Origin of the sequence: Photorhabdus sp. HUG-39, assembly GCF_963878365.1 — a bacterium.
In the GTDB taxonomy this organism is placed as follows: Bacteria; Pseudomonadota; Gammaproteobacteria; order Enterobacterales; family Enterobacteriaceae; genus Photorhabdus; species Photorhabdus kayaii.
On sequence record NZ_CAWNWY010000008.1, the window covers coordinates 1 to 57,671 of the forward strand.

The window sequence follows — 57,671 nt, forward strand, 5'->3', positions numbered from 1 at the left end:
CCAACCTTCAGCGCCAGCGAGAATGGCGCTGATGACAAGAAAAATAACATCAATCAGCTCGTATTGACGATTGATGTCAGAACGAGTTTCTTTCACAACGGTTAAATGTTCAATCAGGGTCTGGTTCAGATTCATGGGCGAGTATTAAAAAGAAAAATAAGGAGAATGAGATCATATAATTACGGTTCATTCAAGGGGGGGTAAAAAAGTATGCTCGCGCCCTGCTATTCAAAGTGGGCTTTCTTACACAGTGAATTAATGTGTTTTTATATGACTATTTACTATTTTTCTTTGAGAAAACGTAAGGAGCAATAAATTCTTTTTTACATTGATCCAAATAATCCGCCCACCATTGTATCATTAATCGCCGTTCCTCCAAATGTTCAGATGTATGGATATAAGCAGCTCGGACACCATTACGCTCTGTGTGGCTCATTTGTCTTTCAACTGCATCTTTTGACCATAGCCCTGATTCAACTAAAGCGCTACAAGCCATCGCTCTGAAACCATGCCCGCATACTTCCGTTTTTGTATCATATCCCATCACTCGTAATGCATTATTTACCGTATTTTCACTCATAACTTTATTAGGATCATGGTCGCCGGGAAAAAGCCGTTCATTGTCCCCACTAAGCTCTTTAAGTTGCTGTAAGATATCTATTGCCTGATTACTCAACGGCACAATATGGGCTGATTTCATTTTCATGCCACGGTAAGAATAACGAACTCCTTCGATTGGATTTCGTTGACCAGGTATCTCCCACACTGAACTATTAAAGTCAATTTCATCCCATCGTGCAAAACGTAACTCACTAGAACGCACAAAAGTGAGTAAAGTCAGTACCACCGCTAAACGTGTAATTTTCCTGCCACGGTAATGACTTATACGTTCCAATAATTCAGGAAAGCAATTGGATGGCAATGCAGGATAATGTTTAGTTTTAGGCATGGTCAGCGCCCCGGCCATATCTATAGCCGGATTACTGTCGATAATGTCATTTTGTACAGCATAGCGCATGATAGCAGTTACCCGCTGTTGGAGCCGTTGAGCTACATCATGCTTTCCTGCATCATCCACCATTCGGATAGGTACTAATAGATGGCTAGTCTTTAACTGACGGATATCAATTTTACCAATATGAGGAAAGATGTATTGTTCAAGGCTGCGCAGTACACGCGCCCGGTTATAGTCACCCCACCGCTTATTACTGGAGTGCCATTTCCTAGCAATAGTTTCAAAATTGAATTCGCCTGATGCCTCAGCTTGTGTCTTTTTCTGTGTTGCTTTGGGATCTATACCACTAGCTATCAGTTTTTTAGCCTCATCACGTTTAGCTCTGGCATCAGCAAGAGAAATTACCGGGTAAACCCCAAATGCTAACCTGTCTTCTTTTTTATCAGTAGGTCGGCGGTATTTCATACGCCAGTATTTTGAACCTCTCGGAGTAATTTCCAGATACAACCCGCCACCATCAGCGAGTTTATAGGCTTTATCTTTTGGCTTTGCTGCCTCTATTTGCCTGGCATTGAGTTTCATGTTGGGGGCACATTATTAATCGAATCGGAAGATGCCCCCAATTATGCCCCCACAGATATGTGGATTGCAACGGACGATAATAGACCTTGATAGACTATTTTATTTGATTTATAAGGAGTTTTCTTGGATAAGTGGACTTTGGTGAACTGCTGTGAACATAGTCATGGTGCCGAAGGCCGGACTCGAACCGGCACACCCGAAGGCGGTTGATTTTGAATCAACTGCGTCTACCGATTTCGCCACTTCGGCACTGAAGTAGTATGCGGAAAACGAGGGCTATTATACCTGTCAGCGATCTGTTAGCAACTGTTATCCTTCTAACTTTGGTTTAAGTGTTGAAAAAAAGATCAAACCCATCTTTCAACACACATGCGCGTTCAATTACTGAACATCAAAACCCTAAATAAGTACACCTAGCAATATCTTTTCCACCTGAAATAGCACCTTCTCTACAATACCAGAGCAAAAACAACTCCTCTTGAGACGTTTTTTGCGACCATAGTTAGCTGAACCACCTGACGCTGATAGACAACCTATAATCACCTTATATAATCTCAGCATGATAATTCGCTATGAGGTAAATGGTTATGACGATTATTAGCTGGATTGGCGCCGGGATCTTTTTAGGCATTGTCATTGGTGCGTTGATGGCATTGTTTAAAAAGAATAAATAGCCGCTTTTGCTATCTTTATCCTGTTTGTGAATTCACTGGAAATATGCCTGATTGGTCAATTCAAAATGAATAAACAGTTTTTTAAGATCTTCTCTGTTTCTGCGATAGCGTTGGCTCTTACAGCCTGCTCTTCTTCAAACAAAATATATTCGGCAAAGTTTCTGCAACCCAAGAAACAACCATTGAAATGGGAAGTGTTCGAAGGAAATGCGAGAACTAAAAAGCTGGCTTCACAGTTGGTTGATCAGTATGCACAGGATATTTTCAACAGCAGCAATGCGCAAGGCATGGCGATGGTGGTGATTGATAATAATCAGACGGTTTACCGCAGTTTCGGTGAAACTCGTCCGGGAAACGGCATCCGTCCAAAGCCCGATTCAATCATCCGTATTGCCTCACTGACTAAGCTGATGACCAGTGAGGTTATGATCAAGCTCGAAGAGGATGAGGTTCTGCGTTCCACCGATCCATTGCAGGACTATAGCTATTATGGCGTGAAAGTACCCCAATACAGCCCTCTTCAACCTATCCGGTTGTTCCACCTGGCAAGCCATACCAGTGGCTTACCTCGTGAGCAGCCGGGAGGTAAATGGGGGCGCCCTGTTTTTGTCTGGCCTACACAAACCAATCGCTGGGCTTGGTTAAAAACAGCTCAATTAGATTCCGTACCAGGCACAACAGCATCTTATTCCAATTTGGCTTACGATTTATTGGCAGATGCACTCTCTAAGGCTACGGGTAAGCCATATACCCGTTTGTTACACGATAAGATCACCGGCCCTTATTACATGAAAGACACCACACTGACGCCAAGCCGTTCTCAGTGTGCTCGTTTGATGGAAAGTTATAAGCCAAGTCCATGCCTTAATGCGATTGCTGCGGCAGGCAGTGGGGGAATTTATTCAACGCCAAAAGATATGCAGCGTTGGATGCAGCAGTTTTTATCATCAGACAGTCAGTTACGTAAACAGACCGCAAGCCGTGAACAAGGTATTTATTTTAAGCGTTCCGCTCTAGCTTCAATTAAAGGGATGGATGTTGCCGGTCAGGCCGATGGCGTTGGCCTTGGTTGGGTTTATATGAACGGCCGTGGTGATATACCGGGTATTTATCAGAAAACCGGCGGCGGCGGTGGGTTCAATACGTATATGGCAATGATCCCTGAACAAAATATCGGAGTGTTTGTGGTGATCACTCGTAAACAACGTAGCCAGTTCAGTAGCGTAACAACGGGGGTTAATCAACTGGTAACTGCATTGTCGAGGAATCACCATCAAGCTTGAGCCTTTTACATCTTAAAATCGAGATGCTCAGGATAGGGTTTCTTAGCCAAAAACCCTATCCCTATATACCCGTCATCTTTCAAGTTGCCTCTGTGTTGGCTGCTCTCGCTCACCCCGGTCACATCGTTATCTATGCTCCCGGGGATTCACTCCCTTGCCGTCGCGATGCATCTTGAAATCCATAGGATATAGTTCCTCGATTTCTAAAAACTACTGTCTCTTAAGGAGTAAATAAATACTCACAGTAAGGAACAATAGGCTTGGTAACAGTGCCGCCAAAACCGCTGGCACGCTGTACACCAAGCTCAGTGGACCAAAGATCTCATTAAGTACATAAAATAGGAAGCCAAAGCTAATCCCTGTCACCATCCTCACTCCCATCGGCACACTACGCAGTGGTCCGAAGATAAAAGAGAGTGCCATCAACATCATTACTGCAACTGAAAGCGGCGCAAATATTTTTTTCCACATATTCAGTTGATAACGGCCTGATTCCTGTTCACTCTGCTTAAGGTACTTGATGTACTGATATAAGCCACTGATGGAAAGCGCTTCAGGCTCAAGTGCTACCACATTCAACTGTTCTGGCGTCAGGAGAATTTTCCAGTCAGCAGAAATACGTTGTGATCCGGTGATTTTTTTGCTGTCTGTCAGATCAGATTCTTCCACCTGAGAAAGCTTCCACAGGTCGTTATCCTTATCATAAACCGCACTGGCTGCATACTTTACAGAGAGTAGTTTTTTATCATCACTAAAATGATAGATGTTGACGCCTTTAATCTCGGTATCACTCACAATCCGCTGGATGTAGATAAAATCGTCCCCATCTATCGTCCACATACCTTTATTTGTTGAAACCAGAGAACCACCAAGCATCTTCTGAGCCCGGTAATTACGCGCCATCTGTTCACCTTGTGGCGCAACCCACTCTCCGATAACCATAGTCAGGATCACCAACGGAATAGCCGTTTTCATCACTGAGCCAGCAATCTGCATACGGGTAAATCCAGAAGCTTGCATAACCACCAACTCACTACGGGTTGCCAGCGTACCAAGCCCCAGTAAGGCGCCAAGCAAAGCTGCCATCGGGAAGAATATCTGAATATCTTTCGGCACACTTAACAAAACATAAAGACCAGCAGAAATAGTAGTATATTCCCCCTGTCCCACTTTTCTTAACTGCTCAACAAACTTAATAATACCGGAGAGTGATACCAGCATAAACAGCGTCATCAGAATAGTCTGTAGAATAGTCCGACCGATATAACGATCCAATACACCAAACATCAGGCTACTCCTCTGCCGTTGAAACGAGCCCGGACCCTACGCACCGGCAACGTATCCCAAATATTGAGAACCAGCGCCAACATCAGATAAGTCCCATTAGTCAGCCACATCCAAATCATCGGGTCCAATTTGCCTTTACTACCGTTAGAACGCAGAGAGCTTTGCAATAAGAAGAAAATCAGATAAAGCAACATTGCGGGCAACATGCTTAACACTCGCCCTTGACGTGGGTTCACCACACTTAACGGTACTACCATCATAGCCATAATTAGTACCGAGAGCACCAAAGTCAAACGCCAATGGAACTCAGCGCGGGAGTCCTTATCATTATCCTGCCATAACTGGATAATAGACTTCTGTTCAACTTTATTATTATCTACGATTGAAGTCTGATGCCCGATAATCGCTTGATAATCACGGAACTCAGTGATCCTAAAATCACGCAGCATTGCAGTGCCTTCGTAACGCGTACCATAATTAAGGACGACCACCTGTTTGCCATCAGGTCGCTCCACCATATGCCCGCCATTAGAGATCACCACGGAAGGACGCTGGTTATCAACGGGGCGAAGTTGGGCAAGGAATACGTTTTCAAATTTATTGCCGTGCACGTTGCCAATATAGAGCACCAGATTACCATCCTCGGAAGGTTTGAACCTCCCTTCCATGATCGCTGCCAAGCTTGGGTTAGCTTTAGCATCAGCCACCACCTGTTCTTGATATTTCGAGGACCACGGCATGACCCAAATGACATTCACTGCCGCTAGCGCGGAAGTTAACAACGCCAGAATAAGCGCCGAAACCACCAGCACACGCTTGCCCAAACCACACGCATGCATAACAGTAATTTCACTTTCAGTATAGAGTTTACTGAAAGTCATCAATACCCCAAGAAACAGACTCAGGGGCAAAATCAACTGCGCCATTTCAGGCACACCTAATCCTAACAAGGATAAAACTAAATTTGCCGGGACGTTTCCTTCCACTGCGGCACCCAAAATTTCAACTAATCTCTGACAGAAAAAGATCAGTAAAAGGATAAAGAGTATCGCAACTTGGCTTTTCAGGGTTTCCCGTACCAGATATCTAATGATGATCACGCTTATTACGCCTGTGAAAACTTGTCTTTTTGCAGGAAAATCGCTAACTTCATTGTATATATACCATTTATTATGTGCATCAGTTTGGCTTCCTCACTGCTAAAATGATATCGAAGCATTCCATATTTAGGTTCCCAGTCAGAACATACTTATATAGTTAGCTAAATAATAACAAACAGTGCGTTTAGCTTAACATAAATAGTTAATTTTCTATGGGGTAGATTAATGCGAAACGCTATATTTTAGCGATAGCATCCGTCTTTGTCTTTAAGATTCAGGAGAACGCATGGAGTTTAGTGTAAAAAGCGGTAGCCCGGAAAAACAACGTAGTGCATGTATCATTGTCGGCGTTTTCGAACCTCGCCGCCTTTCCTCTATCGCTGAACAACTTGATAAAATAAGTGACGGTTACATCAGTGCATTGCTGCGCCGCGGTGAACTAGAAGGCAAAGTTGGTCAATCACTGTTGCTGCATCATGTTCCCAATGTGTTATCTGAACGTATTCTGCTTATCGGCTGTGGTAAAGAGCGCGAATTGGATGAACGCCAGTATAAACAGATTATTCAGAAAACTATCAATACTCTCAATGAAACGGGGTCAATGGAAGCTGTTTGCTTCTTAACAGAATTGCATGTCAAAGGCCGCAATAATTATTGGAAAGTGCGCCAAGCGGTAGAAACAGCAAAAGAATCTCTCTATGTTTTCAACCAGCTAAAAAGTAATAAAAATGAGTTGCGCCGCCCACTGCGTAAAATGGTTTTCAATGTTCCGACCCGTCGGGAGCTAACCAGTGGTGAACGTGCCATCCAACACGGCCTTGCTATTGCTGCCGGTATCAAAGCGGCCAAAGATCTTGGTAATATGCCACCCAATATCTGTAATGCCGCTTATCTGGCTTCTCAGGCACGCCAGCTCGCAGATTCGGCCAATAGCCATATTACAACAAAAGTGATTGGTGAAGAGCAGATGAAAGAGCTAGGCATGAATGCCTACCTGGCTGTCGGTCAGGGTTCTCAGAATGAATCTCTGATGTCAGTCATGGAATATAAAGGCAGTCCTGATAAAAATGCCAAACCCATCATCTTGGTTGGAAAGGGGCTGACTTTTGACTCAGGCGGTATTTCAATCAAATCTGCGGGTGGCATGGATGAGATGAAATACGATATGTGTGGGGCTGCAACAGTTTATGGCGTGATGCGTGTGGTTTCTGAGCTACAATTACCGCTCAATGTCATCGGTGTCATAGCAGGCTGTGAGAATATGCCAGGAGGGCGCGCTTACCGGCCTGGAGATATTTTAACCACCCTATCTGGTCAGACTGTCGAAGTGCTCAATACCGATGCCGAAGGCCGTCTGGTTCTGTGCGATGCGTTAACTTACGTTGAACGTTTTGATCCAGAATTGGTCATTGATATCGCTACACTGACCGGTGCTTGCATAACAGCTCTTGGTAATCATTACAGTGGATTGCTATCCAACCATAATCCCCTGGCCCATGAGTTACTCAATGCTTCAGAACAATCCGGTGATCGCGCATGGCGCCTACCAATGACCGATGAATTTTTTGAGCAAATCGATTCTAATTTCGCTGATCTGGCGAATACCGGTGGCAGTGGGGGTGGCGCGATTACCGCCGCCTGTTTCCTGTCCCGCTTCGCAACAAAATATCACTGGGCACATCTGGATATCGCGGGTACGGCCTGGCGTTCAGGTAAAGCAAAAGGCGCAACAGGTCGCCCGGTTGCACTACTGTCACAATTCCTGTTAAATCGGGCAGGAAGTACCGGTATCAATAACGACGATTGATTTGATTCCTCTCTTAGTTTAAAAGGGCATTTGACAATGCCCTTTCTCCGTAACAGAGACATTATGAAAAGTGCCACGTTTTATTTACTGGAACAGCCATCACCTCAAGCAGATTTGCAAGCGCACGAATGGCTGGCATGCCAGTTTGCGGCTGACCAATGGCGAGCAGGAAAACGGGTGCTAATTGCCTGTGAAAATCAGCAACAGGCAGAAAAGTTAGATGAAGCCTTATGGCAACGGGAGCCTCATCAGTTCGTCCCACATAATCTTGCGGGTGAAGGGCCAAGATATGGCGCACCAGTTGAGTTATGTTGGCCGCAAAAACGGGGAAATGCTCCCCGTGATATCCTAATAAATCTGTTGCCGCAATTTGCAGACTTTGCCACCGCTTTCCATGAAGTGATAGACTTCGTTCCTATAGATGAAAATTTGAAACAGTTGGCGCGTGAACGATATAAATCATATCGCAGCGTCGGCTTTAATTTGACCATGGCAACGCCGCCAACATACTAAGTATCAAGATAAAATGGAAAAAACACCCGCAATTCAAACGCAAGCCGAGCCATCTCTCGATAAAACGTACAATCCTAAAGAAATTGAGCAGCCTCTCTATAACCATTGGGAGAAAAGTGGTTACTTCAAGCCTAACGGCGATACCCGCCGTGAGAGTTTCTGTATTGTTATCCCGCCACCAAACGTGACCGGCAGCCTGCATATGGGCCATGCGTTTCAGCAAACCATTATGGATACCATGATCCGTTATCAACGAATGCAGGGTAAAAATACTTTATGGCAGTCCGGTACTGACCACGCAGGTATTGCTACTCAAATGGTGGTTGAGCGCAAGATCGCAGCAGAAGAAGGCAAAACCCGTCACGATTATGGCCGTGATGCATTTATCGATAAGATTTGGCAGTGGAAAGCAGAATCCGGCGGCACGATTACCAATCAGATGCGTCGTCTGGGCAACTCCGTTGACTGGGAGCGCGAGCGTTTCACTATGGATGAAGGTCTATCCAACGCCGTAAAAGAAGCCTTTGTCCGTTTGTATCGAGAAAATCTCATTTATCGCGGTAAACGTTTGGTTAACTGGGACCCGAAATTGCACACTGCAATTTCCGATCTGGAAGTTGAGAACCGTGAAGTTAAGGGTTCTATGTGGCATCTACGTTATCCATTGGCCGATGGTGTCACAACCGCAGAAGGGAAAGATTACCTGATCGTTGCAACTACCCGGCCTGAAACTATGCTAGGCGATACCGGCGTAGCAGTTAACCCAGAAGATCCGCGCTATAAAGATTTAATCGGCAAAGAAATTATTCTGCCATTAATTAACCGTCGCATTCCTATTATCGGTGATGAACATGCGGATATGGAAAAAGGTACCGGTTGCGTAAAAATTACGCCTGCCCATGACTTCAATGACTATGAAGTCGGTAAGCGCCATGCCCTGCCGATGATCAATATCATGACTCTTGATGGCAACATCCGCCATAAAGCAGAAGTTTTCGATACTCATGGCGAGATTTCTGACACTTACAGCTCTGATATTCCGGCTGAATATCAAGGCATAGAGCGTTTTGCTGCCCGTAAAGCTATCGTGGCAGAGTTCGAAAGACTGGGCCTGCTGGTTGAAATTAAAGCTCATGATCTAACCGTTCCTTATGGCGATCGCGGCGGTGTGGTTATTGAACCTATGCTGACTGATCAATGGTATGTCCGTACTGCGCCTCTGGCGAAAGTGGCTATCGAAGCCGTTGAAAATGGTGATATCCAGTTTGTGCCTAAGCAATATGAAAATATGTATTACTCCTGGATGCGCGATATTCAGGATTGGTGTATCTCTCGCCAATTATGGTGGGGCCACCGCATCCCGGCATGGTATGACGCCAACGGTAATGTCTATGTTGGCCGCAGTGAAGAAGAAGTGCGTCGTGAAAATAATCTGGGCACAGATATCTCTTTAAACCAAGATGAAGATGTACTGGATACCTGGTTCTCTTCCGGTTTATGGACTTTCTCTACCCTTGGTTGGCCTGAACAAACTGACGCGCTGAAAACTTTCCACCCAACCGATGTGTTGGTGAGTGGCTTTGATATCATCTTTTTCTGGATTGCCCGTATGATCATGATGACCATGCATTTCATCAAAGATGAAAATGGCAAACCTCAGGTTCCCTTTAAGACTGTTTACATGACCGGTCTTATCCGGGATGAAGAAGGTCAGAAGATGTCCAAATCCAAAGGAAATGTTATTGACCCACTGGATATGGTTGACGGTATTTCTCTGGAAGAACTGCTGGAAAAACGCACCGGCAATATGATGCAGCCCCAGTTGGCTGAAAAAATCCGCAAACGTACCGAAAAACAGTTCCCGGCAGGTATTGAAACGCATGGTACCGATGCCCTGCGCTTTACGTTAGCAGCGCTGGCCTCAACAGGTCGTGATATCAACTGGGATATGAAACGCCTGCAAGGTTACCGTAATTTCTGCAACAAATTATGGAACGCTAGCCGCTTTGTTCTGATGAATACAGAAGGTCAGGATTGCGGCCAACATGGCGGCGAAATGGCGCTATCGTTGGCTGATCGTTGGATTCTGGCTGAATTTAACCAGACAGTAAAAGCCTACCGTGAAGCACTAGACACATATCGTTTCGATATGGCGGCCAATATTCTTTATGAATTCACTTGGAACCAGTTCTGTGACTGGTATCTGGAGCTCTCTAAACCGGCAATTAACAAAGGTTCAGAAGGAGAAGTTCGTGGTGCCCGTCATACGCTGATTGAAGTTCTGGAAGGATTACTGCGCTTGGCTCACCCGATTATTCCATTTATCACCGAAACCATCTGGCAGCGAGTGAAAATGGTGAAGGGAATTGAGGCAGATACCATTATGCTGCAACCGTTCCCAGAATTTGCTCAAGAAAAAACTGATGAACTGGCACTGACCGATCTGGAATGGATTAAGGAAGCGATTATTGCAGTACGTAATATCCGTGCTGAAATGAATATCGCACCGGGTAAGCCACTGGAAGTTCTGCTGCGTAATGCCGATGCTGGCGCACAACGCCGTGTAGCAGAAAATCTGAATTTTATTCAGGCAATGGGCCGCTTATCTTCTGTGACTCTTCTGTCTACGGGTGAAGAAGCACCGATTTCTGTCACTAAATTGATTAATGGTGCAGAAGTATTAATCCCAATGGCTGGCTTAGTCGATAAAGAAGCTGAACTAAGCCGCTTAAATAAAGAGATTGAGAAGCTGGATAAAGAGATTGGCGCCATTGAAAGTAAGCTGTCAAATGAAGGCTTCGTTAGCCGTGCGCCCGAAGCCGTTGTAGCCAAAGAGCGTGAACGTCTGGCAAGCTGCAATACATCCAAAGAGAAGCTGCTGGCTCAGAAAGAAACAATTGCCGCGTTGTAATATCTTCAAAAAGTAAATTCTCACCAAAGCCACTGACAATGAATTGCTGTGGCTTTTTAATTTAAATAGTAAACGATAAAATTAATAATAAAATATAAATTCAACTCATTCTATATAAACATCATCAAAAATATTGAAAATAACAACACCTACCTCCTTAATATAAGTGAATATTTATTTTATTCATTTTTAAATTTACATATCTTAAATGACAATATGATATAATTTTATTTTATATATAAATCATTATATTTAGCATATTATACAGAGAGTAAAATCATATAAACACATTATTACAAGTAAAAAGGAAACCAATAATGTAATTCTAGTCCAATTAAATACTCAATTATTTATTGTTATGAACAATTTATTTCAGCGGGAATTATTAAGGTAATAATAAATTAATTCACTAATTTATAACTACCCGAAGAAACAAAATGAAAACACTTCTTACCCTATTATTGGCAAGCACTATCCAATTCGGTCTCGTATATTCAGCTAATGCAGAAACAACCCTTGATAAGATTAAATCCACCGGCACATTCAGAATAGCAACGGAAGGCGCTTATCCACCATTCACTTATCGCGATGCCTCGGGTACTTTAACTGGCTTCGATGTCGATATTGGCCGTGAAATTGCACACCGATTGAATGTCAAACCAACATTTATTGAAGGAAAATGGGACGGACTTATTGCCGGGCTGGATGCCGGACGTTCTGATGCAGTAATTAATCAAATTGCAATTACACCTGAGCGCAAGAAAAAATATGACTTCTCCATCCCCTATATCACATCGCAAGCGGTACTTATCATTAATAAAGATAATAATAACATAAAAAAATTCAGCGATTTAAAAGGCAAAACCTCAGCACATACTCTAACCAACAACTTCGCCCAAATAGCCAGAGATAATGGCGCAGAAATTATCGGCACTAATGGATTTAGTCAAGAAATCGAACTGGTTAGTACCGGCAGAGCCGATGCCACTATTAATGATAGCCTATCTTATCTGGACTATAAGAAGCATAAGCCAAACGCACCAGTAAAAATTGTTGCAGCAACCCCCAATGCAGGTCAAACAGCGGTTTTGCTCCGCAAGGGCGAGTCAGAACTAAAAGTTGCTATTGATAAAGCAATAACTGACATCAAAACCGATGGCACTTACCAGCGTATCTGGACTCAATATTTTGGCGATAATCTTCCCAAATAAGTGAAAGATTATCTTATTCAGATAGACAGTTCCCTAAAAGTTGAATACAAACGCTAACCAGGGAACTTTATCATCAACCGTGTTGAATCGAGTAATCAAAAAATATTTTAGCCAAATATTATATATATTAATTTATATAAATTTTTTTATATATCCAAAATAACCATATGATATAACTTTATTTTATATATATAAATTGACAGCTTGCAATATGATATTTAAAAAAATCACATATAAATATATTGTTATATTACACACAATAGGGAAAATATATGGAGCCCTCCTGGTTTAATCTAGTACTCGATTCTTTTTGGCCTATGCTTTATGCGGGCTTTACTTTCACTATTCCACTAACTCTTATTACCTTTACTCTCGGTATCATACTGGGTTTTATTGTTGCGCTCATCCGGCTTTATGGGCCGAAACCACTTATTGCTGTCGCCAAATTCTATGTATGGCTGATCCGCGGCACACCGTTGCTGGTACAACTGTTTCTTATTTTTTATGCCTTACCTAGCATTGGCATTACGTTAGGCGCATTTACCTCGGCAGTGATTGGTTTCACGTTAAATATTGGCGCCTATACCTCTGAGATAATTCGCGCCACTTTATTGTCTGTACCAAAAGGGCAGTGGGAAGCGGCTTATTCTATCGGCATGAGCTGGACACAATCATTGCGTCGGATCATTCTACCTCAAGCCGCAAGAATCGCTATCCCACCACTCTCAAACACATTTATTTCACTGGTGAAAGATACTTCACTAGCCTCAGTCATTACCGTACCGGAGCTTTTCCTTGCTGCACAACGTATTGCAGCGGTGACTTATCAACCTCTCATTCTTTATACTGAGGCGGCAATACTTTATCTGATAATCAGTTCAGTATTGTCATCACTACAAGCCCATCTGGAAAAGAAGTTTTCGCAAAAGAGTGACACACAGGAATTAAAAGATGATTCAACTCTCCGGCATTGAAAAAAGTTTTGACGGGCAAAAGGTCCTGAAAAAAATCGATCTTACCATTGAGGAAGGCAGCCTGACCGCACTGATTGGCCCGTCTGGAAGTGGCAAAAGCACGCTATTACGCTGCATCAACTTATTAGAAACTCCCCAGGCTGGAAAGCTCCAGATCGGCAATGAAAGCATGACCTTCACCGGCAAAGGACGGATTGCTCACAAGGATATACAACAGATCCGCCAACAAACCGGCATGGTGTTTCAAAACTTTCAGCTTTTCCCTCACCTCACCGTGATTGAAAACATCATGGAAGGGTTAATCTGGGTTCAGAAATGGTCACGTGAACAGGCCAAACAACGAGCGCTTGAACTACTGGAAAAGGTTGACATGTCACACAAGGCCGATGTCTTTCCAACCACACTATCCGGTGGTCAGCAACAGCGCGTAGCGATTGCCAGGGCACTGGCACCTTCACCTAAAGTGTTATTATGCGACGAGCCAACTTCCGCACTTGATCCGGAATTATCACAGGAAGTTGTTGCCGTATTAAAGCAATTGGCCAAAGAGGGAACTACAATGTTAATGGCTACCCATGATCTGCGTTTGGCAGCAAATCTTGCCCACGACGTCATATTTTTAGAATCCGGGGAGATCGTCGAATCGGGAACGTCGAAAACGATTTTCACTCGCGCCCTTAAACAACGTACTGTGGAATTCGTTTCAACCTTAACCAATACTTTACCGGATTGGGAGATATAACCCACCGTTAAAATAACCTTGCCGTCATTGATCTTACCATCAAATAGATTTCTTAACAGTTTGGAGAAAGAAAATGAAAATGTTGTTTACCGCATTATTAGCGGGTGTCATTCAATTCGGTATTGCATATTCTGCTAATGCAGAATCTGGCCTTGATAACATTAAATCAGCAGGCGTATTCAAAATTGCTACCGAAGGAACCTATCCACCATTTACTTATCACGATGCTTCAGGAGCCTTAACTGGATTTGATATTGATATTGGCCGCGAAATCGCACGACGTCTGAATGTCAAAGCCCAGTTTACCGAAGGCAAGTGGGATGGGCTTATTGCCGGGCTTGATGCCAAACGCTATGACGCGGTACTCAATCAGGTCGCTATTACTCCAGAACGCAAAAAGAAATATGACTTTTCCGCACCGTATATCATATCTAAAGCCGTACTTATCACCCGGCAAAATAATGACAGTATAAAAACGTTTAGCGATCTGAAAGGTAAAACCTCAAGTCATAGCTTAACCAGTAATTACGCCCAGTTAGCAAAACGTTTCGGTGCGGAAATCGTCCCTACCGAAGGATTTAATCAGGCAATCGATTTAGTTGCTACGGGCAGGGCTGATGCCACTATCAACGATAATCTGTCCTATCTCGATTTTAGGAAACACAAACCCAATGCACCGGTAAAAGTTGTCGCGTCCGAACCCAATGGCGATCCAGTCGGTGTGCTAATTCGTAAAGGCGAGCCAGAATTACAAGCCGCTATCGATAAGGCACTAGCCGATATCAAAGCCGATGGCACCTATCTACGCATTTCCACTCAATATTTCGGTACTGATGTTTCTAAATAAGAAAATAACCGCCTCTTCCTACAAGAGGTGGTTATCTATTTATCAATTAATTATCTCTCTTTTTACATTCAAAAAATTTCAATCATTATGAAATTAATCTCTTCTCGTTAACGATTATTTTAAATATATATTCAATGCAGTTATTAATTAATTTACCTTAATCACAATTAAATAATTAAAATATTTATTTCGGTGTAAAAACATCATTTAATAACAATAATTTATTTCCCTATTAGTATTCTATCCTTATCTATTGGAATATTAATTCTCATACTGTCAACCTCAAAAATTATCACGCTATTCTGTTAAAGATTTTACTCATTCCATAGTAAAATCTCAGGCCGTTACTATTAAACCGGCTAACAGATTAAAACAACATTAAGGAACTGCAATATGAGTCGTTACAATTCTGCAATTAACCGAAATACCCCATCTGTCAGCGTACGAGATAATCGAGGATTGAATATACGTACGCTGGAATACCTGCGTACTCAAATTGATGAAACCAATAGCAACGAATTGATCACGCGTTATCAATTTAATACTCAAGGATTTCAAGTAAAAAGCACGGACCCACGTAGATATAAAAATCAGAGTGGCTCAAACTTCACTCGTATCTTTAGTCTCGCTGGTAATACTCTGCGTGAAGAAAGTATCGATGCTGGCCGAACCATTACCTTGAACGATATCGAAGGCCGTCCAGTACTGACTATCAATGCAATCGGCACCCGTCAGACCCATCACTATGAAGGTAATACCTTGCCCGGCCGCTTGCTGGCTGTCACCGAGTCAATACAAAAGAACGAGAAAACTACAGAGCGCTTTATTTGGGCAAACAATACAGATGCAGAGAAAAACCAGAATCTCGCCGGGCAATGTATACGCCATTATGACACGGCGGGGCTGGTACAATTGGAAAGTTTGTCCTTAACCGGCGCGGTCTTATCACAATCCCGTCAATTAATAGCCGACGATCAGGAAGCTGATTGGCGCGGTGATGATGAAAATAGTTGGCGTACAAAACTGAATGACAACATATTCACGACTCAAAATAAAACTGATGCTATTGGTGCTCTACTAACCCAAATCGATGCCAAGGGAAATATACAGCGGCTAGCCTATGATATAGCAGGTCAATTGAAAGGTAGCTGGTTAACATTAAAAGGACAATCCGAAAAAGTTATTGTGCAGTCTATTACCTGGTCAGCAGCCGGACAAAAATTACGAGAAGAACACGCTAATGGCGTTATTACGGAATATACCTATGAACCAGAGACCCAACGATTAATTAACATTACAACCCGCCGGATTAAAGATAGTACAAAACCACTACAGGATTTACGTTATGAATATGATCCCGTTGGCAATGTGATCAATATTCGTAATGATGCAGAAGCAACCCGATTCTGGCGTAATCAGAAAATAGTACCGGAAAATGCGTATGCCTATGATTCTCTGTACCAACTCACCAAAGCAACCGGCCGCGAAATGGCTAACATTGGTCAGCAAGGAAGCCAGCTTCCTCCTTTAATTACCCCTCTTCCTATCGATGACAACACCTATACTAACTATACTCGCACTTATACTTACGACGATAGCGGCAACCTGACACAAATCCGGCATAGTGCTCCAGCAAGTAACAATAACTACACCACAAATATCACTATCTCAAACCGTAATAACCGTGGTGTCCTGAGCACGCTCACCAACGATCCCAATCTCGTTGATACATTCTTTGATGCTGGTGGTCATCAAACCAGTCTGTTATCAGGGCAATCCTTAAACTGGACTCCACGAGGAGAGCTACAACAAGTGAACCAAAGTGGTAACACCGCACACCAGTGGTACCGCTATGACAGTGACGGAATACGGCTACTGAAAATAAATGCACAACAAACATCCAATACCACGCAACAACAACGAGTTACTTACCTGCCAGGATTGGAATTACACACCACACAAAGCGGTGCCAATATCACTGAAGACTTGCAAGTTATTGCTGTCGGGCAAGCAGGAAGAGCACAAGTACGCGTACTACACTGGGAAAAGGGCCAACCTACCGGTATAAATAACGATCAAATCAGATATAACTACGATAATCTTACACACAGCAGCGAATTAGAACTGGATATTCATGGAGAAATTATCAGTTGGGAAGAGTATTACCCCTATGGCGGCACCGCAGTATGGGCGGCGAGAAACCAAGTTGAAGCCGGTTACAAAACCATTCGTTATTCAGGCAAAGAGCGTGATGCAACGGGACTGTACTATTACGGCTACCGTTATTATCAACCGTGGGCCGGTAGATGGTTAAACACTGACCCGGCTGGAACAGTAGATGGCCTGAATTTGTACCGTATGGTAAGAAATAATCCAATGACTGGCATAGATGAAGATGGGCGTATATTTAAAACCGTAGCAACAGGTGCATTAGGCGTTGGCGGTATAGCATACGAACTGTATAAACATAAAAATCAACAAGTTGAAAGACCTCAGATGCCATCTCCTGCTTCTGAATCCTATGGTGATCAACAAGTCAGCAAAATCACTCAAAAAGCGAGTGCTTTAAAAGCAAACTATGACCCGATTAAGCAGATGGCCCATAACATAACGGGACGCAAAGAAGCCGCAGAACATCTCGCACAGGGACAAGTCCCTGGCGCTCAAGCAATAAAAGAAGGAGCAAGTTTAGTCGCAGCTGCCGGAGAGTTTGCCGCGGCTGGCGATGTAGGTGAACTCAACAAAACCGCGCTAACAAAAGCCGCCGGCACCGACGCAATTAATAATTTTAGTCTCACCTTGGACGGTATAAAAAAGGTATTTAAGGCAGGTGCGGCTACCGCTACCGTCACCCCAGAAAAATTGGAAGAGCTGCAAAAAACAACTGATGATTTAAAAGAGGTCGCAACAGATACGCTAATTACCGGGGCATCGCTAGGTGCAACGGTCGGCGCCACACTGGATACCGCCGCCGCAGTTGTGCCACATCCGGTAGCAAAAGTAGCATTCAAAGGTCTGTCATTGGCATGGAAAGTTACTGGAATTGTTCACACCGCAGAAGAATTAAGCGAACTTGCAGAAAAACATAAGGATCTGGTTTCTAATGAGCTAGGACAAGAATTAAAAAGGGAAGTCACCGAAGCAAACCAAATTAGGAGAGGAACTATTCTTTCAAAAGTCAGGGAACATGGTTTGATAAGATAGTCTATTTTAAATGCAATGGTCCTTATTCGCCAAAGCAGATAAGGACTATTTTGTTTTGAATCATATGTATCAATCACGACCAGAACTAACACAGGATTCTTAATATACTGATTATACCCGTCATCTTTCAAGTTGCCTCTTTGTTGGCTGCACTCACTCACCCCGGTCTCATCGTTATCTATGCTCCCGGGGATTCGCTCCCTTGCCGTCGCGATGCATCTTGAAATCCATAGGGTATATACTAATGAAGTCTACTCTCACCCTGCTCCGGCAAATCATCTTCATCTTGCTCATCAGGATCTTCGAAGTAAGTGCCCCAACCGTCATAATTAATGCCAATTTTTTCAGCCAGATTCACTAACTGTTCAACCTGGGCATCGATCAGTTCTGCATTCAATCCACACTCACTGATAACATCACAACACATCAGAATAGTACCATCTTCGACTTCCAATTCTTCCGCATCAGTCACTTCATAACCCAGTTTAAAGGCTTCAACCGCAGCCTTTTCCAACAGACTAAAATCCTCAGCAGAAAAGTGATGCTCAATGGTATAAAGTGCATCTGGATCACTACCATCTTCCAGTAATTCTTCAATAATAAGCCGCGTTTCTTCGCGTTGTTCTTCTAAGTCTCTTTGATTTGCCATACCTAATATCCTCAAGCAGTTGGCCGTCCCAATACTCATTCTCCCACACCACAGGCGGGCTAACCACTGTTTACATCAAAGAAATCCAATACGGAGTTGAAATTGCATTTTTATAGATATAGATTGAATTTAAATGCAAACAATAAATACGGAGACACCAAACAATGAATCCGTTCCATCAGCGTCATTTCCTAAGGTTACTTGATTTTTCCTCAGCAGAAATTCATGCCTTGTTAAGACTATCTGCTGAATTAAAATCGACTAAAAAATCTGGTACAGAAAAAGCCCTGTTAACAGGCAAAAATATTGTGCTGATTTTTGAAAAAGATTCCACCCGTACCCGCTGTTCATTTGAAGTGGCAGCTTACGATCAAGGAGCAAATATCACCTACCTCGGTTCCAGTGGCAACCAGATTGGTCATAAAGAATCGATCAAAGATACCGCCCGTATACTTGGCCGTATGTATGACGGTATTCAATATCGCGGCTATGCCCAGACAATCGTTGAATCACTGGCAAAATATGCAGGTGTTCCGGTATGGAATGGGCTAACAGATGAATTTCACCCTACTCAGCTACTGGCAGATCTGCTAACTATTCAGGAACATCAACCAGAAAAACCGTTGTCAGAAATCAAATTCGCCTACTTGGGGGATGCCCGTAACAATATGGGTAATACCATGCTAGAAGCCGCGGCACTAACGGGTATGGATGTTCGGTTGATTGCCCCTGAAAAGTACTGGCCCAATGCCGCGCTGGTGACTGAATGTCAGAAACTGGCTGAAAAAATAGGAGGCCAAATTACCCTGACGGAAAATATCGCCGAGGGGGTTAAAAATACCGATTTTCTTTATACCGATGTCTGGGTTTCTATGGGCGAGCCAAAAGAAGTTTGGCAACAACGCATTAACCTACTGAAACCTTATCAAGTGAATATGGATATGGTGAACATGACAGGCAATCCACAGGTAAAATTCCTGCACTGTCTGCCAGCATTTCATAATGAAGAAACGACATTAGGCAAACAACTCGCTGCTGAGTTTAATATGTATGGAGGGCTGGAAGTGACTAATGAAGTTTTTGAATCAGAGCACAGTATTGTGTTTGATCAAGCAGAAAATCGCCTACATACCATTAAAGCGGTAATGGTAGCAACTCTAGCAAATGATCTTAAAATCTAATTAGTTGGGATATCCTCAGGATTATGTCTTTAAAGATATGATCCTGCCAATATTATTTTTCTTTGGTCGAATGCTTGCTGTAATATTTTTCACGAGTATAATGCGCCACAATTTGCCGGGAGAAATCATGAAAGACAGCGCTGATTTTTGTCATAAAGCACAACTGCCTGAAAAAAGAAGGCAACTAGCCGTCATTGTTTTCCCGTTGCTAAACCAATCATTTAACGCCCCTCAATGAGGGGCTTTTTTTTGCCCGGTAATCAATTCATGATCGCCACCCGGATGTCAGCATTAGAGGAGAGTGAAAAATGGCTAATCCGTTATATCGCAAACATATCATCTCAATAAATGATCTGAGCCGCGAAGATCTGGAATTGGTGTTGCAGACTGCTGCTGCACTGAAAGCCAGACCACAACCTGAATTGCTGAAACCCAAGGTTATCGCCAGTTGTTTCTTCGAAGCTTCCACCCGCACTCGCCTCTCTTTTGAAACAGCAATCCACCGCCTTGGCGCTTCAGTTGTCGGTTTCTCAGACAGCAGCAACACTTCCCTAGGTAAGAAAGGTGAAACGCTAGCCGATACTATTTCCGTTATCAGCCAATATGTTGACGCCATCGTGATACGCCATCCACAGGAAGGCGCCCCGCGTCTGGCTTCTGAATTTTCCGGTGACACTCCGATTATCAATGCCGGTGACGGCGCCAACCAACATCCGACTCAAACCTTGCTGGATCTGTTCACTATTCAGGAAACTCAGCAACGGCTGGATAGTTTGAATATCGCGATGGTTGGTGATCTGAAATATGGCCGCACGGTCCATTCGCTATCACAAGCGCTGGCGAAATTTAATGGCAACCACTTTTATTTTATCGCCCCGGAAGCGTTGGCAATGCCAAGCCATATTCTTCATATGCTGAATGAAAAAGGTGCAACCTACAGCCAACACGCTAATATTGAAGAAGTATTACCGGAGCTAGATATTCTTTATATGACTCGTGTACAGAAAGAGCGTCTTGATCCATCCGAATATGCCAACGTAAAAGCACAATTTGTTCTGCGTGCTTCCGATCTGATCGGAGCGAAAGAGAACCTCAAAGTTCTGCATCCGTTGCCACGTATTGATGAAATTACTGTCGATGTCGATAAAACGCCCTATGCTTATTATTTCCAACAGGCAGAAAATGGGATTTATGCTCGTCAGGCTCTATTATCTTTAGTTTTAAATGAATGATTAAAGTAAAGAGAATATATTCAATTCGAGAATATAATTGACCATATTAATTTTCAAGTCAATCCAAAATACTTCTTGCCCATTAACGGGCAAGATAAAATTACCTATACCCGTCATCTTCCAAGTTGCCTCTTTGTTGGCTACACTCACTCACCCCGGTCACAGAGCTATCTATGCTCCCGGGGATTCGCTCCCTTGCCGTCGCGATGCATCTTGAAATCCATCGGATATAGGTTATCAAAAGTAAATGTATTACGAAAATAACATACTTAATCCAATAAAATACAATAATACTGTAAAGGCAATTCTTAGTTTTCTTTCTGGAAGCGTATTGGCTAATTTTGTTCCTAACAATGCTCCTGGTATTGTTGGTATTATGAATAGCCAGAGATAATTATAATTTAAAAAACCTATATTTCCAGGTGGTAAGTTGTTTTTATTTAGGCCGAGTGATACCATAAATATTAGTACAAATACAGAATACAACCAGACTACAACAGTTGTTGTCCCTATTGATTTTTTAATATTTAAGCCAATGCTCTCATAATAAGGAACAACAAATGAAGCTGACCCGGACAAAGTTGATATTAATCCTAGTAAAAAACAACCAATATAACGAAATGACCAGCCAAGATCTCTATTTGTATTATTTTGTTGGGTATTGGAAATTAATTTTTGTGTTGACCTAATCGCCAAAATTAATGTTGCTAAAGAAAAGACATATATAACCAATTGGCTTGAAACAACAGTCATGGTAAAACAACCTAGTATTGAGCCGATTATAATTAGTGGAGAAGACCATTTTAGAACATTCCAATCAATATGGTTGTATTTGTGATGTTTAACAATAGCAACTAGACCAGATATCATTAGAGAAGCTATCATCGTTGTGATGCTAGTTTGCATGATATAACTAGAATTTGGGTTAGCATAAGATAAAAATAAATAAATTGTAGGAGTAAAAATCAAACCCGCTCCCCCACCAAAGAGCCCAGATAGTATACTTCCAGCAAATGCAGATATTATAATTAATATATCTATATACATACACGCACCTTACATTAACCCAAATTATGGATAAGAAATTGACGAGAAGCGTTCCAAGAGCAAAGTTTTGGTACACACCAAAAACAGCTCCGAGGTGGAACAGGTTATAGACAAGTTAGCTGAGATTTTCTGTGATGTCGATGATTTCTCCCGTTTTTTCATCCCTCAATGGGAACGATTTTCCCACCTTGCTCAGTAATCAAAGGATTTATGTTGACCGTTTTAGGCGGTTTGATTGTTTATTGCCTTAAATGGAAGAAGCCATCACTGAAAGTTTTCTATTCAGAAGACGATTTTTCAGTGACGGCTTAAACAGAATTCGGGTTGCATTTATAATATTTATTCTTAAATGAAAACAACCTATTAGAAGTGGTAGCGTCTTGATTTTAGAGATTTGATTACGTCCTTCTGTAGCAAAATCAATTCCGCCTTCTATGAAGGCAGATTTTTACTATAGGATAAGCCAATCTCTGCACGAAATAGCTCTACTAAATATTGAATTATCATTTATAACATCTAGCATAGAATAGCTATTTTGTATCAATTCAAGCCTTACTAATTCTGGGTCTGTTTTATCTTGAAATAACCTAGTTGCAGTGTGAAATCCTCGATTGATGCCAAGACCATGTCTAAAGTCTGTGCTAGCTAGACTATCTCCGACAGCGCAAGCTGTTACTGAAGAAATTTGATTATGTAATGAATTATTATCATTCGAAAAGATAAGATTAATTTTTGTTGTTACTTTATTTGTTGATAACCATCTCTCGGTTCTAGATGGTACAAAAATAACTCTAATTTTCATTAAATCTAAAAAGTTTTCTTCAAGATTAGCATATGTGTTTTCTATAGTTACTCTTTTATCTATTATCCTACGAACGACTAAAGCAAGACTGTCTGCCTCTGACCAATTGAAACCTTGCAAGTAATTAATGAATTCTAATCCATTAATACCGGAAAGTTTATTTCTTCTAATCGTATTGAATAAGTCAACTGCTCTTTTATATAGAAAATGATCTTTCTTAAGAGATGTTATTTTGTCTAAGAATGGTGGTAATTTTATTGAAAAAGGTGTTGTATCAAATTTCAGAAATGGCAATTTAGTACTCGTGTGATTTATAGAATACCCACATTCTTCAAAAAATTCACTAAATTTATCAGATGGATATGAGAATTCAGCTACAGATGAGTTTCCTTCGCTAAAAAAGATTGTATTTTCATGACAGTCATGAAATTCAGTTTTTTTATTTTCAACATGAGACATTTCATGTTCTGGCCAGGTCATTTTTAGAGCTGAACCATATTCATACTCACTTTCGAATTGAATGCCTATTGTTTTATTCATTAAGATGGAATGATAACCAGTTGCATCTACAATTAATTCCGGGTTTAAATTTTTTAAAATACTATTATCATCAAAGTGCTCTGTAAAAATAGAAATTGAAACAATATCATTGTCAGAAGATATATCTTTTAATCCTACCATAAAAAAACGATTTTTATAAAATTTTTCCATATTTTCTAGAATGGTGGATTGTATGTTTTTTATACTCATGTGATCTAAATCACTATACTTCTTCCGATTATCTTCATAATCTTCTTTAAGTACTCCATGAGGACACTTTTTCACTATTTCTGGAAGATAAGAGAGAGAAAAAAGCTTTCGATGAAATTGTACAACCATTGATCTTTCTGCCCAGCCTTTAAAGGTGTAAGCAGAAATAAATCGCTTATCTAATATCAATACATTTTCCGCAAAATTATTTTCTAATATTTTAAAAGCAGAAAATAGACCAATTGGGCCAGCCCCTAAGACAATAACCGTTTCGTATTTATTATTCATATATACCCACTTAACTTGAAGATGCAGGATTCTAAACCTGGAAGTTGTCATTAATACGGTACGACAGGTTCCCGGCAAGTTCCGGTAATATTTCCGTAAAAAAGCGATGTATTTATCCCACTCTTCTTTTACAAGACGGATAACAACCTGTGTGGTGGGCAGAAGATTCGCAGTCAGATAAGCAATAAGTGCCTGAATCTGTGTTTCGCTGAGATAGTCCTGAGAGCCGCCATTTTCGGGCTTCCATTTGCGGTGATTAAGGTAATCGCTGATATGACGATTAACGGTCGTTTCATGAAGACGCAGAGCCTGAGCGATCATCACTGAACTCCAGCCCTCAGAGGCCAGCAGAATCGCTTTGATACGATCACATTCCCTCTTATCACGACAGGTGTGATGGAGGTGTTCAAGTTCGGCTTTTTGTCCATCGGTAATGAATATTTCCATGACTGATACCATGAGCCTTATTTTGGGGAAAACCAAACAGTTTCAATAAGCACGGGTATATTTCCGTATAATTAAAACAACTTTTAGTTAAAAAATAAAATTTAATTTTTGCAAGCCCTCTTTTTAAGTTAAAAAGATAGATACGTTTCTTAGTATTTTTTAAAAACTCTTGAATTTTATATAACTCAATTAGAGCATTCTTTAATCTCCCTTGGATTCACATTATAAGATTAAATACTGAACGAACCATGTTCTCCATTTAAAAGTAATATCATGGGTAAATTGATTTTCTTTTTGAAATAGCACCCATTTATAGAAAATGGCGTGTTCATAAGTGGATTTTTTATATATTAAAAAACATGCTTTCATTTTAAATCATTTCAAAAAAAATTAATACTGTTTTTATATGAATTTGCTTTTTTTATTTCAAGTATTTATTTTTCATTTTATTAATTATACCAACTTATTATTAACTTTTAATATATTTACAGAAAAGTAATATTTTTAGTTATTAACCGTCATTCCGCACCTAATTCCTGATTTAAAATAAGTATCTCTCGACCAGCTAGCCGGCTTTCATGGGGCATACCGCTGCCTTTCTGTACTTCAAAATGAAATTTCACTATTTCTGTGCTAATTCACGCTCTCTGCGGGGATATGGCTTTCTGATATTCCTTGGTAGATTGTCCTGTCAGGAGGAGATTGGGAACAATTTGTAGTACTGAATCACCGACGCTTTATCTGGATAAACGAGGTACCACCGCCTAAAATGGAAGACGTGTCGATTCTTAACAATATATCTGGAGGATGAATACAGAAAGTTGTCACTAAAATGTATTCATACAAAACACGATGACCCAAGATCATAAACTACAAGTCGAAGCGATTAGATGCGGTACGGTGATTGACCATATCCCGGCTCAGGTCGGCTTCAAACTACTCTCTCTGTTTAAGCTAACTGAAACCGATCAACGCATTACCATCGGCCTGAATTTACCTTCCAATCAACTAGGTAAAAAAGATCTCATCAAAATCGAAAATACATTCCTGACAGAACAGCAAGCTAACCAACTTGCTATGTATGCGCCGAATGCCACAGTGAACTGTATTGAAGACTATGAAGTTGTGAAGAAACTCCCCATTAACTTGCCTGAGCGTATCGATAGCGTATTAGTCTGCCCTAACAGCAACTGCATCAGCCACAATGAACCCGTAGAAAGCAGTTTTCGAGTCAAAGTGACAACGGAAGATGTGGTGCTAACCTGCAAATACTGCGAGAAAGAATTTGACCGCAATGTGGTGATACTCAACGAATAAATGATCTAATGTCAGTTGCTGAGGCAAAAGCGAACACTATAATAGTACCCTTGATGAAATATTCATTCAGTTATCACATTAACAGGAGAACCTATGTCATACGAGATTAATACCAATAAAGCCCCTGCTGCAATTGGTCCATATGTTCAGGGTGTTGATCTAGGCAATATGGTCATCACTTCCGGCCAGATTCCAGTCAACCCAGAAACAGGTGATGTCGCAGAAGATATCGCCGCTCAAGCTCGTCAATCACTGGAAAATGTTAAAGCTATCGTTGAGAAAGCCGGTCTCACTGTAGGTGACATTGTTAAAACAACTGTCTTCGTTAAAGACCTGAATGACTTCGGTACCGTTAACGCAACTTATGAAGCATTCTTCAAAGAACACAATGCATCTTTCCCGGCACGTTCTTGTGTTGAAGTAGCTCGTCTACCAAAAGACGTTAAAATCGAAATCGAAGCTATCGCGATTCGTAAATAATCCCTGCCCTGTTTTCTACAACCCCTTGGTTAGTTACTGACCAAGGGGTTGTACTTCTCACTGGACCTTAAATATTAAGTCTTCATTCTTTGTTTCAGATCAAATGAGATCGTGATTATCTCACCGAAAATTACTATATATTGTGTTTAAATATAAAAATAAAGACATATATAGTAATATCTATCTTTAAGCTGGATATCAAAACGAGAATAGTTGCCCTTTTGGATAACATTCTCAAGGAGTCATATTGTGAAAACTGTTGTGATAAAACGGGATGGTCGCCAGGTACCATTTGATGAAACACGTATCAGAGATACCGTAAAACGGGCCACTTCTGCCGTTGGCATGACGGATGATGAGTATTGTATCCAAGTTGCATCCACAGTAACGCAATCAATGGCTAACTACAGGCAAGTTGATGCACAAGATATTCAGAACGCAATAGAAAAGCAATTGATAGCAGACAACCATAAGCACCTTGCCCATCGCTATATTCAATATCGTCACGACAGAGATACTGTCCGAGAATTACACAGCCGACTTAATCAAGAAATCCGTGGTTTAATTGAACAGAGTAACGTTCCCCTGCTCAATGAGAACGCCAATAAAGACAGCAAAGTGATTCCAACTCAACGGGATCTGCTGGCCGGGATTGTTGCTAAAAATTATGCCAAACAATATATTCTGCCGCGTAATGTGGTATTGGCTCACGAAAGAGGCGAAATCCACTATCATGATCTCGATTATTCCCCCTTTTTCCCAATGTTTAACTGTATGCTAATCGACCTAAAAGGCATGCTAACCAGTGGGTTCAAAATGGGTAATGCCGAAATAGAACCACCAAAATCCATTTCAACCGCAACAGCGGTAACGGCTCAAATTATCGCTCAGGTTGCCAGCCATATTTATGGCGGTACCACCATCAATCGTATAGATGAAGTATTAGCCCCCTTCGTTAAAGCCAGCTATGAAAAACACTTGGCGATTGCCGAAGAGTGGGATATCACCAATAAAAAATCTTATGCCGAAGTACGAACAGAAAAAGAGTGTTATGACGCTTTTCAATCACTGGAATATGAAGTTAATACACTGCATACCGCCAACGGACAAACTCCTTTTGTCACTTTTGGCTTTGGTCTGGGTACATCAAAAGAATCCCGTCTAATCCAACAATCTATTCTGCGTAACCGCATTACTGGTTTGGGTAAGAACCACAAAACAGCGGTGTTCCCCAAACTGGTATTTGCTATCCGTGATGGCCTAAATCACAAACTCGGCGATCCTAACTACGATATCAAGCAACTGGCTCTCAAATGTGCCAGTAAGCGCATGTACCCAGATATTCTTAACTATGATCAAGTGGTTAAGGTCACAGGCTCCTTTAAAACCCCAATGGGTTGTCGCAGTTTCCTCGGTGTTTATGAGGAAAAGGGGGAACAAATTCATGAAGGACGCAATAACTTAGGGGTTATCAGTTTGAACCTGCCTCGGATAGCTATCGAAGCCAAAGGAGATGAAAAACATTTCTGGCAATTACTAGACAAACGTCTGGCACTGACAAAGCAAGCACTAATGACCCGTGTTACCCGCTTGGAAAGTGTCAAAGCACGAGTTGCACCAATCCTTTATATGGAAGGTGCCTGCGGGGTTCGCTTGAAAGCCGATGATCATATCGCTGAAATCTTCAAGCATGGCCGGGCTTCTATCTCCCTAGGCTATATTGGTATTCATGAGACCATTAACGCATTGTATGGCAATCAAGTTCATCTATTTGATGATCAACAATTACGTGTAAAAGCACTCTCAATTGTTGATCATCTGCGAAAAGCCACTGATCAATGGAAAAAAGAGACAGGTTACGGTTTCAGTTTGTACAGCACACCAAGTGAAAATCTATGTGACCGTTTCTGCCGCCTTGACACCGCTGAGTTTGGAGTGATTGAAGGAGTGACAGACAAAGGTTATTACACCAACAGCTTCCATCTTGACGTTGAAAAGAAGGTCAATCCTTATGACAAATTGAATTTTGAAGCCCCTTATCCACCACTAACAAATGGCGGTTTTATCTGTTACGGCGAATATCCTAATTTGCAACATAATCTAAAAGCACTGGAAGATGTCTGGGATTACAGCTACTCACGTGTCCCTTATTACGGTACCAATACCCCCATCGACGAATGCTATGACTGTGGATTCGCCGGTGAATTCTCCTGTACCAGTAAAGGGTTTACCTGTCCACGTTGTGGCAATCATGAACCTTCCAGAGTATCAGTCATCCGCCGCGTCTGTGGTTATCTGGGAAGTCCCGATGCCCGCCCATTCAATGCAGGCAAACAAGAAGAAGTGAAACGCAGAGTAAAACATCTGACAAATGGGCAATTAGGCTAATTTAAGGCAGGCTGACAACGTGAATTACCACCAATACTACTCTGTTGATGTGGTCAACGGCCCCGGAACCCGCTGCACACTATTTGTCGCGGGGTGCGAACATCAATGCCCCGGTTGTTATAACAAAAGTACCTGGCGGGTGCACTCCGGCCAACCATTTACGCAGGAAATGGAAGACCGTGTAATTTTTGATTTACAGGACAAACGCATTAAACGACAAGGACTATCTTTATCTGGTGGAGATCCCCTACATCCACACAACACATCCGCAATCCTGAAATTGGTAAAACGGGTTAAAGCAGAGTGCCCAGACAAGGACATTTGGCTTTGGACGGGTTATCGGCTAAAGGGACTTAGCGAAATTCAACGGGAAATTACCAGCTATATTAATGTGCTAGTGGATGGCAAGTTTATACAAGATCTTTATGAACCCGGTTTACTATGGCGTGGTAGCTACAACCAGATTATTCATAGATTAAGATAATTTTATCGCTGCCAGCAGATTTTTTTACCAAATCCAAGCGTATTATCAGTCATCTTTATTTCATTGAGATTCAGTTGCCAAATAGGTGTTTTAACAGCAATTGCCACAGGAAAACGGCGGCAATAACGTGCTCTGGCCGCTTTATCTTTTTCACCCTCAAGACGAATGACTTCTCCTTTGAACTGAATACCTTTTATCTGTGCAATATTACGAATCTGCCCGGCAATAGTACCTGCAACCTGTGGATTTACCTGTATCATTTCACCGTGGCGAGTATGACGTTCAGTCATAAACCAGAAGGCTATTTCATCGGCATTGAAAACATAGAAACAATTTGCGCACCAAATATCATCACCGGTTGCTGTACAAAGTGTTAGAACATGCTGTCTTGCGAGGTATCTGTGGATAATCTGAAAGTTTTCAGTCGCGTTCACTCTCTCTCCAATAGCAGGATTGTATCTGCCTAGAAGCGCAGAACCACGCCGGGATAAACATCATCCTACGGCGTGTTCTGATATCTCCTGACAGGGACAGGGTTCAGTATGCTCTACTATAAATTAGTTATAGATCTCAGCAACACCTGATAATTGATTCTTACCGCTGGCAGAGACAATGCGGAAAGAAGATGCGCCTGCTTTGTCAGCTTTTTTGGACAATTCGGTACTTAGGGTTTCCAAAGTATCAGCCCCTGTTACAGAAACTACACCAATTTTAGGGGAAGAAGAAGTTTGAACTTCTGTTGCCGCCATACTACCAAAAGAGATAGCACTTAAAGCTAAAGCAACAGCGATATATTTTACGTTTTTCATATTATGATCCTTGATCAATTTTTAGTGGAATGAGTTACTCTCTGTGATGTGGATCATAGTATGCTCTAAAGGCCGGAATAAAAATTAGCAATTATTGCTATTCTATTTCAATTTTTTTGAATAAACAATGCGACGTATAGCAAATTGATATGTAACAGGTTTTATAAAACTGTTATATTGTAATAACTTAAACTAAATTATTCAGAAAAATGATATAGAAAAATGTTCGAGTAAAATATAAATATCAAAAATAGAAAACTCAGAAAAAAATTATATGGCTGAAAATCAATGGGTTCTTTACTTACTGAAAACAAAATCAGGAATGCTTTATACCGGGATAACAACAAATATTCACCGCCGTTTTGCACAACATAAAAACGGGAAAGGAGCCAAATCACTGAGGGGGAAAGGACCGTTACAGCTAGTTTTCAGTAGTCATGCCGGAGACCGCTCCAATGCCTCACAGCTGGAATATCAAGTAAAACAATTAAGTAAACAGCAAAAAGAGAGGCTGGTTATTTGCCAGCCCGTCTGTATAGCAGAATATTTAGCATCAATTAAAAACGGTCAAAGTATGGGGAGTAAGTAACCAACCCCTTATGGTCAGCCAAAGAACTATCAGCTAATTCATATACCTGAAAATAAGATTCACACGTTGACCACTGGCAATGCAACTGATGCTCACTGGCAAGCGTAAAACCAAACCGGCGATAGTAGTGTGGATCACCTAAAACAACGACGACACCATAACCAAATTCATTCAGGCTATCCAAACCTTCATACACCAGCTTTTCACCAATCCCCTGCCGACGATATTCTTCAACAACCGCTAACGGCGCCAGACCAACCCATTGGTGATCTTCACCATTAATATCCACCGGACTAAAAGCCACGTAACCGATTACCTGGCCTTCGTCATCAGTAGCAACCACCCCTAACGTCAATAATCCATCTTCCCGCAATTGTTGGACCAATTCCGCTTCTGCCGGGGCATCAAAAGATTTCCGTAATAACTGATCTATTCCCGCTGCATCTACAGGAATTTCTACTCTGATCAACATGATAATCGCGCAAGATCGTGCTGATCCACGCCCTCCGGCAAACTCGCTTCTATACACTCAGCCAATTGGAACAAACCCGCACAAAGAACAGCAAGCATGAACTTCAACGCTATCGTATCTACCAAATTTTTAACACACAACCCTAATTCTGTACGAATAACTATTAGAACCAGATAATTGGCTTCGTCGCTGAAACTAACCTCTTCCTGCTTATACTGGTTGACAACTAAATGACTATCACGGACAGTAATAAACCAGTGCAGAGTAAGATTGTGGATTTTTCCTAACACAGCTCAGACTCCTTACTTGATAAAGTAACGTAGCTATCTAGCCAAAATATATCGGCATTCGCCCGATCCTACATCAAGAATCCAATACAGACCTAACTGTAAATTTTACCTTTTAACTATGAGGGTAATATCTGACTATAAACTGCGCTAAATCAAAACATCCCACCACTAATTCAATTACAATTACTAATCATTCATTACTTTATTCCGGTATTTTATATGTAGTAACTTTGCCCCCACAAAAAATTTATTTACGGAACAAAGTTGTCGTCGATAACGGAGAAGAACTTATCTATATCTGTCTGAAATATGATATTAAAGTCCATGATTCCTTAATCCCAATGGAAACAAAAGCATCTCATAAACATACAGTTATAGAAAAAAATGTAAACATAAGTTGCATGATGAAATTAAAATTTACACATACTGATTATAGCCGATTGCAAACTTTTGGCTTAATGTATGGCATCAGTCCATATGTATTTCTTAAATTATTGAGAGAGATAATGCTAAAAAGCACGCATCGGATTTATTAAGATTTGCTTCTGGATTGATTATCCTTGGGCTGAATTGTCACAAACGTATATAGTTTAATCCTTATACAATAAATAGGAACGGTGTATGGAAAGCCAAGATATTTATTCAAAATTCATTGGTAAGAGGATAAAGCTATGGATGGATGAGCGTTTCCCGCTACAAAATGCGCCGCTTTTCTTTATCTTTTATATCATCAGCTATTCCGTAGCTTTTTATTCAATAGGGGAAAAGCCAGTTTTGACATGGGAGATCCTTCTCGGTTGCCTGATGTCCTTCTCCTATTTTTTACTATTACGGATATTCGATGAGCATAAAGATTACCAACTGGATTGTGAACATCATCCACAACGGATTTTACAACGCGGTATTATTACGCTGAAAAATCTACGGGTACTTGGTATCTGTTGTATCGCATTACAATTAGGTGGAAGTCTATTTCTAGATCGGGGAATTGGCTCAGTTACTTTTGCCTGGCTGTTAGTCTTTATCTGGACCTGTCTTATGGGGAAAGAATTCTTTATCGGTGAATGGCTAAACCAACACCTTACTTGGTATGCCATTTCCCATATGCTGGTAATGCCACTCATTATCTGGTGGTTAGGCAATATCGCCAGTCCTAACCTCACATTCACTTTTCCAATATGGGTTTTAATGGGGTTGTGCTTCTTTTCTGGATTCAGTTTTGAAATTACACGCAAGTGCAAAGGCCCAGATGAAGAACGTCTGGAAATACCGACCTATTCATCTATTTTCGGCAGAAAAGGAGCCGTTGCTATTATCGCGGCATTACTCACTGTAATGTTGGCGTTACAGATTTGGCTAATCAATATCACCACTGATGGTATAGCGTTATGGGCGTTAATTATCTTGGTCGTTTGTTATGTGTTGTGTCTATGGCAATTAGGCAAATTCCTCTATAGCCCCACCATCAAGAATCGCAAACGCGATGAAGCTGTCGTGGGAATATTCATGGTGCTAGGTTATTCAGTTTGCACTGCTAGCATCTTAATAAAGCTTGGGTTTGCTTAGGCATTAAAGGAAATATAGTTATGTTGCAAAAGAATATCCCATCATATGTAAGTGATGCATCAGATAATACCACTGATCACATAGAAAACTGTGCGCGAGGTTCTATTCTAGAATTGTCACGTGACATATTCAGCATCAAAAAACACCAAGGAACATCTACCGTCCGTACAGATACAACCCAAGTAAAACTATTGCCCCGCCGCCACCTCTACACCTACACCGAGGAAGCGCGACAAAAGCGTCTGGATTATTTGGCAAAACATACCGGGCATGCATTGGAACACGTGGCAGATACTCATCTGGATGCGACCAAACTGACAAAAACCATTGAGGGATTTATTGGTTCAATAGAAATCCCCGTGGGGATCGCCGGCCCTCTCTTGATAAAGGGACAATACGCTCAAGGGGTATATTATGCTCCACTTGCTACCACAGAGGGCGCTTTGATTGCTTCGGTATCCCGTGGTTCTTCCGTTATTACGCAATCAGGGGGGACGACCGCGCGTGTACTCGGTCAACGCATGATACGAGCCCCTCGTTTTGAATTTCATAGCGTCTCGCATAGCATTATGTTCAGTGATTGGATCAAAGAACATATCAGCGAATTACGGTATGAAATAGGACGCCATTCCAAACATGCGCAATTGTTGGAAATAAATCCACATATCATTGGTCGCAGCGTCCATTTGCAATTTATCTACAATACAGCCGCTGCGGCAGGTCAAAATATGACCACCGTTTGCACTTGGTATGCATGTCAATGGATCCAACAGCAATTAGCCAAAATGGCGTTTATACCACTACGTCACTTTATGATCGATGGTAATACATCTAGTGATAAAAAGGTGTCTTATCAACCTTTCATCGAAGGTCGTGGAACTCGTGTAGTGGCTGAGGTTTATTTAGATGCTGAATCCTGTCAGCAAATCTTGCGAGTCACACCACAACAACTTGTCACGGCTTATCATCATGTCTGCGAAGGAGCTATTGCCTCAGGGATGATCGGCATGAATATTAATGCCGCAAATGTAATTGCCGGGATGTTTACCGCTCTAGGGCAGGATATTGCCTGTGTACATGAATCGTCAGTCGCCCACCTGCACATGACATTAACTGCCGATAACCGCGTCTATTGCAGTATTACACTGCCTTCTCTGATCATCGGTACTATCGGTGGCGGAACGTATTTACCACACCAACGTGAATGTCTGAACATGTTGGGCTGCACCGATGAAAATGGCACCGCCCGCCTGGCGGAGATCATCGCCAGCTATTGTCTGGCCCTTGATATTTCAACATTGTCAGCTATTGCTGCGGATGAATTCGCTCAATCACATGAAAGACTTGGCCGCTATCGCCCTGTCACCACTAACAATATCACTGCACACACCCCACAGGAACTTGATCTCTCCTTCTTCCAGCAAGCAGATTTTAACCCTGTGTTACAAGGGGCCCATTTAACCACGATCAATCCTAAATTTTCTGGCGGTGATGAACACAGCATGCTGACGCATCTGAGCTCGAATTATGCGGAACGTTTAATTGGCTTATTTCCTTTTTCCATGACGACATCCGCACAGCATAATTTACCCGTAATGCTGAAACTGAAACCTTTGGGAACAGAGGTCGTCGAGATGGTACTGGATATTGCCAAACACTGCTCTTCCGAGTTGTTTGCCGTTTTCCAAGATTTTGCACATCAGCTTGAATTTAACCAAAGCCATAGCCGTGAGCTGGCTATTATGAATCAGCAAGATCCACGGTTGATGCGCTACATTCCAGTTATCTATGGTGTAATTGAAAACGAAGCAACCGGAACTTATGCCCTGATTGAAGAATTGCTCCACGATATGGTGTTAATGAACAATATTAACCTGGAAACACCTTGGGAGCAGCGCCACCTTGAAGCCGCCATCCGAGGAATAGCCGATATTCACTCTATCTGGTTGGGACGGGAAGAAGAGCTCACGTGGAAATTCTCGCAACTACAAATTCCGAATGCCGATACGGTTTCACAGATGAAGCCCCTGTGGCAAAAACTGGGCAATTTTATCCACCAAACGTTCCCTGAGTTGTTCACTGCCGAAGAACATAAAGATTTCCAGCACTGGGTAGACAATGCCTCCACCTGGTGGAAAGAGATCGAACAGATGCCCAGGACATTGATCCACGGTGATTTCAACCCACGCAATATTGCCTTCCGACAACAGGAAACCGGCTTACATTTATGCGCTTGGGATTGGGAATTGTCTACTTTGCATCTCCCCCAACGCGACCTGGCAGAACTTCTGGCTTTTAGCTTAGACCCACCAAGTGATGCAGATAAGGTGGCTTATTATATTGAACTACATCGGGTTGAACTTGAGCAAAAATCGGGGATCTCCCTCGATCCAATAATTTGGCATCGTGGCTATGAATTAGCGCTGCATGATTTATGGATGAGAAGGATTCCGTTTTATATGATGGCACACAATGTTGTTGGCTACCCATTTATGGAGCGCACAATGAAAACGCTCCGCTGGCTTATTTCATTAACACGGAATTAATAATCAACCGAATAAACTATTTAATTTACTCTTCCTCTAAAATAAGGGTGCAGCAATAGCTTGTAATACATTCATATCTTATTGATCTATTCACGCCAACAATATTACGTACAAATAAGAGCATGATGTAAGCAAGGTATACTATTGCTGTATTGGTGGAACAATATGAAATATCTCTACACGCAAGATAACGCTATTGCATTGCCGGAACATTCCTTAGGTGGAAAAGCGGCTAATTTATTATGGCTTACGCAAAACGGTTTTCCTGTACCTAATTATTGGGTCATCAGCAGCGAGGTACTTAATAGCCTACTCATCAACGATACGTTTGCAAGCAACATCATAGAGCAGTTGGCTACCGTACCACATGATATCAGCCAGGAAACACTCGACGCTATTGCCGCGCCATTGCGTCAGTGGCTACAGTCGATTCCATTACCTACTAAATTAGAAGAAGAATTAGCTCTCTTGTCAGAGAATCACCCAGATGAATTTTTCGCTGTTCGCTCATCAGCCATTGGTGAGGATGCCGCCAATGCTTCTTTCGCCGGGCAGATGGACAGCTACCTATTTCAGCGGGGTAAATCAGCGCTTGCCAATAGCTTACGTGCCGTGATGGCCTCAGCTTTTAACACGCGTGCATTACAATATCGCCTACACAAACGGCTACCGATGGGCAATATCAGTAGTGCTGTCATCATTCAGAACATGGTTGCCGGTGAGGTTTCCGGTGTCATGTTTACTGCACACCCTGTTACGGGTAGCAGGCAACATTGCCTAATCTCATCCGCCTGGGGCACCGGAGAAGGCGTAGTTTCCGGCGAATGCGATACCGATGAATTTTCAGTTCATCTCACCACACCTGAGATCGAACGTCATATCACACAAAAAGAGACAGCAACTGTTTTCAATACCACCAACGGCAGCGGTACAGTAACAATACCCGTCGCGAAAGAAAAACAGTGGGAACCGACCTTACTCGATAATAAAATCTATGCATTACGAGATATTGGCAAAGAAATTGCAGCAGCTCAAGGGTGTCCACAAGATATCGAATGGACGATTCAAAACCATCAAATCTTTATTCTACAGACCCGGCCAATAACCCGATTGCCACGTCTGGACGATAAAAGCGAACGTCATATTATTTTCGATAATTCCAATATTCAGGAATCTTATTGTGGAATAACAACACCACTGACTTTCTCTTTTGCCCGGGCAGGTTATGCCACCGTTTATGAACAGACAATACGTGCTTTAGGTTGCTCAGATAAACAGGTTAATCAGCATCGTTCTATGCTGGAAAATATGCTCGGCTTAGTTAAAGGTAGGATCTATTACAACATCAACAATTGGTACAAAGGACTCCTATTACTTCCCGCTTTCCAAACCAATAAAAAAGATATGGAAAGAATGATGGGGCTAGAAGATCCGGTTGATTTTATTGAAGATCAAGCACTTTCGCTGGGCGATAAAATAAAAAAACTGCCAAAGATGGGATGGGCGCTTCTGCGCCTGCTATATGCTTTCAGAACGATGGATCAGCGGGTAGAACTATTTTTAGAACAGTTTAAATGGCATGCCGCCGCTATAAAACAAGCAGAGCTGCATACTTGCAACAGCGGCCAACTGATCGAAAAATTAAAATATCTGGATGAACATCTGCTACGACGCTGGACGACACCGATCTTAAACGATTTCTACGTGATGATGTTTAATGGCCGTGTACATCGGGGGCTAATTGCTGCCGGTATTGAAAACTCATCTGCATTATTAGGTGATCTTCTTTCTGGGGATGAAGATATCGAAAGTACCCAGCCGACCAAAGTGCTGTTAAAAATGTGCCAATATGCACGCCAGCACTCTGAGTTATGCAGCCTATTGATCCACGGTGATGCTCGTACCCTGTTGACCCAAGTACACCAACTCGATGAATCATTCCACCAGCAGTGCATTGATTATATTAAAAAATATGGCGATCGCACGATGGGTGAATTGAAGCTGGAAACCATCACACTAAAACAAGATCCCAGTTTTTTATTTCTGATACTAAAAAACTACCTTGCTATCGATACCCTCACACCAGAGACGTTATCCAGCCGGGAAAGAAAATTGCGTACTCAAGCCGAAAATACCGCATTTCAGCAAATACAGGAACGACTCGGTTCCAAGCGGATGAACGCCTTCAAAAAGAATTTGCAAAAATTGCGTCAAGCAATACGCCACCGGGAAAATATGCGCTTCACCCGAACTCGCATGTTCGGGCTGTATCGAGATATCTTCCTACAACTTGGTCAGGCATATGCCTTAGAAGGGATACTCGCTGAACCCCGCGATATTTTTTATCTCACGTTAGAGGAGATCTACAGCGGCTACGAAGGAACAGCAATACAGACCCAACTTAAGCCTTTAGTTGCTATGCGCAAGCAAGAATATGCCAACTACGAAACAGAGGATGAACCAGCTCATCACTTTTTCATTAGAGGTTCACTGTATCAGCAGCAAGATTACAGCTATCCCTATCAGGAAAAACAGGCCCCTACTGATAGCAGCGTGCTACAAGGCATAGGTTGCTACCCAGGGCAAGTTGAAACAACTATCCGATTAATTAAAAACCCACAAGATGAAATGTCGCTGGCAGGGCAGATCCTGTGTACTGTACGCACCGATCCCGGTTGGGCACCGTTATTCCCTACAGCAGGTGGATTACTAATCGAACGCGGTTCCACACTTTCACATTCCGCCGTTGTTGCTCGTGAACTGGGGATCCCCGCCATCGTCGGCATTCCCGCCGTCACACAAATTTTGAAAGATGGCGATCGGGTAAACATGGATGGAGCAACTGGGACTGTTGTCCGCTTGCACGACACCACTGTAGAAGAGCTGACATCAAGGAGTGAACATGTCTAATATCTTCATAGGAGAATGGTCTCCAGCCAATCCACTACCTGAAGGTTTTCTTGACCTTCCCCCCAGTATTTATCGCGATTGGCCGCTATGGCCTGGTGAAGACCGGGAAAAAGTACAACAGCAATTCAGCCTGAAGAATTCTTGGTTTAATCACAGTAAAGCCTGGATTGGCTGCATTCCAGGGAAAGCCCGTCTTGTCGGCTTTTTAGTACCTCATAGAGTTGATGGCCGATCTGCCGCATTTTTTGGCTTTTGGGAAACTGATAACGACATAGCAAGCAACACCATGTTGTTTAGCGCTCTAGAACAATGGGCCAAGGAAAATGGTGCGTGCAATCTCTACGGGCCGATTAACTTTTCAACTTTCGGACACTACCGCGTTCGACTTGATCATTTTGATGTGCCTCCCTTTGAACATGAGCCTTATAACCCTCCTTACTATCACCTTTTGTTGAAAGAATTAGGGTTTGATATCCGTTATCGCTATACCTCGATATTCGACGATACCCAAGCAATAGAAGGCAACTTTCGGCAGGCTCATCAACGCGCACAAAGACTTCCTGATGTTCCAGCGACATTATTGCCGCTAACGCCTGAATTATGGATGCAAGAGCAAGTTAAACTCTATTCTTTTATCGACTCGGTGTTTGGTGAGAATTTCGCTTATACCACCCCGTCTTGGGCCACATTTCAGCAGCATTGTGGTAAGGAGTTTATCAAACCTTTTTGCCATTACCCTGCGTCATTTCTGGCTAAAACTCCTAGTGGCGAAATTGCCGGGATAATTTTGAGTCTGTCAGTCCTGCAAAAAGGTCAGCCCGCTATCGGGTTGCTGAAAACCGTGGCAGTCGCACCGCAATACCGGAGCAGTCGGCTGTACAACACGCTATACCACTCATTTGAACAGAGTGCCAGACGTATTCACCCTCGTCTAGGAGGGGCCATGATGCGTGAAGATAATACATCGCTCAAAACCGCAAAACGGCTTTTCAATACACCTGCTGCCACCAAGCATCAATATGCGCTTTATTACAGGAGGATCGCATGACAAATATTTGTCAACCAATTGTCGATGCAGCCCAAAAACATCCTGAGCATTTAGCCCTGCAAACGCCACATTCACGGGATCATAGTAACGGTTTAAGCTTTCAGGAGTTTTTTTCTCACGCCTCCCATTTCCAGTATCAGTTAACTCAAGCTGGGTTCGTCGCTGGCGATCGCTTGTTAGTGATTATCCAACCAAGCTTAGTACTTTATCCATTGCTTATCGCCATTCTGGGGCTAGGACTAGTTCCCGTTATGCTTGAGCGCGGGCTTGCCAAAAAGCAACTGAGGGAGATACTACGCCACAGTAAATTATCGGCGGTGATCACTCAACCTACATTAGGAAAATTCTGGTTTCTGATCCCTGAACTGTGGCGACTGCGACGTTTTGTCATCGGACAACGTATCTTGGGCATGAAAGTGCTGGAAACACCCAATCAACATTTACCACTGAGTAGCTTTATCTGCCGAGATTTACCGTCGGATACAACTGGGTTAATTACCTTTACCTCGGGTTCTACCGGCACACCCAAAGGCGCAAACCGCACTCATGACAGCTTGCTAGCACAACTTTATGCCATAACAGCACTTTTTATCGAAGGGAAGAATGAGATAGATCTACACAGTTTCCCCGTTATGGTGCTGCACTCATTATGCTGCGGCAACAGCAGTATTCTGCCTGATTTTGACTTTGCCCATCCCGCAACTGTCGATCCGCAGAAGATCGTCAAGCAAGTGCAAGACAAAAGTGTTACATGCCTCAGTGGTGCTCCCGCCTATATGAACAAAGTCACCGGTTATGCTAAGAGCAAAGGGTTGTCATTCCCCAACGTGCGAACAGTCATCGTAGGTGGTGCGCCTGCTAACAAGGCTCTGCTTGAAAACTGCCTGACCGTCTTTCCATATGCTCGGCATTTAGTGGTCTATGGTTCCACCGAGGTTGAACCGATCAGTACCGTCGAAATGACGACTCAATTAAACCACTGGGCAACTCATGATGGTTATCTGGTCGGAAAACCGGTTACACAAGCAGAAATATGTATCCGGGAAATAACGGCTAACCCCCAACAAATTACCCCACTAGCTGCCGGTAATGTCGGTGAAATCTTGGTTGCCGGGCCTCATGTGCTCAAAGACTATATTGATAATCCTCAAGCAACGAAAAAAAACAAACTCCCACGTAAACAGGGAGGCATTTGGCACTGTACCGGTGACATCGGCTATCTGGATACGACAGGACAGCTCTGGCTACTTGGGCGGGTAAAAGACAAAGTGGTGTTAGATGATGGTCATATCATCCATCCCTACGTACTGGAAAAAAGGATCAATGAACTGCCAGGGGTCACTCAAAGCGCATTCGTGTTACATCCTTTAGGTGGAGCCGCCCTGATACTGGAAAGTGCCACACTACCGACAGATTTACCCGCTATTTTAGACGAGCTGGATCTCACGCAGGTTACTCGTATTTATTGTGCTAATCCTATCCCTGTTGACATTCGTCATAACAGCAAAATAAACCGCATCGCGCTGATCAATATGCTCGGTAAAGGCCAATTATCTTCCGTTCCACACAAGGAAAAATTATGAATAATAATCATTTCATCATTCATCTAAACAAAGCAGACTATATTACTATCGTTGGGGCGGTCTTTAGCGCGCTTGCCGTCGCAGCCGCATTACAACATTGGTATTATTTAGCTATTGCGTTTTTGTATCTTGCCATGCTTGGCGATGCGCTTGATGGCATGCTAGCCAGACACTTAAATATTGCGCGCCCATTCGGTCGTTATCTTGATGGATTTATGGATCAACTTATTTACTTGATCTCTCCAGCCATTATCCTCTACCTTTCCGGTTATCAATCTTGGTATTCCCTGTTTATTATCTTAATGATCATTAGCGGTTGCCTGAGATTATCCGTATTTAATGAAGTCGGAAATATTCAGGATGAAGATCGACTCTCCTACCTTGGTATGCCGGTATTCTGGAGCTTATTTATTGTCAGTGGTTACGCTTTGGTAGGTTTGGTGGCAACGCCAGGGCTGACCCATCTTTTACTGACATTAGCGCTTCTTGCATTCAGTATCGCCATGCTATGGGATCGCCCGTTTTATAAGTTCAAACATCTCAGTACTATCGTCAGTACAACACTTGCAGGGTTTGTTTTATTTACAGGTCTTCATTTCTGGAGTTTTTATGCTCAATAGTTTTTATCACGCGGGGATTTTACTTATCCCCGTTATCCTTGGTGGTTGTTTACATATGGTGATTGTGACGAAAAACTATTTTTCCTGCTGGGCTATTCCAATACATCAACGTTATTTCGGTCGCAACAAGACCTGGCGCGGTTTTATTGTTGTACCCATTATTACCGCGCTATTTTCACCGCTGTGGTTAATACTCTGTACCGAAACACAGGACACCATTATTCCACGGACGATTGGATCCTGCTTATTTACCGGGTTCCTAGCGGGTTTAGGTTACGTTCTTTTCGAATTGCCAAACTCCTGGTTGAAAAGGAGACTCGGCGCCCCACCGGGACAACATCCGAAGCAAAATAAGCAGTTGTTTATTTTATTCGATCAACTTGATTCTGCTATTGGTATTACAATGGCCTATTTTATTTGTCTTAATCTTACTTATATTGATGCGTTTTTCATTTTCCTCTGGTTTTTAATCAGCGCTTTTATCGTTAAAAATATGCTGTTTTTACTTTCGCTGAAAAAAACCAGATTCTAGTCAGAAAATTCGATGGAAATACCGCAGCAAAACGGCTTCCTTTAACGGAAGCCTTTTAGAACAAGCAAATCTTAAATATCACCACCAACGGAACACACATTCTGTAGTATTACTTCGCAGTTAAAGATAACTCAACACCACATGCAGCAGCATAACGTTTAAGTGTGTGCCAACTAGCTTTCGTTACATTCTTCTCAATACGGGTAACCGCAGACGGGTTAATTCCCATCCGTTTAGCCACATCTACTTTTTTTAGACCTGCCTTTTCCCGCCATTCAGTGAGCTGTTCTAGCAACTCATATTCTTCTGTGGCCTCAGCATAGGCTTGCAGAGCTTCCGGTGTATTAAGAAGACGTTTTCTCACTTCCGAATGTGAGATAGGAGTTACTTTAGCCATGTGTCATATCCTCCAGTCGTTTCAGCGCTAACTCTATTTCAGGTGGTGGAGTTTTATCTCCTTTTTTCACAAAACATCGTAAGATGTAAATCCGCTTCCCCTTTTGGAACACAAATAGTGTCCTCGCGATGTCTGAACCCGAAGCCCGTAATTCAAATAAACTATCCCGAACGGGTCTTGTTAACGGGTAGCGTAGCCCGTTGCCACGTTGCTCTAACTGGTCCAGTAATCTTGCCATCTTACCCCGAAGCTCACCCGGTAAATCTTCTACTTCCTCAGCAGCTTCCGGATGATACAAAAGTTCAAACATCTTTCGACCTCCTTCAACCGGGTTTAAATTAACTTATACGTGAAATTCATGCAAACGATAAATTAATTTATAGGGCAAAAGATCGGATTTTCGTACAGAAATCAGCTAAGAATACCGAAACAATCCGTTTTACCAACAATGACTTTGGTATATCACGGATAGTATTTCCATAAGTATTTTCCATCTCATATCGGTGAAATTGACCGTTCCTGACAACACACCAAACTATCATTGGTTCTGTTATATGATTCTGAAAAAACAATACATAGAGAGATATTTAATGGTAAGTACTAATTATTAATGTGATTACCATAACTTAATCTATCCAACTGAATTACATAGATAAAAAATCATAATGAGTATAAAAATAGAACATATATACACCACTCTATCTGGTCATTTTTCTATCGCACTAGAATAAATCACGAATTAGGAAACATAAATCATCACTTAAATACCCTATGCAAATAATAGGTTATTTTCCTGAATTCACCATTACGCACCATACCTATCAAAATTCCTAGCAGGGTATAAACCACACCAAGAACCAGCATCATAGCGATATCTCCCAATACATTCTGTACTGGCAATCCCATCTGGTTAACACCAGCAATCGCTTTTGTTGCCCAAGTAGACGGTAAAACAGAAGAAATTACTCTCACCCAATCAGGCATTGCCTGCACCGGCCAGACTGTGCCGGAAATATAGAACACAGGCGTGGTAAGCAAAGCGATCGTTAAATAGATCATTTCTACACTGCGCATACACTCTGTTACTAATTTCCCTAATCCGAGTACTGCCAACATAAACAGGAACGTCAGCATTAATAGCAAAGGAATAGACGCCTCCTGCCGATATCCCAACACCCACGGCCAAAGCACAAAAAAGATGATGGAAAGAAAAAGCCAAATCGGTAATAGCGCCGACAGCGCTCCCAAATAGACAGGCAATGGTGGTTTACCTTTCGGTGTACCACGTATCGTAATACTGACCCGCACACAAGATATCAATAACGAGTGTTGTAATAACATCACCAACAAACCGGGAAAAACAATTGCGGCAAAACTGACACCAGGGTTAAATAATCCAATAGCTTCACTACGAATCGGCATTAATAATAATTTTGTCTGTTCAGGACTAAAACCATATTTCAATAATAATTTGCTGTTATATTCGTTTAGCAATTGCCGGTGAGCAGAAGTCAATTCTTGTTGAATTTGTCCATTAGCAAGACGACTGGTTGCATCGCCATAAATCGGAAAGGTGATATTTTTTCCATTAAGGATATTTTTCTCCAGATCCGCCGGGATGATGATAATCGCAAAAATTTCACGTAGCAGTAGATCGTGACGAGCACCAGCCAAATTGTCATAGCTATGGACAGCAATTTTAGCCGTAGAATTAATCTGGCGTATCAAAGCGCGACTAGCAGAGCTGTGATCTTGGTCGATCACAGCAACCGGTAGATCCCATACTGTTGGCCGGACATATACCAAACTCATCATACACAAGGAAACTAGCATCAACATCCACATGGGCTTTTCCAACATTCCCATTAATACCCGGCGAAAAGTTTGCCAATACATCTGCATTATTCATCACCCTGTGGCAAGCCAAGCCGTTTAAATAACCGATTTCGTACTAACAGAAAGCAAACGACCGGATAAATAAGCAATAAAGCACAAACAGATAAAATACCCAGTAAAGAAACCTCACGCAGAAAAATATCAAACATCGCATTTAAAGCATGCGTCAAAGGCTCAATATTGGCAATTATCCGCGCCGGCAATATCATTGATAATTCTGGCACTGACATACCTGAAAAAGTTGTCGCAATACTGACTAGCACTCCGATTAAACTGTAAGCCGTCAGTGTGCTATTAGTGAAAGTAAACAACAACAAGCCAATACTTTGAGCGGCAATGACATAGAAGAAACCCACTATCACCATATATATTGGGTTACCATTCACTTTTGCATCAGATATACCAATCAGAGCCGCCAATTCTACGATTAGCAACAAAGTAAAAAACAGGGTATAAGGTGCTAATTTTCCCAACAACGCGAAAGTAAATGGTTTCATTGTCATCAGTGTCTTGCTGCGTGCCATGCTATAAATCGTGCAGGTTACAACAAAAAGCTGTAACAAATGAATTGTGGCCGCAAACTGCTGATAATAGATGTAACTACCGCTGGCATTAAAAAGGCTATCATAAACGAGCGTGACATTAGCTAATGGAGGTAACTGATGGCCCATTTCCGTCGCTAATATAGAACGGTACTTCGCATTAATCTCTGCCATTAATCCACTGAAATCCTGAATAGAGTAACTTCCAGCACCATAAAACAACGCGTTGTAATACATACGCACGGTTGGCTGGTCACCTCTGAGCGCATTAGCTTCAAAATCGTGCGGGATATAAAGTAAAGAGTAATCCTTAGCACTACCAAGCCGTTCAAGAGATTCATGCAATCCGCCATCATAAGATTTAATCTGCGCATGGGAAGCCGCATCCAGGTTACGTATTAGATGACGTGACAGCGGACTCTGATCATTATCAACCACCGATACTGGCAGATTGAGCAATGTCCCTTCTGAGAAATTAGCGCTGATAAGCACAAATAGCATCAACGGGAATAACCAGCTTAACCAGTGAAAAACTGGACTACGAATCACAGCCCGGATTTCTTGGCTAAAAGCACGCTCGAAACCACGCCATGCAACCTTGCTCCGCATCAGTCACCTACTTATCCCAACGCCACAATGCACTCATACCAGGACGTAAACCTTTAATAGGCTGTAAGGAATACAAGCGCACTTCAAAGGTTCTTAAATCGAAATCACCGGTGGCACGAGTGGCACGTTTAGTCGCGTAATCACCCATTGGTGAGATATAACGAACTTCGGCTTCAATCTCTTTATCACCTAGCGCAGGTATACGAAGTTTGACTTTATCCCCTTTGTGCACCTTTGCCAGAATGTCTTCCCGCAGGTTATAAATAAAATAAGCTTCTGGTACACGGATTAATGTCACTAAGGGGCTATTAGCACTAAATAATTCACCAACTTCTGCCGGAATCGGCCCAACTTCCCCCGCGACAGGTGCTTTGACCTGCAAATCATTACTCTGGGTTTGTAACTCAATCAGTTGCTGTTCAGCCTGACGTAAAGCCGCTGCATATTTCTGACGCAGTTCAATCCTGTCACCATGCATACCTTCATCCAATACCGCTTTTGCACTCTGCATTTTCTGATAGGCAACATCTCTACTTCTGTGAGCATTATCTAGATCGTTCCGTGAAACATAGCCTTTAGATGCTATATTCTGAATACGATCATATTCACGTACCGCGTTATCATATTCGGTCTGAGCTTGTGCCAAACCCGCTTCCAAATTTCGAATACTTTCTTCACGTGTTCCATGAAGAGATTGTTCCAACTGCGCTTTGGCTTGATCACGAGCAGCTTCTAATGAAGCAACCTGGGCCAGTAATTCAGGGCTTTCGAGAGTGATAAGCAACTGGCCTGTTTTAACATCATCTCCTCGTTCAACGTGACGTTTAATCACTCGTCCCTTAGCTTTAGATGCCACAATCACTTCCGGTGCATCAACTTCACCTTGCAACAATAAATATTGGTTATGGGAACGAAATAACACAGCCATTGCTGTGAGCAAAATAACCAGTAAGATCGTAAAAAGTGTTCTTTTTTTCATGATGTCTTACACATCCAAAATTACCCGACTCGAAACTAACGCTATAGCTTCGCATTGTTCTACGGAAAATTTCTTATATGTTTGTGCGTATAATCACTGATAGAAAGGAAAACGCTTTATAATAGTGTCGTGGTTTATGATTCTTGTCAAATATTAACCCACTTAAACTAAACTTTTAATAATATTATTAGCTGTTTCTGTAAACTAATAACATTCATAAATCCTCCCGGAAAGTTTATGTACGAATTTAATCTTGTGTTGTTATTACTACAACAGATGTGTGTTTATTTGGTTATCGCCTGGCTACTAAGTAAAACACCGCTATTTATTCCACTATTACAAGTGACTGTACGTTTACCTCATAAGTTGCTGTGTTATGTTACTTTTTCCATTTTTTGCATTATGGGGACTTATTTTGGTTTGCATATAGGTGATTCCATTGCCAATACCCGTGCTATTGGCGCTGTCCTTGGCGGACTTCTGGGTGGACCCGGTGTCGGCGCACTGGTGGGATTAACCGGTGGGCTGCACCGCTATTCTCTTGGTGGGATGACCGCTTTCAGTTGCATGATATCGACCATTATTGAAGGTTTAATCGGTGGCATTATTCACAGCTATCTGATGAAACGTGGTCAGATAAACCGACTGATTAATCCCTGGACAGCCGCTATCGTCACGTTTTGTGCTGAAATAATACAAATGGGCATTTTACTACTGCTCTCTCGTCCATACAGTGAAGCATTAGCGTTGGTCAAAAATATCGCCGCCCCCATGATCGTCACCAATAGTATCGGCTCAGCAATGTTTATACGTATCCTGCTTGACCGACGCGCGATATTTGAAAAATATACCAGTGCATTTTCTGCCCAGGCACTAAAAATCGCTGTCTATACCGAAGGTATTCTGCGAAAAGGATTTAATGAAAATAACAGTATGAAGGTAGCGAAAGTTATTTATCAACAACTGGAAATAGGCGCAGTGGCTATTACAGATAGAGAAAAACTCCTGGCGTTTATTGGTATCGGTTCAGATCATCACCTCCCTGGAACACCTATTTCTTCAGAACAATCCCGTCGAGCAATTGAAAATAATGAAGTGGTTTATGCCGATGGCAATGAAATACCTTACCGTTGTTCAATCAATCCAACCTGCAAACTCGGTTCCACCTTGGTCATTCCGTTACAGGGAGAAAATCAGCAAGTTATCGGCGCAATCAAACTTTATGAAGCCAAAAACCGTCTGTTCAGCTCAATCAACCGCCCCCTAGGAGAAGGTATTGCCAGTTTGTTATCCGCCCAAATCCTCACAGGGCAGTATGAACGTAACAAACAATCACTACTTCAATCAGAAATTAAGCTGCTTCATGCGCAAGTGAATCCTCACTTTTTATTTAATGCCTTAAATACCCTGCAAGCAGTGATCCGACGGGACAGTTATCAAGCAGGTCAATTAGTACAATATCTCTCAACCTTTTTCCGTAAAAACTTGAAACGGTCAGAAGAGATTGTCACGCTGTCTGATGAAATAGAGCATGTGAATGCTTACTTACAAATTGAGAAGGCGCGTTTCCGTGAGCATCTGCAAATAAATATTGAACTGCCGGAATCTCTGATTCACGCCAAATTACCCGCTTTTTCTCTCCAGCCAATAGTAGAAAATGCGATCAAACACGGCACATCACAGTTATTAGAAACCGGCAGGGTTACTATTCGTGCTCATCAGCAGAATCAATTGTTGATACTGGAAGTGGAAGATAATGCTGGTCTTTATAAATCGGTCTCTATGGGGGATGGACTAGGAAAGAGTCTGGTAGATAAACGGCTACGACTTCGCTATGGTGAAAATTATGGCGTGCAAATAGATTGCCAGCCAGAAAAATTTACCCGCGTAATTTTATACTTGCCACTCATTAAAGAGGCTAATAAAACTGTGTGCATATGAATATATTAATTGTTGATGACGAACCGCTTGCGCGAGAAAACCTACGTTGTTTGCTAGAAGAAGAACATGATATTCAAATTATTGGCGAATGCGCCAATGCCGTTGAAGCCATTGGCGCCATACATCATCTAAAACCCGATGTTGTATTTTTGGATATCCAGATGCCACGTATCACCGGATTGGAAATGGTTGGTATGCTAGATCCAGAGCATCGTCCCTATATTGTTTTCCTGACCGCATTTGATGAATATGCAATACAAGCGTTTGAAGAGCACGCATTTGACTATTTATTAAAACCACTGGAAAAAAACCGTCTAACCAAAACCTTACAACGATTACGGCAAGGGTATCAGAAACAGGATATTTCCACCCTGAAAGCAGAAGAGCCGTTGAAATATATCCCATGCACCGGCCACAGCCGAATCTGGCTTGTGCGGCTGGATGAAATCCTTTATGTCACCTCCCGCCCAAGTGGAGTTTATGTTATGTGTACCAATGGGCAGGAAGGATTTACTGAACTAACACTTCGCACATTAGAAACCCGCACACCAATGATGAGAAATCATCGTCAATATCTGGTCAATATGACCCATCTGCGCGAAATCCTATTTGGTGATCACGGACAGGCCGAACTGATTCTACGCAATGGCAAAACTATCCCCGTCAGCCGCCGTTATTTGAAACCATTGAAAGAGGCACTAGGATTGAAGTAACCGTGACACTCATCATCTTTTCAGCGGGTTAGTCAGTTCTTACTCACCGCTCACCTGCTGAATCTGACCACTTAACCCGCCATACAACCACTCACTTAGACACTCCCTTATAGCTTCCTTTACCTATGACAAGATACGAGTAAAAATTTATAACTCTCAGGAGAAGAGGAATGCAACACGCTCTCACTTTTGTCATTGCAACGTTGTGTATTCTGGTTATCTGCTACCGCTTGTACGGCGTATTCTTCGTTAAAAAGGTACTGAAAGCAGATGACAGCGAGGTTACACCTTCCCATTTACTGGAAGACGGTAAAGATTATGTACCCACGAAAAAATGGGTCAATTTTGGTAGCCACTTCGCAGCAATCGCAGCCGCAGGACCGCTGGTTGGCCCTGTATTAGCAGCTCAATATGGTTATTTGCCAAGTATATTATGGCTACTAATCGGCTGTGTTATCGGCGGAGCCGTGCATGATACGGTTGTTTTATTCGCCTCAATGAAACACAGTGGTAAATCCCTGTCAGAAGTTGCCAAAACAGAACTTGGCCCAATTGCTGGTTGGTGCACCGGCCTTGCAATGCTGTTCATCATTACTATTACTATGGCTGGTCTATCCATGGTGGTTGTTCACGCGCTAGAGCGTAATCCCTGGGGAACATTTGCAGTATTTATGACCATTCCGGTCGCAATCGGTGTCGGTCTATGGGAGCACTTCACAGGTAATATGCGCGGAGCAACTTGGGTAGGTATTATCACCATCATGGCTTGTGTGATTGTCGGCCCTTACATTCAAACATCTACTTTCGGTGAATGGCTAAGTCTACGTACATCAACTGTTAGCTTGGTGCTGCCAATCTATGCGTTTTTTGCAACCGCTCTGCCAGTATGGATGCTACTGACTCCCCGAGGTTACCTTTCTAGTTTTATGAAAATCGGCGTATTCGGCGCGCTAGTTGTGGGAGTCATCTTTATTAATCCAGAGATCCAATTCCCGGCAGTCACTGAATTTATTCATGGTAATGGCCCTGTACTGGCTGGTCCGGTGTGGCCGTTTATCTCTATTACCATCGCGTGTGGCGCTATTTCTGGTTTTCATGCATTTATCGGCTCTGGCACAACACCAAAACAGATCGATAAGTGGAGTGATATTCTGCCAGTTGGTTTCGGTGCCATGCTGGCAGAGTGTGTCGTTGGCGTCATGGCATTGATCGCTGCCACTTCTCTATATCCTGCTGACTATTTTGCGATTAACTCCTCTCCAGAGGTCTTTGCTACACTAGGTATGGATGTTATCCATCTACCACAACTGAGTCAGGAAATTGGTCTGGATCTATATGGCCGTACCGGTGGTGCAGTCACATTGGCAGTTGGTATGGCAGATATCTTCACTCGCATTCCTTGGTTCAGCCAGTTAGCATCCTACTTCTTCCAGTTCGTCGTCATGTTCGAAGCTGTATTTATCCTGACAGCGGTTGATTCCGGTACACGTGTTGCCCGTTACCTGCTGCAAGATTTCTTGGGCGATATCTGGGCACCTCTGAAACGCATTAACTGGTTACCAGGTTCCATTGGTTGCAGTATCGTTGCCTGTTTACTGTGGGGCTACCTACTGAATTCCGGCGATATCAATTCAGTCTGGGCGCTATTCGGTGTCTCTAATCAATTAATGGCGTCCATCGGCCTGATGATTGGTGCAACAATTATCCTACGTCTGTCCGAAAAACGCTGGTATATGCTGACCTGCCTGATACCACTCGCTTACCTGTACGTTACTGTGAACTATGCTGCTTACTGGATGGTGAAGAATATTTACTTCAACTCCGCAACAAAAGGTTTCAACATCTTCAACGGAACAATCTCCATTGTGATGGTTATCCTCGGCATTGTGATTATGGTCTCTTCCATTATTCAATGGCTGAAACTATGGCGCACCCGCAGTGCAGGTAATCCCGTTGAAGCATTAAGTAACTGATCTCTTTCTGTATATTAAAAGCTGCCTTTTGTATAAAAAGCAGCTTTTTTTATTATAAAAATATTGAAACAATTAACTGGCAACAAAAACGGCTCCTGTAAAAAGAGCCGCTTTATTATTTAAATATCAGTCCAGGTGATTACTGTGCGTTACTATTGTTATAACGACGGCGTGGAGCAGATGAACCATTATCATCACCTCGACCACGGAAACTGCTACGGCTTTGGCCTTCACCACGACCTTCACCACTGCGGCGTTCACCATTGAAGCGACGGCCACCACCATTGAAACTCTCACGATCACGACGGGGGCCATTACCATTACCATTACCGTTACTGTTACCGTTACGCCCACCACCACGACGTTCGCGGCGTTCAAATGGTTGTGCATCACCCATTAACTGCATATTCATTGGCTTATTCAAAATGCGGGTACGGGTAAAGTGGGATAACAAATCACCTGGCATGCCTTTTGGCAATTCAATCGTGGAATGCGTTGCAAACAATTTGATGTTGCCAATATAACGGCTGCTGATATCACCTTCGTTAGCAATCGCACCAACGATATGACGAACTTCAACACCATCATCGCGACCCACTTCAATACGGTACAACTCCATTTCACCGACATCACGGCGTTCACGACGAGGACGATCACTACGTTCGCCACGATCATCAAAGCCACTACGACGACGATCATCACGTTCGTTGAATTCGCGGCGAGGACGACGAACCGGATCCGGAGGCAGAATCAACGGGCGCTCACCCTGTGCCATTTTCAATAATGCGGCTGCCAGCGTTTCTATATCCAAATCTTCCGCAGGTTGCAGTTTAGACAGCAGAGTACGGTACTGATCCAGATCGCTACTTTCCAATTGCTGCTGTACATTAGTAGCAAATTTTTCCAGACGACGCTGACTTAGCAATTCAGCATTTGGCAGTTCAACTTCCGGGATAGTCAGCTTCATTGTACGTTCAACGTTACGTAACAAGCGACGTTCACGGTTTTCTACAAACAACAGAGCACGACCTGCACGACCTGCACGGCCAGTACGGCCAATACGGTGAACATAAGATTCCGCATCCATTGGAATGTCATAGTTAACAACCAGACTGATGCGCTCAACATCCAAGCCACGTGCTGCAACATCAGTTGCAATCAAAATATCCAAACGGCCATCTTTCAGACGTTCCAATGTCTGCTCACGCAGTGCCTGGTTCATATCACCGTTTAGCGCCGCACTGTTGTAGCCATTACGCTCCAGTGCTTCTGCTACTTCCAACGTTGCATTTTTGGTACGCACAAAAATAATCGCGGCATCAAAATCCTCAGCTTCAAGGAAACGCACCAAAGCTTCATTTTTACGCATACCGTAAACAGACCAATAGCTCTGGCTGATGTCAGGACGAGTCGTTACACTCGCTTGGATACGCACTTCTTGCGGATCGTTCATAAAACGACGAGTAATGCGACGGATAGCTTCTGGCATAGTTGCAGAGAACAGCGCAGTCTGATGTTCAGCAGGGATCTGGCTCATGATGTTTTCAACATCTTCGATAAAGCCCATACGCAGCATTTCGTCTGCTTCATCCAAAACTAAACCGCTCAGGTTAGACAGATCCAACGTACCACGCTTCAGATGGTCCAGAAGACGTCCTGGTGTACCCACAACAATTTGTGGCCCTTGACGTAAAGCACGTAACTGAACGTCATAACGTTGCCCACCATACAGTGCAACAACATTCACGTTACGCATATGTTTAGAAAAATCTGCGCACGCTTCGGCTACCTGTACCGCCAGTTCACGGGTCGGCGCCAACACAAGGATCTGCGGAGCTTTCAACTCAGCATTGATATTATGCAGTAAAGGCAGACTGAATGCCGCTGTTTTACCACTCCCCGTCTGCGCCATGCCCAGTACGTCACGGCCATTTAATAAATGGGGAATACATTGTTGCTGAATTGGAGATGGCTTTTCATAGCCAAGATCTTCCAGTGCAGAAAGGATAGGTGCTGATAAACCCAGATCAGCAAAAGAGATTTCAGTCTCAGTGGTCATGTAATGGTGCCTCATTAGTTATGGCGGCCAGTCTACATAACGCATCGAAAAAAATTTCGGTCATTTTCATTTAAAATGTGAACTGGCTCAAAGTATTTAATTAAACGAACAAACAAGCCCTCATCGGTCAAGATGATGGACTTTACTAATCGATCTCGAAATGTTCGTCAGCTATTGCTGGTCCGATTCTGATAGGTCATCTTGTTCCTGGCCTAACAGCGCCAATTCCAACAATGCATAGCGGTGCTCAACAAAGTTATGTGCATTGTTAGCTACCGTCAGCTTGAATAACGCAGATGCGCTATCCTTGTCCCCCAGACTTAGGTAATGTTTACCTAAATAGAAGTCAGTTTCACTGAGATGCTCAGCGAGCGAAGTGTTATCCGTTGCATTCTCTTTCAAGCGGTTCATCAATGTATATTCACTAATTTTGCCTAAATAGAATTCAACTATATTCCAGCCCCATTGCCCCCGGTTCGCTTTTTCGTAGTGTTGCGACAAGTTCACCATCGCCCCTTTAGGATAAAATTCCTTTTCCACCAGGTACACCCACAACGAACGGAAAGGATCATTTGGATCGTCTTGATAAAACGCCTGCAGATCATCCTGCGCTAACTTATACCGACCACCGTAATACAACGCGATGCCACGGTTAAGACGCGCGTAATTGTAAGTTGGATCAAGCTCTAATACAGAATCAAACGCTTCATAGGCGGCATCAAAATTGCCAGCCTGTGTGAAGTAAATTCCCAGATAATTAAAAATCTCTGGAATATTAGGCCTAATAGATAAGGCAACAGAAAAATCATTCCGTGCCAAAGCCCTTAGCCCGAGACTATCATACAGCACACCTCTCTCATATAAAAGCTGTGCGTACTCATCTTCTGTCAATGACCGACTCGCAAGAATCTGTTCCATACGAGCCAGAATGACTTCTTGTTGCAATGAAGGTTGTAACGGAATAGCAAAAACTTCGTTTTTACGCCAATCCTTGCTGCTGCATCCTGCCAAAAGAAGTATTGCTACAGCATAACACCAGCGCAGAAAAAGATTCATTTCCTACTCCCGAAAGTCAGACATTAATTAAGAATGCCCTATCACCCATATTGCATTTATTGGGCCTCCTGCCCTGAGTCTATAAACGGCGCTTTTTTACAAGACGCCGTTTATAACATCAAATTTATTCTGCTGATTGTGGTGCCAGTGGTGTATCCTCGGCAATTACGCCGACTGTCGCTTCTTTAATGCTCAGACGAACACGACCCTGGCGATCAATTTCCAGAACTTTAACTGAGACTTCCTGACCAACCTGCAAATAGTCAGCCACTTTCTCAACACGCTTATCAGCAATCTGAGAAATATGTACCAGACCTTCTTTACCACCACCGATAGCAACAAACGCGCCAAAATCAACGATGCGGGTTACTTTACCAATGTAAACACGAGCAACTTCGATTTCAGCAGTGATTTCTTCAATGCGGCTGATGGCATGTTTTGCTTTTTCACCATCAGTTGCAGCAATTTTCACTGTGCCATCATCTTCAATCTCAATGGTAGTACCAGTTTCTTCTGTCAGTGCACGGATAACTGAACCACCTTTACCGATAACATCTTTGATCTTATCAGGATTGATCTTAATAGTATGAATACGTGGTGCAAATTCAGAAATATCATTACGTGGGCTGTTAATTGCCTGTTCCATTACACTCAGGATATGCAAACGCGCACCTTTTGCTTGATTCAGAGCAATTTGCATAATTTCACGGGTAATGCCTTCAATTTTGATGTCCATTTGCAGAGCGCTGATACCTTCACAGCTACCCGCTACTTTAAAGTCCATGTCTCCCAAATGATCTTCATCACCCAAGATGTCAGACAGAACAACAAAATTATCGCCTTCTTTCACTAACCCCATTGCAATACCAGCAACAGCAGCTTTAATCGGCACACCCGCGTCCATTAACGCAAGAGATGCTCCACAAACAGATGCCATTGAAGACGAGCCGTTTGATTCCGTGATTTCAGAAACAACCCGAACGGTATATGGGAATTCGTTAGCTTTTGGCATAACTGCCGCCACACCACGTTTGGCCAGACGACCATGACCAATTTCACGACGTTTTGGTGAACCCATCATACCTGTTTCACCAACAGAATATGGAGGGAAGTTGTAGTGTAATAGGAAACGATCTGTACGCTCTCCCATCAACTCGTCAATGATCTGTGCATCACGTTCTGTACCCAAAGTCGCAGTAACCAAAGCCTGAGTTTCACCACGGGTAAACAGCGCAGAGCCATGAGTTCGGGGCAGAACACCAGTACGTACATCCAATGCACGCACCATATCTTTTTCACGACCATCAATACGTGGTTCACCACACAAGACTCGGCTACGAACAACTTTTTTCTCTAAGCTACCCAAAATTTCATGGATTTCAGCTTCTTCTAAAGCCTCATCCTGTTCCAACAGCGCTGCCGTAACTTCCCCTTTAATAGCATCAACCTGAGCATAACGCTCCTGTTTTTCAGTGATACGATAAGCATCACCCAGACGGCCTTCTGCCAATTCAGCTACCCGGTCATGCAACGCTTGATTAACAGGTTCTGGCACCCAATTCCATTTTTCTTTGCCTGCTTCCGCAGCCAACGCATTAATGTTATCAATAACCACCTGTTGTTGATCATGGCCGAATACTACCGCACCTAACATTTGCTCTTCAGTTAGAATGTCTGCTTCAGACTCAACCATCAGAACAGCACCAGCAGTACCTGAAACCACCAGATCCAAACGGCTATTTTTCAGCTCATCACTGGTTGGGTTCAGCACATACTGATCATTAATATAACCAACACGAGCAGCGCCAATTGGGCCATTGAACGGGATACCAGATAGTGCCAACACAGCAGAAGCACCGATCATTGCAACAATATCTGGGTTAACTTGCGGGTTAACAGAAACAACTGTTGCTACAATCTGCACCTCGTTCAGGAAACCTTCCGGGAACAGAGGACGCAGAGGACGATCAATCAAACGAGCGACTAACGTTTCTCCTTCACCTGGACGACCTTCACGACGAAAGAAGCTGCCTGGAACACGACCAGCAGCATAAGTACGCTCCTGATAGTTAACAGTCAGTGGAAAGAAATCCTGACCTTCTTTTGCTTTCTTTTGACCAACAACAGTGACAAATACAGCCGTGTCATCCATATTGACCATGACAGCAGCTGTGGCCTGGCGGGCCATCATACCTGTTTCGATAGCAACGGTATGTTGACCATATTGAAATTTACGAACAATCGGATTAAGCAAAATAATATCCTTTCGTTAACATTGCCTTTTATATTCAGCAGACAACAATGAATGATCTCTCCATGCCACATCCTCGCGACTAACGACAGGTCTTACTCCCTTAAGCACTCTCATTAGCCGCGCGAACCTCTGTAACTGAAGAGCCTTAACAAAAACCACCACCAGCATTTTTGTGCTGTTATCTATGATGGCTTCTCAGAAGAAAAGGGGCCATATATGGCCCCTTTCCACTGAAACTTGCTTGATTAGCGACGCAGGCCAAGACGCCCAATCAGCGCAGTGTAACTTGTTACATTTTTACGCTTCAGATAGTCCAAAAGTTTACGACGCTGAGAAACCATGCGCAGCAGACCACGACGGCTGTGGTGATCCTTTTTGTGCTCTGAAAAATGGCCTTGCAAGTGGTTAATCTGTGCAGTTAACAAAGCAATCTGTACTTCACTAGAGCCACTGTCATTCGCATCACGACCAAATTCAGCAATAATTTGCGCTTTTGCTTCAGTACTTAGAGACATATTACAACTCCAAAAATATATAAACTAAAATTACAGGTGCCGATCTCTAATTCAGCCACCCAACATATAACTGCGCTATTCTACGCTGCAAATAAGTTAAGCGCAAGATAACCCAAAATACCCTAATCCCGACTTTCAACAACTAAACGGCGGGGAGCAACAAGCCCATCATCATTGATAACAGCAATGCCAATGAATTTCCGTTCATCACCTTCAGTTACGCGTACCATACTTTCAACTAAAGCTGGGGATTTGGCACTGCGCACCGCCTGACCTTGTTTAAAATAAGCCGCAACTACTGGAATCAAATTAACCTCTGGGAAATGAGCAATTGCACTATCCATTGGTAATAGTAATGAATCAATTAATTCGCCCACAGGTATTTCCTGATCTTTGGCTTGCTTTTGTAATTCATATAATTGCTCAAGTGTCACCATGCAATCATTTGGATAATGCGCTACCTGTAAACGTCTTAAATAAATAACGTGAGCACCACAGCCTAATAATTCACCTAAATCATCAATAATAGTGCGAATATAAGTGCCTTTCGAACAGTGTATTTCCAATTCCAGTTCATCATCTTCCCAACGGATAAACTGTAATTCATAGACTGTAAT

At 42.6% G+C, this 57,671-nt stretch carries 47 protein-coding genes, 1 tRNA gene and 3 pseudogenes (1 of these 51 running past the window's edge); 27 read left to right on the forward strand and 24 right to left on the reverse strand.

Translation table 11 applies throughout. The features are described 5' to 3' along the window. The 3 genes and pseudogenes from AAC155_RS07185 to AAC155_RS07195 form a co-directional block, all read right to left on the reverse strand. A pseudogene (locus AAC155_RS07185) lies at positions 1 to 135 on the reverse strand (transposase family protein); the annotation flags it as partial. 139 nt (positions 136 to 274) lie between these two features. After that, positions 275 to 1,537, reverse strand: a complete 1,263-nt coding sequence (locus AAC155_RS07190) for a tyrosine-type recombinase/integrase (RefSeq protein ID WP_113041592.1) — start codon at positions 1,535 to 1,537, stop codon at positions 275 to 277. Positions 1,538 to 1,701: 164 nt separating this feature from the next. Beyond that, positions 1,702 to 1,786: transfer RNA gene (locus AAC155_RS07195), tRNA-Leu, on the reverse strand. A 490-nt stretch (positions 1,787 to 2,276) separates the two neighbouring features. On the opposite strand from AAC155_RS07195, the gene ampH reads away from it, so the two are divergent. Beyond that, on the forward strand, positions 2,277 to 3,494 hold the full coding sequence (ampH, locus tag AAC155_RS07200) for a D-alanyl-D-alanine-carboxypeptidase/endopeptidase AmpH (protein ID WP_113041691.1): 1,218 nt from the start codon (positions 2,277 to 2,279) through the stop codon (positions 3,492 to 3,494). A gap of 210 nt (positions 3,495 to 3,704) precedes the next feature. Here ampH and lptG read toward each other — a convergent pair whose 3' ends face one another. Next, entirely contained in the window at positions 3,705 to 4,781 is a 1,077-nt protein-coding gene (lptG, locus tag AAC155_RS07205) for an LPS export ABC transporter permease LptG (RefSeq protein WP_113041594.1), read from the reverse strand. After that, the gene (lptF, locus tag AAC155_RS07210) at positions 4,781 to 5,881 is read right to left on the reverse strand and encodes an LPS export ABC transporter permease LptF (protein ID WP_113041595.1); all 1,101 of its coding nucleotides are present in this window, start codon (positions 5,879 to 5,881) and stop codon (positions 4,781 to 4,783) included. Before lptF ends, lptG begins: the two co-directional genes overlap by 1 nt. 286 nt (positions 5,882 to 6,167) lie before the next feature. On the opposite strand from lptF, the gene pepA reads away from it, so the two are divergent. From pepA to AAC155_RS07250, 8 genes are all read left to right on the forward strand, one after another. Then, positions 6,168 to 7,688 (forward strand): leucyl aminopeptidase, encoded by a 1,521-nt coding sequence (gene pepA / locus AAC155_RS07215; RefSeq protein WP_113041596.1) that lies wholly within the window; start codon positions 6,168 to 6,170, stop codon positions 7,686 to 7,688. A gap of 63 nt (positions 7,689 to 7,751) precedes the next feature. Beyond that, on the forward strand, positions 7,752 to 8,201 hold the full coding sequence (locus AAC155_RS07220; protein ID WP_011148563.1) for a DNA polymerase III subunit chi: 450 nt from the start codon (positions 7,752 to 7,754) through the stop codon (positions 8,199 to 8,201). A 13-nt stretch (positions 8,202 to 8,214) separates the two neighbouring features. Next, a complete protein-coding gene (locus AAC155_RS07225; RefSeq protein WP_113041597.1) occupies positions 8,215 to 11,112 on the forward strand; it encodes a valine--tRNA ligase in 2,898 nt (965 codons plus the stop codon). A 437-nt stretch (positions 11,113 to 11,549) separates the two neighbouring features. After that, on the forward strand, positions 11,550 to 12,323 hold the full coding sequence (locus AAC155_RS07230; RefSeq protein WP_113041598.1) for an amino acid ABC transporter substrate-binding protein: 774 nt from the start codon (positions 11,550 to 11,552) through the stop codon (positions 12,321 to 12,323). Between the two features lie 272 nt (positions 12,324 to 12,595). Then, complete coding sequence (locus AAC155_RS07235; RefSeq protein ID WP_113041599.1) at positions 12,596 to 13,297, forward strand: amino acid ABC transporter permease; 702 nt, start codon at positions 12,596 to 12,598, stop codon at positions 13,295 to 13,297. Then, the gene (locus AAC155_RS07240) at positions 13,275 to 14,039 is read left to right on the forward strand and encodes an amino acid ABC transporter ATP-binding protein (protein ID WP_113041600.1); all 765 of its coding nucleotides are present in this window, start codon (positions 13,275 to 13,277) and stop codon (positions 14,037 to 14,039) included. The genes AAC155_RS07235 and AAC155_RS07240 overlap by 23 nt, the downstream gene beginning before the upstream one ends. A gap of 73 nt (positions 14,040 to 14,112) precedes the next feature. Beyond that, complete coding sequence (locus tag AAC155_RS07245) at positions 14,113 to 14,886, forward strand: amino acid ABC transporter substrate-binding protein (RefSeq protein WP_113041601.1); 774 nt, start codon at positions 14,113 to 14,115, stop codon at positions 14,884 to 14,886. Between the two features lie 393 nt (positions 14,887 to 15,279). Beyond that, positions 15,280 to 18,090 (forward strand): RHS repeat domain-containing protein, encoded by a 2,811-nt coding sequence (locus AAC155_RS07250; protein ID WP_113041602.1) that lies wholly within the window; start codon positions 15,280 to 15,282, stop codon positions 18,088 to 18,090. Between the two features lie 241 nt (positions 18,091 to 18,331). On the opposite strand, the gene rraB is transcribed toward AAC155_RS07250, so the two are convergent. Next, positions 18,332 to 18,739: a ribonuclease E inhibitor RraB gene (rraB, locus tag AAC155_RS07255; protein WP_113041603.1), complete on the reverse strand. Its 408-nt coding sequence runs from the start codon at positions 18,737 to 18,739 to the stop codon at positions 18,332 to 18,334. Between the two features lie 164 nt (positions 18,740 to 18,903). On the opposite strand from rraB, the gene argF reads away from it, so the two are divergent. Further along, the gene (gene argF, locus AAC155_RS07260) at positions 18,904 to 19,920 is read left to right on the forward strand and encodes an ornithine carbamoyltransferase (RefSeq protein ID WP_113041604.1); all 1,017 of its coding nucleotides are present in this window, start codon (positions 18,904 to 18,906) and stop codon (positions 19,918 to 19,920) included. 308 nt (positions 19,921 to 20,228) lie between these two features. After that, positions 20,229 to 21,152, forward strand: a complete 924-nt coding sequence (gene pyrB / locus AAC155_RS07265; protein ID WP_113041606.1) for an aspartate carbamoyltransferase — start codon at positions 20,229 to 20,231, stop codon at positions 21,150 to 21,152. Positions 21,153 to 21,252: 100 nt separating this feature from the next. Here the strand turns inward: pyrB and AAC155_RS07270 are convergent, their stop codons facing one another. Both AAC155_RS07270 and AAC155_RS07275 read right to left on the reverse strand, forming a co-directional pair. Continuing rightward, a complete protein-coding gene (locus tag AAC155_RS07270; protein ID WP_158536513.1) occupies positions 21,253 to 21,393 on the reverse strand; it encodes a hypothetical protein in 141 nt (46 codons plus the stop codon). 11 nt (positions 21,394 to 21,404) lie between these two features. After that, a complete protein-coding gene (locus tag AAC155_RS07275; protein ID WP_113041608.1) occupies positions 21,405 to 22,199 on the reverse strand; it encodes a sulfite exporter TauE/SafE family protein in 795 nt (264 codons plus the stop codon). Positions 22,200 to 22,397: 198 nt separating this feature from the next. On the opposite strand from AAC155_RS07275, the pseudogene AAC155_RS07280 reads away from it, so the two are divergent. Continuing rightward, positions 22,398 to 22,511: pseudogene (locus AAC155_RS07280) on the forward strand (IS982 family transposase); the annotation flags it as partial. Between the two features lie 1,734 nt (positions 22,512 to 24,245). Here the strand turns inward: AAC155_RS07280 and AAC155_RS07285 are convergent. Further along, positions 24,246 to 24,486 (reverse strand): annotated as a pseudogene (locus AAC155_RS07285) (helix-turn-helix domain-containing protein); the annotation flags it as partial. Positions 24,487 to 25,338: 852 nt separating this feature from the next. Between AAC155_RS07285 and pyrI the strand changes: the two are divergent. The 4 genes from pyrI (at position 25,339) to nrdG (ending at position 29,155) form a co-directional block, all read left to right on the forward strand. Further along, complete coding sequence (gene pyrI, locus AAC155_RS07290; protein WP_113041609.1) at positions 25,339 to 25,803, forward strand: aspartate carbamoyltransferase regulatory subunit; 465 nt, start codon at positions 25,339 to 25,341, stop codon at positions 25,801 to 25,803. Positions 25,804 to 25,896: 93 nt separating this feature from the next. Beyond that, a complete protein-coding gene (gene ridA, locus AAC155_RS07295) occupies positions 25,897 to 26,283 on the forward strand; it encodes a 2-iminobutanoate/2-iminopropanoate deaminase (protein ID WP_036810177.1) in 387 nt (128 codons plus the stop codon). A gap of 249 nt (positions 26,284 to 26,532) precedes the next feature. Next, on the forward strand, positions 26,533 to 28,671 hold the full coding sequence (nrdD, locus tag AAC155_RS07300; protein WP_113041610.1) for an anaerobic ribonucleoside-triphosphate reductase: 2,139 nt from the start codon (positions 26,533 to 26,535) through the stop codon (positions 28,669 to 28,671). 19 nt (positions 28,672 to 28,690) lie between these two features. Beyond that, a complete protein-coding gene (gene nrdG, locus AAC155_RS07305; RefSeq protein ID WP_113041611.1) occupies positions 28,691 to 29,155 on the forward strand; it encodes an anaerobic ribonucleoside-triphosphate reductase-activating protein in 465 nt (154 codons plus the stop codon). 2 nt (positions 29,156 to 29,157) lie between these two features. Here the strand turns inward: nrdG and AAC155_RS07310 are convergent, their stop codons facing one another. Together AAC155_RS07310 and bhsA are read right to left on the reverse strand one after the other, a co-directional pair. Next, positions 29,158 to 29,589, reverse strand: a complete 432-nt coding sequence (locus AAC155_RS07310; RefSeq protein WP_113041612.1) for a YhbP family protein — start codon at positions 29,587 to 29,589, stop codon at positions 29,158 to 29,160. A gap of 123 nt (positions 29,590 to 29,712) precedes the next feature. Continuing rightward, positions 29,713 to 29,964, reverse strand: coding sequence for a multiple stress resistance protein BhsA (gene bhsA, locus AAC155_RS07315; protein WP_113041613.1), 252 nt, complete (start codon positions 29,962 to 29,964; stop codon positions 29,713 to 29,715). A gap of 274 nt (positions 29,965 to 30,238) precedes the next feature. Here bhsA and AAC155_RS07320 point away from each other — a divergent pair, with 274 nt between their 5' ends. Then, positions 30,239 to 30,553 carry a GIY-YIG nuclease family protein gene (locus AAC155_RS07320; protein ID WP_113041614.1) on the forward strand — a complete coding sequence of 105 codons (315 nt, stop codon included), beginning with the start codon at positions 30,239 to 30,241 and terminating at the stop codon, positions 30,551 to 30,553. Here the strand turns inward: AAC155_RS07320 and AAC155_RS07325 are convergent. Continuing rightward, positions 30,522 to 31,025 carry a GNAT family N-acetyltransferase gene (locus tag AAC155_RS07325; RefSeq protein WP_113041615.1) on the reverse strand — a complete coding sequence of 168 codons (504 nt, stop codon included), beginning with the start codon at positions 31,023 to 31,025 and terminating at the stop codon, positions 30,522 to 30,524. The two genes, AAC155_RS07320 and AAC155_RS07325, sit on opposite strands and share 32 nt — an antisense overlap. Next, complete coding sequence (locus AAC155_RS07330) at positions 31,019 to 31,315, reverse strand: hypothetical protein (RefSeq protein WP_112894248.1); 297 nt, start codon at positions 31,313 to 31,315, stop codon at positions 31,019 to 31,021. Before AAC155_RS07330 ends, AAC155_RS07325 begins: the two co-directional genes overlap by 7 nt. Before the next feature lie 621 nt (positions 31,316 to 31,936). Between AAC155_RS07330 and AAC155_RS07335 the strand changes: the two genes are divergently transcribed. The 7 genes from AAC155_RS07335 to AAC155_RS07365 all read left to right on the forward strand — a co-directional run bounded on the left by AAC155_RS07335 (position 31,937) and on the right by AAC155_RS07365 (position 42,120). Then, the gene (locus AAC155_RS07335) at positions 31,937 to 32,881 is read left to right on the forward strand and encodes a prenyltransferase (protein ID WP_113041616.1); all 945 of its coding nucleotides are present in this window, start codon (positions 31,937 to 31,939) and stop codon (positions 32,879 to 32,881) included. 20 nt (positions 32,882 to 32,901) lie between these two features. Further along, positions 32,902 to 35,427 carry a phosphotransferase gene (locus AAC155_RS07340; RefSeq protein ID WP_113041617.1) on the forward strand — a complete coding sequence of 842 codons (2,526 nt, stop codon included), beginning with the start codon at positions 32,902 to 32,904 and terminating at the stop codon, positions 35,425 to 35,427. 165 nt (positions 35,428 to 35,592) lie between these two features. Continuing rightward, the gene (locus tag AAC155_RS07345; protein ID WP_229015572.1) at positions 35,593 to 38,337 is read left to right on the forward strand and encodes a phosphoenolpyruvate synthase; all 2,745 of its coding nucleotides are present in this window, start codon (positions 35,593 to 35,595) and stop codon (positions 38,335 to 38,337) included. Further along, positions 38,330 to 39,385 (forward strand): hypothetical protein, encoded by a 1,056-nt coding sequence (locus AAC155_RS07350; protein ID WP_113041619.1) that lies wholly within the window; start codon positions 38,330 to 38,332, stop codon positions 39,383 to 39,385. Before AAC155_RS07345 ends, AAC155_RS07350 begins: the two co-directional genes overlap by 8 nt. Next, entirely contained in the window at positions 39,382 to 40,968 is a 1,587-nt protein-coding gene (locus tag AAC155_RS07355) for a fatty acid CoA ligase family protein (protein ID WP_113041620.1), read from the forward strand. The genes AAC155_RS07350 and AAC155_RS07355 overlap by 4 nt, the downstream gene beginning before the upstream one ends. After that, the gene (locus AAC155_RS07360) at positions 40,965 to 41,588 is read left to right on the forward strand and encodes a CDP-alcohol phosphatidyltransferase family protein (RefSeq protein ID WP_113041621.1); all 624 of its coding nucleotides are present in this window, start codon (positions 40,965 to 40,967) and stop codon (positions 41,586 to 41,588) included. The genes AAC155_RS07355 and AAC155_RS07360 overlap by 4 nt, the downstream gene beginning before the upstream one ends. Then, entirely contained in the window at positions 41,578 to 42,120 is a 543-nt protein-coding gene (locus tag AAC155_RS07365; protein WP_113041622.1) for a CDP-archaeol synthase, read from the forward strand. The genes AAC155_RS07360 and AAC155_RS07365 overlap by 11 nt, the downstream gene beginning before the upstream one ends. 109 nt (positions 42,121 to 42,229) lie before the next feature. Here the strand turns inward: AAC155_RS07365 and AAC155_RS07370 are convergent, their stop codons facing one another. The 5 genes from AAC155_RS07370 to AAC155_RS07390 all read right to left on the reverse strand — a co-directional run bounded on the left by AAC155_RS07370 (position 42,230) and on the right by AAC155_RS07390 (position 46,543). Further along, on the reverse strand, positions 42,230 to 42,517 hold the full coding sequence (locus AAC155_RS07370; protein ID WP_113041623.1) for a helix-turn-helix domain-containing protein: 288 nt from the start codon (positions 42,515 to 42,517) through the stop codon (positions 42,230 to 42,232). Beyond that, on the reverse strand, positions 42,510 to 42,827 hold the full coding sequence (locus AAC155_RS07375; RefSeq protein WP_113041624.1) for a type II toxin-antitoxin system RelE/ParE family toxin: 318 nt from the start codon (positions 42,825 to 42,827) through the stop codon (positions 42,510 to 42,512). Before AAC155_RS07375 ends, AAC155_RS07370 begins: the two co-directional genes overlap by 8 nt. A gap of 446 nt (positions 42,828 to 43,273) precedes the next feature. Beyond that, positions 43,274 to 44,419: an ABC transporter permease gene (locus AAC155_RS07380; protein ID WP_113041625.1), complete on the reverse strand. Its 1,146-nt coding sequence runs from the start codon at positions 44,417 to 44,419 to the stop codon at positions 43,274 to 43,276. Beyond that, positions 44,419 to 45,564 (reverse strand): ABC transporter permease, encoded by a 1,146-nt coding sequence (locus AAC155_RS07385; protein WP_113041626.1) that lies wholly within the window; start codon positions 45,562 to 45,564, stop codon positions 44,419 to 44,421. Before AAC155_RS07385 ends, AAC155_RS07380 begins: the two co-directional genes overlap by 1 nt. Positions 45,565 to 45,571: 7 nt before the next feature. Next, the gene (locus AAC155_RS07390) at positions 45,572 to 46,543 is read right to left on the reverse strand and encodes an HlyD family secretion protein (RefSeq protein ID WP_113041627.1); all 972 of its coding nucleotides are present in this window, start codon (positions 46,541 to 46,543) and stop codon (positions 45,572 to 45,574) included. Between the two features lie 237 nt (positions 46,544 to 46,780). On the opposite strand from AAC155_RS07390, the gene AAC155_RS07395 reads away from it, so the two are divergent. The 3 genes from AAC155_RS07395 to AAC155_RS07405 all read left to right on the forward strand — a co-directional run bounded on the left by AAC155_RS07395 (position 46,781) and on the right by AAC155_RS07405 (position 51,170). Next, positions 46,781 to 48,484 carry a sensor histidine kinase gene (locus tag AAC155_RS07395; protein WP_113041628.1) on the forward strand — a complete coding sequence of 568 codons (1,704 nt, stop codon included), beginning with the start codon at positions 46,781 to 46,783 and terminating at the stop codon, positions 48,482 to 48,484. Continuing rightward, positions 48,481 to 49,197: a two-component system response regulator BtsR gene (gene btsR / locus AAC155_RS07400; protein ID WP_112894262.1), complete on the forward strand. Its 717-nt coding sequence runs from the start codon at positions 48,481 to 48,483 to the stop codon at positions 49,195 to 49,197. The genes AAC155_RS07395 and btsR overlap by 4 nt, the downstream gene beginning before the upstream one ends. Positions 49,198 to 49,367: 170 nt before the next feature. Next, positions 49,368 to 51,170, forward strand: coding sequence for a carbon starvation CstA family protein (locus AAC155_RS07405; RefSeq protein WP_113041629.1), 1,803 nt, complete (start codon positions 49,368 to 49,370; stop codon positions 51,168 to 51,170). Between the two features lie 139 nt (positions 51,171 to 51,309). On the opposite strand, the gene AAC155_RS07410 is transcribed toward AAC155_RS07405, so the two are convergent. From AAC155_RS07410 to truB, 6 genes are all read right to left on the reverse strand, one after another. Continuing rightward, positions 51,310 to 53,229 (reverse strand): DEAD/DEAH family ATP-dependent RNA helicase, encoded by a 1,920-nt coding sequence (locus AAC155_RS07410; protein ID WP_113041630.1) that lies wholly within the window; start codon positions 53,227 to 53,229, stop codon positions 51,310 to 51,312. Continuing rightward, positions 53,219 to 53,299: a protein YrbN gene (gene yrbN / locus AAC155_RS24425; RefSeq protein ID WP_105394837.1), complete on the reverse strand. Its 81-nt coding sequence runs from the start codon at positions 53,297 to 53,299 to the stop codon at positions 53,219 to 53,221. The genes AAC155_RS07410 and yrbN overlap by 11 nt, the downstream gene beginning before the upstream one ends. A gap of 101 nt (positions 53,300 to 53,400) precedes the next feature. Next, positions 53,401 to 54,285: a lipoprotein NlpI gene (gene nlpI / locus AAC155_RS07415; RefSeq protein ID WP_113041631.1), complete on the reverse strand. Its 885-nt coding sequence runs from the start codon at positions 54,283 to 54,285 to the stop codon at positions 53,401 to 53,403. A gap of 124 nt (positions 54,286 to 54,409) precedes the next feature. Then, positions 54,410 to 56,539, reverse strand: a complete 2,130-nt coding sequence (gene pnp, locus AAC155_RS07420) for a polyribonucleotide nucleotidyltransferase (protein WP_113041632.1) — start codon at positions 56,537 to 56,539, stop codon at positions 54,410 to 54,412. Positions 56,540 to 56,784: 245 nt separating this feature from the next. Beyond that, entirely contained in the window at positions 56,785 to 57,054 is a 270-nt protein-coding gene (rpsO, locus tag AAC155_RS07425; protein ID WP_015836102.1) for a 30S ribosomal protein S15, read from the reverse strand. A 122-nt stretch (positions 57,055 to 57,176) separates the two neighbouring features. Beyond that, positions 57,177 to 57,671: the 3' portion of a tRNA pseudouridine(55) synthase TruB gene (gene truB / locus AAC155_RS07430; protein ID WP_113041633.1), read on the reverse strand. 453 nt of this gene lie beyond the right edge of the window; the window shows 495 of its 948 coding nt (coding positions 454-948); the start codon falls outside the window, past its right edge; it ends in the stop codon at positions 57,177 to 57,179.

Bases quoted from the DNA above. Each gene is read 5' to 3' on its own strand.
- AAC155_RS07190 (WP_113041592.1), bottom strand. From the start codon at position 1,537: ATGAAACTCAATGCCAGGCAAATAGAGGCAGCAAAGCCAAAAGATAAA.
- ampH (WP_113041691.1), top strand. From the start codon at position 2,277: ATGAATAAACAGTTTTTTAAGATCTTCTCTGTTTCTGCGATAGCGTTG.
- lptG (WP_113041594.1), bottom strand. From the start codon at position 4,781: ATGTTTGGTGTATTGGATCGTTATATCGGTCGGACTATTCTACAGACT.
- pepA (WP_113041596.1), top strand. From the start codon at position 6,168: ATGGAGTTTAGTGTAAAAAGCGGTAGCCCGGAAAAACAACGTAGTGCA.
- AAC155_RS07220 (WP_011148563.1), top strand. From the start codon at position 7,752: ATGAAAAGTGCCACGTTTTATTTACTGGAACAGCCATCACCTCAAGCA.
- AAC155_RS07225 (WP_113041597.1), top strand. From the start codon at position 8,215: ATGGAAAAAACACCCGCAATTCAAACGCAAGCCGAGCCATCTCTCGAT.
- AAC155_RS07230 (WP_113041598.1), top strand. From the start codon at position 11,550: ATGAAAACACTTCTTACCCTATTATTGGCAAGCACTATCCAATTCGGT.
- AAC155_RS07235 (WP_113041599.1), top strand. From the start codon at position 12,596: ATGGAGCCCTCCTGGTTTAATCTAGTACTCGATTCTTTTTGGCCTATG.
- AAC155_RS07240 (WP_113041600.1), top strand. From the start codon at position 13,275: ATGATTCAACTCTCCGGCATTGAAAAAAGTTTTGACGGGCAAAAGGTC.
- AAC155_RS07245 (WP_113041601.1), top strand. From the start codon at position 14,113: ATGAAAATGTTGTTTACCGCATTATTAGCGGGTGTCATTCAATTCGGT.
- AAC155_RS07250 (WP_113041602.1), top strand. From the start codon at position 15,280: ATGAGTCGTTACAATTCTGCAATTAACCGAAATACCCCATCTGTCAGC.
- rraB (WP_113041603.1), bottom strand. From the start codon at position 18,739: ATGGCAAATCAAAGAGACTTAGAAGAACAACGCGAAGAAACGCGGCTT.
- argF (WP_113041604.1), top strand. From the start codon at position 18,904: ATGAATCCGTTCCATCAGCGTCATTTCCTAAGGTTACTTGATTTTTCC.
- pyrB (WP_113041606.1), top strand. From the start codon at position 20,229: ATGGCTAATCCGTTATATCGCAAACATATCATCTCAATAAATGATCTG.
- AAC155_RS07275 (WP_113041608.1), bottom strand. From the start codon at position 22,199: ATGTATATAGATATATTAATTATAATATCTGCATTTGCTGGAAGTATA.
- pyrI (WP_113041609.1), top strand. From the start codon at position 25,339: ATGACCCAAGATCATAAACTACAAGTCGAAGCGATTAGATGCGGTACG.
- ridA (WP_036810177.1), top strand. From the start codon at position 25,897: ATGTCATACGAGATTAATACCAATAAAGCCCCTGCTGCAATTGGTCCA.
- bhsA (WP_113041613.1), bottom strand. From the start codon at position 29,964: ATGAAAAACGTAAAATATATCGCTGTTGCTTTAGCTTTAAGTGCTATC.
- AAC155_RS07320 (WP_113041614.1), top strand. From the start codon at position 30,239: ATGGCTGAAAATCAATGGGTTCTTTACTTACTGAAAACAAAATCAGGA.
- AAC155_RS07325 (WP_113041615.1), bottom strand. From the start codon at position 31,025: ATGTTGATCAGAGTAGAAATTCCTGTAGATGCAGCGGGAATAGATCAG.
- AAC155_RS07335 (WP_113041616.1), top strand. From the start codon at position 31,937: ATGGAAAGCCAAGATATTTATTCAAAATTCATTGGTAAGAGGATAAAG.
- AAC155_RS07340 (WP_113041617.1), top strand. From the start codon at position 32,902: ATGTTGCAAAAGAATATCCCATCATATGTAAGTGATGCATCAGATAAT.
- AAC155_RS07345 (WP_229015572.1), top strand. From the start codon at position 35,593: ATGAAATATCTCTACACGCAAGATAACGCTATTGCATTGCCGGAACAT.
- AAC155_RS07350 (WP_113041619.1), top strand. From the start codon at position 38,330: ATGTCTAATATCTTCATAGGAGAATGGTCTCCAGCCAATCCACTACCT.
- AAC155_RS07355 (WP_113041620.1), top strand. From the start codon at position 39,382: ATGACAAATATTTGTCAACCAATTGTCGATGCAGCCCAAAAACATCCT.
- AAC155_RS07360 (WP_113041621.1), top strand. From the start codon at position 40,965: ATGAATAATAATCATTTCATCATTCATCTAAACAAAGCAGACTATATT.
- AAC155_RS07365 (WP_113041622.1), top strand. From the start codon at position 41,578: ATGCTCAATAGTTTTTATCACGCGGGGATTTTACTTATCCCCGTTATC.
- AAC155_RS07370 (WP_113041623.1), bottom strand. From the start codon at position 42,517: ATGGCTAAAGTAACTCCTATCTCACATTCGGAAGTGAGAAAACGTCTT.
- AAC155_RS07375 (WP_113041624.1), bottom strand. From the start codon at position 42,827: ATGTTTGAACTTTTGTATCATCCGGAAGCTGCTGAGGAAGTAGAAGAT.
- AAC155_RS07380 (WP_113041625.1), bottom strand. From the start codon at position 44,419: ATGCAGATGTATTGGCAAACTTTTCGCCGGGTATTAATGGGAATGTTG.
- AAC155_RS07385 (WP_113041626.1), bottom strand. From the start codon at position 45,564: ATGCGGAGCAAGGTTGCATGGCGTGGTTTCGAGCGTGCTTTTAGCCAA.
- AAC155_RS07390 (WP_113041627.1), bottom strand. From the start codon at position 46,543: ATGAAAAAAAGAACACTTTTTACGATCTTACTGGTTATTTTGCTCACA.
- AAC155_RS07395 (WP_113041628.1), top strand. From the start codon at position 46,781: ATGTACGAATTTAATCTTGTGTTGTTATTACTACAACAGATGTGTGTT.
- btsR (WP_112894262.1), top strand. From the start codon at position 48,481: ATGAATATATTAATTGTTGATGACGAACCGCTTGCGCGAGAAAACCTA.
- AAC155_RS07405 (WP_113041629.1), top strand. From the start codon at position 49,368: ATGCAACACGCTCTCACTTTTGTCATTGCAACGTTGTGTATTCTGGTT.
- AAC155_RS07410 (WP_113041630.1), bottom strand. From the start codon at position 53,229: ATGACCACTGAGACTGAAATCTCTTTTGCTGATCTGGGTTTATCAGCA.
- yrbN (WP_105394837.1), bottom strand. From the start codon at position 53,299: ATGAAAATGACCGAAATTTTTTTCGATGCGTTATGTAGACTGGCCGCC.
- nlpI (WP_113041631.1), bottom strand. From the start codon at position 54,285: ATGAATCTTTTTCTGCGCTGGTGTTATGCTGTAGCAATACTTCTTTTG.
- rpsO (WP_015836102.1), bottom strand. From the start codon at position 57,054: ATGTCTCTAAGTACTGAAGCAAAAGCGCAAATTATTGCTGAATTTGGT.